This is a genomic window from Methylobacterium haplocladii (assembly GCF_007992175.1).
Taxonomy (GTDB): Bacteria; Pseudomonadota; Alphaproteobacteria; order Rhizobiales; family Beijerinckiaceae; genus Methylobacterium; species Methylobacterium haplocladii.
Window position 1 is genome coordinate 1 of record NZ_BJZT01000004.1, and the last position, 56148, is coordinate 56148.

General features: G+C 67.4%; 53 protein-coding genes, 2 tRNA genes and 1 riboswitch (1 of these 56 only partly in view). Of the genes, 27 read left to right on the forward strand and 28 right to left on the reverse strand.

Annotated features, from left to right (window positions below):
• Positions 1–383: endonuclease domain-containing protein (locus MHA02_RS01610; RefSeq protein WP_244612390.1), on the reverse strand; the 383-nt coding region annotated here is incomplete at its 3' end.
• Between the two features lie 177 nt (positions 384–560).
• Positions 561–1511: an aspartate carbamoyltransferase catalytic subunit gene (locus tag MHA02_RS01615; protein WP_147076232.1), complete on the reverse strand. Its 951-nt coding sequence runs from the start codon at positions 1509–1511 to the stop codon at positions 561–563.
• A 470-nt stretch (positions 1512–1981) separates the two neighbouring features.
• Between MHA02_RS01615 and MHA02_RS01620 the strand changes: the two genes are divergently transcribed.
• The 3 genes from MHA02_RS01620 to MHA02_RS01630 all read left to right on the forward strand — a co-directional run bounded on the left by MHA02_RS01620 (position 1982) and on the right by MHA02_RS01630 (position 4233).
• Positions 1982–2278 carry a hypothetical protein gene (locus MHA02_RS01620; RefSeq protein ID WP_147076233.1) on the forward strand — a complete coding sequence of 99 codons (297 nt, stop codon included), beginning with the start codon at positions 1982–1984 and terminating at the stop codon, positions 2276–2278.
• A gap of 108 nt (positions 2279–2386) precedes the next feature.
• Complete coding sequence (locus MHA02_RS01625) at positions 2387–3244, forward strand: cytochrome b/b6 domain-containing protein (protein WP_147076317.1); 858 nt, start codon at positions 2387–2389, stop codon at positions 3242–3244.
• On the forward strand, positions 3241–4233 hold the full coding sequence (locus MHA02_RS01630; RefSeq protein WP_147076234.1) for a molybdopterin-dependent oxidoreductase: 993 nt from the start codon (positions 3241–3243) through the stop codon (positions 4231–4233). The genes MHA02_RS01625 and MHA02_RS01630 overlap by 4 nt, the downstream gene beginning before the upstream one ends.
• A 184-nt stretch (positions 4234–4417) precedes the next feature.
• On the opposite strand, the gene MHA02_RS01635 is transcribed toward MHA02_RS01630, so the two are convergent.
• Positions 4418–4714 (reverse strand): helix-turn-helix domain-containing protein, encoded by a 297-nt coding sequence (locus tag MHA02_RS01635; RefSeq protein WP_147076235.1) that lies wholly within the window; start codon positions 4712–4714, stop codon positions 4418–4420.
• 314 nt (positions 4715–5028) lie between these two features.
• Between MHA02_RS01635 and topA the strand changes: the two genes are divergently transcribed.
• From topA to MHA02_RS01655, 4 genes are all read left to right on the forward strand, one after another.
• Positions 5029–7701 carry a type I DNA topoisomerase gene (gene topA / locus MHA02_RS01640; RefSeq protein ID WP_147076236.1) on the forward strand — a complete coding sequence of 891 codons (2673 nt, stop codon included), beginning with the start codon at positions 5029–5031 and terminating at the stop codon, positions 7699–7701.
• 103 nt (positions 7702–7804) lie between these two features.
• On the forward strand, positions 7805–8083 hold the full coding sequence (locus MHA02_RS01645) for a type II toxin-antitoxin system RelE/ParE family toxin (protein WP_147076237.1): 279 nt from the start codon (positions 7805–7807) through the stop codon (positions 8081–8083).
• Positions 8084–8107: 24 nt separating this feature from the next.
• Entirely contained in the window at positions 8108–8419 is a 312-nt protein-coding gene (locus MHA02_RS01650) for a HigA family addiction module antitoxin (RefSeq protein WP_147076238.1), read from the forward strand.
• A gap of 52 nt (positions 8420–8471) precedes the next feature.
• A riboswitch (SAM-I-IV-variant riboswitch) is annotated at positions 8472–8581 on the forward strand.
• A gap of 33 nt (positions 8582–8614) precedes the next feature.
• Entirely contained in the window at positions 8615–9667 is a 1053-nt protein-coding gene (locus tag MHA02_RS01655) for a threonine aldolase family protein (protein WP_373318403.1), read from the forward strand.
• Positions 9668–9773: 106 nt separating this feature from the next.
• Here the strand turns inward: MHA02_RS01655 and MHA02_RS01660 are convergent, their stop codons facing one another.
• Positions 9774–9965 carry a hypothetical protein gene (locus tag MHA02_RS01660; RefSeq protein ID WP_147076239.1) on the reverse strand — a complete coding sequence of 64 codons (192 nt, stop codon included), beginning with the start codon at positions 9963–9965 and terminating at the stop codon, positions 9774–9776.
• Between the two features lie 317 nt (positions 9966–10282).
• Here MHA02_RS01660 and parE point away from each other — a divergent pair, with 317 nt between their 5' ends.
• Positions 10283–12328 (forward strand): DNA topoisomerase IV subunit B, encoded by a 2046-nt coding sequence (parE, locus tag MHA02_RS01665; protein WP_147076240.1) that lies wholly within the window; start codon positions 10283–10285, stop codon positions 12326–12328.
• A gap of 591 nt (positions 12329–12919) precedes the next feature.
• Here the strand turns inward: parE and MHA02_RS01670 are convergent.
• Positions 12920–13210: a GIY-YIG nuclease family protein gene (locus MHA02_RS01670; RefSeq protein ID WP_147076319.1), complete on the reverse strand. Its 291-nt coding sequence runs from the start codon at positions 13208–13210 to the stop codon at positions 12920–12922.
• Positions 13211–13386: 176 nt separating this feature from the next.
• Positions 13387–14181 (reverse strand): bestrophin-like domain, encoded by a 795-nt coding sequence (locus MHA02_RS01675; protein ID WP_147076241.1) that lies wholly within the window; start codon positions 14179–14181, stop codon positions 13387–13389.
• 809 nt (positions 14182–14990) lie between these two features.
• On the opposite strand from MHA02_RS01675, the gene MHA02_RS01680 reads away from it, so the two are divergent.
• Positions 14991–16763 (forward strand): ABC transporter ATP-binding protein, encoded by a 1773-nt coding sequence (locus tag MHA02_RS01680; RefSeq protein ID WP_147076242.1) that lies wholly within the window; start codon positions 14991–14993, stop codon positions 16761–16763.
• 6 nt (positions 16764–16769) lie between these two features.
• On the opposite strand, the gene MHA02_RS01685 is transcribed toward MHA02_RS01680, so the two are convergent.
• The 7 genes from MHA02_RS01685 to MHA02_RS01715 all read right to left on the reverse strand — a co-directional run bounded on the left by MHA02_RS01685 (position 16770) and on the right by MHA02_RS01715 (position 24196).
• The gene (locus tag MHA02_RS01685; RefSeq protein WP_147076243.1) at positions 16770–17459 is read right to left on the reverse strand and encodes a hypothetical protein; all 690 of its coding nucleotides are present in this window, start codon (positions 17457–17459) and stop codon (positions 16770–16772) included.
• Positions 17460–17536: 77 nt separating this feature from the next.
• Positions 17537–17812, reverse strand: coding sequence for a YiaA/YiaB family inner membrane protein (locus MHA02_RS01690; protein ID WP_147076244.1), 276 nt, complete (start codon positions 17810–17812; stop codon positions 17537–17539).
• Positions 17813–17851: 39 nt separating this feature from the next.
• A complete protein-coding gene (locus MHA02_RS01695) occupies positions 17852–18526 on the reverse strand; it encodes a PspA/IM30 family protein (RefSeq protein WP_147076245.1) in 675 nt (224 codons plus the stop codon).
• A 169-nt stretch (positions 18527–18695) separates the two neighbouring features.
• Positions 18696–19166, reverse strand: coding sequence for a DUF6163 family protein (locus MHA02_RS01700; protein WP_147076246.1), 471 nt, complete (start codon positions 19164–19166; stop codon positions 18696–18698).
• Between the two features lie 13 nt (positions 19167–19179).
• Entirely contained in the window at positions 19180–20241 is a 1062-nt protein-coding gene (locus tag MHA02_RS01705) for an enoyl-CoA hydratase/isomerase family protein (protein ID WP_147076247.1), read from the reverse strand.
• Between the two features lie 117 nt (positions 20242–20358).
• Positions 20359–21357 carry a tripartite tricarboxylate transporter substrate-binding protein gene (locus MHA02_RS01710; RefSeq protein WP_147076248.1) on the reverse strand — a complete coding sequence of 333 codons (999 nt, stop codon included), beginning with the start codon at positions 21355–21357 and terminating at the stop codon, positions 20359–20361.
• A 139-nt stretch (positions 21358–21496) separates the two neighbouring features.
• On the reverse strand, positions 21497–24196 hold the full coding sequence (locus MHA02_RS01715; protein ID WP_147076249.1) for a DUF3772 domain-containing protein: 2700 nt from the start codon (positions 24194–24196) through the stop codon (positions 21497–21499).
• Positions 24197–24832: 636 nt separating this feature from the next.
• Here MHA02_RS01715 and MHA02_RS01720 point away from each other — a divergent pair.
• Positions 24833–25399 (forward strand): HNH endonuclease, encoded by a 567-nt coding sequence (locus MHA02_RS01720; RefSeq protein ID WP_147076250.1) that lies wholly within the window; start codon positions 24833–24835, stop codon positions 25397–25399.
• Positions 25400–25507: 108 nt separating this feature from the next.
• On the forward strand, positions 25508–25822 hold the full coding sequence (gene sugE / locus MHA02_RS01725; protein WP_147076251.1) for a quaternary ammonium compound efflux SMR transporter SugE: 315 nt from the start codon (positions 25508–25510) through the stop codon (positions 25820–25822).
• Positions 25823–25825: 3 nt separating this feature from the next.
• On the opposite strand, the gene MHA02_RS01730 is transcribed toward sugE, so the two are convergent.
• The 7 genes from MHA02_RS01730 to MHA02_RS01760 all read right to left on the reverse strand — a co-directional run bounded on the left by MHA02_RS01730 (position 25826) and on the right by MHA02_RS01760 (position 33308).
• Positions 25826–26536, reverse strand: a complete 711-nt coding sequence (locus MHA02_RS01730) for a DUF2459 domain-containing protein (RefSeq protein WP_147076252.1) — start codon at positions 26534–26536, stop codon at positions 25826–25828.
• 18 nt (positions 26537–26554) lie between these two features.
• Positions 26555–29275 (reverse strand): valine--tRNA ligase, encoded by a 2721-nt coding sequence (locus MHA02_RS01735; protein WP_147076253.1) that lies wholly within the window; start codon positions 29273–29275, stop codon positions 26555–26557.
• Between the two features lie 118 nt (positions 29276–29393).
• Positions 29394–29918, reverse strand: coding sequence for a PopZ family protein (locus tag MHA02_RS01740; RefSeq protein ID WP_147076254.1), 525 nt, complete (start codon positions 29916–29918; stop codon positions 29394–29396).
• A 203-nt stretch (positions 29919–30121) separates the two neighbouring features.
• A complete protein-coding gene (locus MHA02_RS01745; RefSeq protein WP_147076255.1) occupies positions 30122–31516 on the reverse strand; it encodes a TolC family outer membrane protein in 1395 nt (464 codons plus the stop codon).
• A 204-nt stretch (positions 31517–31720) separates the two neighbouring features.
• A complete protein-coding gene (locus MHA02_RS01750) occupies positions 31721–32374 on the reverse strand; it encodes a protein-L-isoaspartate O-methyltransferase family protein (protein ID WP_147076256.1) in 654 nt (217 codons plus the stop codon).
• Between the two features lie 187 nt (positions 32375–32561).
• Positions 32562–32831 (reverse strand): hypothetical protein, encoded by a 270-nt coding sequence (locus MHA02_RS01755; protein WP_147076257.1) that lies wholly within the window; start codon positions 32829–32831, stop codon positions 32562–32564.
• A 403-nt stretch (positions 32832–33234) separates the two neighbouring features.
• Positions 33235–33308: transfer RNA gene (locus MHA02_RS01760), tRNA-Cys, on the reverse strand.
• A gap of 265 nt (positions 33309–33573) precedes the next feature.
• Between MHA02_RS01760 and MHA02_RS01765 the strand changes: the two genes are divergently transcribed.
• A tRNA-Asn gene (locus tag MHA02_RS01765) sits at positions 33574–33649 on the forward strand.
• A 177-nt stretch (positions 33650–33826) separates the two neighbouring features.
• On the opposite strand, the gene MHA02_RS22530 is transcribed toward MHA02_RS01765, so the two are convergent.
• Positions 33827–34543 carry an extensin-like domain-containing protein gene (locus MHA02_RS22530; protein ID WP_238180495.1) on the reverse strand — a complete coding sequence of 239 codons (717 nt, stop codon included), beginning with the start codon at positions 34541–34543 and terminating at the stop codon, positions 33827–33829.
• A 598-nt stretch (positions 34544–35141) separates the two neighbouring features.
• On the opposite strand from MHA02_RS22530, the gene MHA02_RS01775 reads away from it, so the two are divergent.
• Together MHA02_RS01775 and MHA02_RS22535 are read left to right on the forward strand one after the other, a co-directional pair.
• Positions 35142–37244 (forward strand): M3 family metallopeptidase, encoded by a 2103-nt coding sequence (locus tag MHA02_RS01775; RefSeq protein ID WP_147076259.1) that lies wholly within the window; start codon positions 35142–35144, stop codon positions 37242–37244.
• Positions 37245–37639: 395 nt separating this feature from the next.
• Complete coding sequence (locus MHA02_RS22535) at positions 37640–38164, forward strand: hypothetical protein (protein WP_238180496.1); 525 nt, start codon at positions 37640–37642, stop codon at positions 38162–38164.
• Between the two features lie 18 nt (positions 38165–38182).
• On the opposite strand, the gene MHA02_RS01785 is transcribed toward MHA02_RS22535, so the two are convergent.
• Both MHA02_RS01785 and MHA02_RS01790 read right to left on the reverse strand, forming a co-directional pair.
• Entirely contained in the window at positions 38183–38398 is a 216-nt protein-coding gene (locus MHA02_RS01785; protein WP_170248971.1) for a hypothetical protein, read from the reverse strand.
• Positions 38399–38582: 184 nt separating this feature from the next.
• Positions 38583–39476: an SMP-30/gluconolactonase/LRE family protein gene (locus MHA02_RS01790; RefSeq protein WP_147076262.1), complete on the reverse strand. Its 894-nt coding sequence runs from the start codon at positions 39474–39476 to the stop codon at positions 38583–38585.
• Positions 39477–39751: 275 nt separating this feature from the next.
• On the opposite strand from MHA02_RS01790, the gene MHA02_RS01795 reads away from it, so the two are divergent.
• The gene (locus MHA02_RS01795; RefSeq protein ID WP_147076320.1) at positions 39752–40168 is read left to right on the forward strand and encodes a pilus assembly protein N-terminal domain-containing protein; all 417 of its coding nucleotides are present in this window, start codon (positions 39752–39754) and stop codon (positions 40166–40168) included.
• 20 nt (positions 40169–40188) lie between these two features.
• Here MHA02_RS01795 and MHA02_RS01800 read toward each other — a convergent pair whose 3' ends face one another.
• Together MHA02_RS01800 and MHA02_RS01805 are read right to left on the reverse strand one after the other, a co-directional pair.
• The gene (locus tag MHA02_RS01800) at positions 40189–41691 is read right to left on the reverse strand and encodes a phosphomannomutase/phosphoglucomutase (RefSeq protein WP_147076263.1); all 1503 of its coding nucleotides are present in this window, start codon (positions 41689–41691) and stop codon (positions 40189–40191) included.
• 168 nt (positions 41692–41859) lie between these two features.
• Positions 41860–42108: a hypothetical protein gene (locus tag MHA02_RS01805; protein WP_147076264.1), complete on the reverse strand. Its 249-nt coding sequence runs from the start codon at positions 42106–42108 to the stop codon at positions 41860–41862.
• Between the two features lie 373 nt (positions 42109–42481).
• On the opposite strand from MHA02_RS01805, the gene MHA02_RS01810 reads away from it, so the two are divergent.
• From MHA02_RS01810 to MHA02_RS01835, 6 genes are all read left to right on the forward strand, one after another.
• The gene (locus MHA02_RS01810) at positions 42482–43180 is read left to right on the forward strand and encodes a 50S ribosomal protein L25/general stress protein Ctc (RefSeq protein WP_147076265.1); all 699 of its coding nucleotides are present in this window, start codon (positions 42482–42484) and stop codon (positions 43178–43180) included.
• 90 nt (positions 43181–43270) lie between these two features.
• Positions 43271–43891: an aminoacyl-tRNA hydrolase gene (gene pth, locus MHA02_RS01815; protein ID WP_147076266.1), complete on the forward strand. Its 621-nt coding sequence runs from the start codon at positions 43271–43273 to the stop codon at positions 43889–43891.
• On the forward strand, positions 43888–44262 hold the full coding sequence (locus MHA02_RS01820) for a PIN domain-containing protein (RefSeq protein ID WP_147076267.1): 375 nt from the start codon (positions 43888–43890) through the stop codon (positions 44260–44262). The genes pth and MHA02_RS01820 overlap by 4 nt, the downstream gene beginning before the upstream one ends.
• Positions 44263–44278: 16 nt before the next feature.
• Positions 44279–45376 carry a redox-regulated ATPase YchF gene (ychF, locus tag MHA02_RS01825; protein WP_147076268.1) on the forward strand — a complete coding sequence of 366 codons (1098 nt, stop codon included), beginning with the start codon at positions 44279–44281 and terminating at the stop codon, positions 45374–45376.
• A gap of 10 nt (positions 45377–45386) precedes the next feature.
• A complete protein-coding gene (locus MHA02_RS01830; RefSeq protein ID WP_147076269.1) occupies positions 45387–46376 on the forward strand; it encodes a MaoC family dehydratase in 990 nt (329 codons plus the stop codon).
• A 25-nt stretch (positions 46377–46401) separates the two neighbouring features.
• Complete coding sequence (locus tag MHA02_RS01835; RefSeq protein WP_147076270.1) at positions 46402–46782, forward strand: tautomerase family protein; 381 nt, start codon at positions 46402–46404, stop codon at positions 46780–46782.
• A gap of 327 nt (positions 46783–47109) precedes the next feature.
• Here MHA02_RS01835 and MHA02_RS01840 read toward each other — a convergent pair whose 3' ends face one another.
• The 3 genes from MHA02_RS01840 to MHA02_RS01850 are packed head-to-tail and all read right to left on the reverse strand — an operon-like array spanning position 47110 to position 49915.
• On the reverse strand, positions 47110–47841 hold the full coding sequence (locus MHA02_RS01840; protein ID WP_147076271.1) for an ABC transporter permease: 732 nt from the start codon (positions 47839–47841) through the stop codon (positions 47110–47112).
• Positions 47838–48977 (reverse strand): ABC transporter permease, encoded by a 1140-nt coding sequence (locus MHA02_RS01845; RefSeq protein ID WP_238180497.1) that lies wholly within the window; start codon positions 48975–48977, stop codon positions 47838–47840. The genes MHA02_RS01840 and MHA02_RS01845 overlap by 4 nt, the downstream gene beginning before the upstream one ends.
• A gap of 41 nt (positions 48978–49018) precedes the next feature.
• Positions 49019–49915, reverse strand: a complete 897-nt coding sequence (locus MHA02_RS01850) for an ABC transporter substrate-binding protein (RefSeq protein WP_147076273.1) — start codon at positions 49913–49915, stop codon at positions 49019–49021.
• Positions 49916–50225: 310 nt separating this feature from the next.
• Between MHA02_RS01850 and MHA02_RS01855 the strand changes: the two genes are divergently transcribed.
• The 6 genes from MHA02_RS01855 to rseP form a co-directional block, all read left to right on the forward strand.
• Positions 50226–50615, forward strand: coding sequence for a response regulator (locus MHA02_RS01855; protein ID WP_147076274.1), 390 nt, complete (start codon positions 50226–50228; stop codon positions 50613–50615).
• Positions 50616–50977: 362 nt separating this feature from the next.
• Positions 50978–51700, forward strand: coding sequence for a UMP kinase (gene pyrH / locus MHA02_RS01860; protein ID WP_147076275.1), 723 nt, complete (start codon positions 50978–50980; stop codon positions 51698–51700).
• A 431-nt stretch (positions 51701–52131) separates the two neighbouring features.
• Entirely contained in the window at positions 52132–52698 is a 567-nt protein-coding gene (gene frr / locus MHA02_RS01865) for a ribosome recycling factor (RefSeq protein ID WP_147076276.1), read from the forward strand.
• 135 nt (positions 52699–52833) lie between these two features.
• Positions 52834–53712, forward strand: coding sequence for a phosphatidate cytidylyltransferase (locus tag MHA02_RS01870; protein WP_147076321.1), 879 nt, complete (start codon positions 52834–52836; stop codon positions 53710–53712).
• Complete coding sequence (gene dxr / locus MHA02_RS01875) at positions 53709–54899, forward strand: 1-deoxy-D-xylulose-5-phosphate reductoisomerase (protein WP_373318404.1); 1191 nt, start codon at positions 53709–53711, stop codon at positions 54897–54899. Before MHA02_RS01870 ends, dxr begins: the two co-directional genes overlap by 4 nt.
• Positions 54900–55046: 147 nt before the next feature.
• Positions 55047–56148: the 5' portion of an RIP metalloprotease RseP gene (gene rseP / locus MHA02_RS01880; RefSeq protein ID WP_147076278.1), read on the forward strand. Its footprint extends 59 nt past the window's final position; only the first 1102 of its 1161 coding nucleotides appear in the window; it begins with the start codon at positions 55047–55049; its stop codon lies beyond the right edge, outside the window.

The window sequence follows — 56148 nt, forward strand, 5'->3', positions numbered from 1 at the left end:
ATTGGCGCGCGTGCTTCTATCGTGGCGCCAACGACGTCGAGCACCGCATCGAGATTGCCCAACACGAGATCGTTCGAGAACCGAAGCACCTGAAACCCTTGTTGCCTCAACCAAGCATCGCGCTTGGCATCACGTCGGCGCCGGGTTTCCGCTTCGTGCGGCGGCCCGTCAAGCTCGACCACGACACGGGCCGACGCACACAGAAAATCGACGATGTAAGGCGCGATCGGCACCTGCCGCCTGAACTTGATCCCGTGGTAGCGACCGGCGCGAACCTGTTGCCAGAACAGGGCCTCCGCTCGCGTCATCGCGCTGCGTTGACCTCGCGCAAACGTTCGAAGCCCTCGGTCGACCGGGTTCAGCGGGCCAGGGCGATCGGTCACGGCAGAATCCCGCATGACATACCGAGGTTACACCTCAGTCCTCTGCCTCACATCGCATCTGTGCGGTCCCCCCTTAATATCCGCGAAGTTCGCCGGCACGAAAGCGATTTATCCCACAGGGCCGAGGCTCGCCGCGAGTAACAGAGGCCTGATTGCCGACGGAAGACTACAAAATCTTCAGTTGTTCGGCAGATGCGTCGCGAGAACCTCGAGCACCGCCATCCGCACCGCCACGCCCATCTCGACCTGCTCGCGGATCAGCGACTGCGCTCCGTCGGCGATCTCGGACGAGATCTCGACGCCGCGGTTCATCGGCCCGGGGTGCATCACGAGGGCGTCGGGTGCGGCCAGCGCCAGTTTTTCGCCGTCGAGGCCGTAATAGCGGAAGTACTCCTTCACGCTCGGCACGAAAGAGCCGTTCATGCGCTCGCGCTGGAGGCGCAGCATCATGACGATGTCGCAGCCGTCGAGACCCCTGCGCATGTCCGTGAACACCTCGACGCCGAAGCGTTCGATGCCGGTGGGCAGCAGGGTCGAGGGGCCAATGACGCGGACGCGGGCGCCCAGCGCCTGGAGGAGGATGATGTTCGAGCGGGCGACGCGCGAATGCAGGACATCGCCGCAGATCGCGACGCGCAGGCCTTCGATGCGGCCCTTGTTGCGGCGGATGGTGAGGGCGTCGAGCAAGGCCTGGGTCGGGTGCTCGTGCGCGCCGTCGCCGGCATTCACCACCGAGCAGTCGACCTTGCGGGCCAGCAGATGCACGGCGCCGGCCGCGTGATGGCGCACCACGATGATGTCCGGGCGCATGGCGTTGAGCGTCGCCGCGGTGTCGATGAGCGTCTCGCCCTTCTTCACCGAGGAGGAAGCCACCGACATGTTCATCACGTCGGCGCCGAGGCGTTTTCCGGCGAGCTCGAACGAGGATTGCGTGCGCGTCGAGGGCTCGAAGAACAGGTTGATCTGCGTGCGTCCGCGGAGCGTCGTGCGCTTCTTCTCGACCTGCCGCGACAGGGCGACCGCCGATTCGGACTGATCGAGCAGCGCCTCGATGTCGAGGCGCGACAGCCCCTCGATGCCGAGGAGGTGGCGGTGGGGGAAGCTCGGCGGGGCGGGAGCGGGGGTCATCACGGGACCGAAGGCTATATTCAGGGGCGCACGGAGCGGCAAGGCGCGCCGCAGGGCTCCGAACTCGGATTGATGTCGGTTGCCCTGTTGCTTCTTACACACGTTCGTCATTCCGGGGCCGCGCAGCGGAACCCGGAATCCAGAGCCGCCGCGTGGGCCGAGTATGGCGCCGTCGGCGGTTCTGGATTCCGGGCTCGCCTTCGGCGCCCCGGAATGACGGTGTGGGTGTCACAAGTCAGGATGATCACCGTCCAGGTCGCAAGTCGTCGATCTGAGCTCGGAGCCCGAGCGAGCGCCGGGAAAATCGGTTCGGTGATTCGGCTCGAAGAGTTTCGTCTCCGGCTGGAAGCGGGATCCGAGAAAAATTTGAACGATCGCCGGCTAAGCCCGTTTCGGTGGTGTCCGGCAGACAACGACGCGCGACGCGGAAACGCGCCATGTGCAAGCCTGCAGAAACCTGAAGGTACTCGATGAACGTTCGACTTCTCCTCACCGCCAGCGCCCTTTCGCTCGGCCTCGGCCTGTCGTCCGCCGCCGTCGCGCAGGGCATGCAGCCGATGCAAGGTCAGCCCGGCATGGAGCAGGGGCAGATGGGTGACGACATGGCCCAGGAGCAGCCGCCAGCGAAGCGATCGGCGTCCAAGAAGAAGATGAAGAAGTCCATGAAGAGCCAGAAGGCGATGCGCGGCAAGTCGCGCGCGAACCAGGGCTCGGGCATGGAGCAGGGCGGTCAAGGCGCCGCAGGTGCGGCCGACGACGGGATGTAACTTTTCGTCCCCGACCGACGTATGACATCATGTCCGCCCGTCCGGTTCGACCGGGCGGGCGGTCGTCGTTCGAACAGCATGGACGCGAAAGCCGTGGCCGCCAGCACGATGCCTGCCCCCACCGATGTCGACGAGACGGTGCGGCAGCGATGGACCTTTCGGCATCCCCTCGTCATTCGCCTGGCGCACTGGATCAACGTGGTCTGCCTCGCGGTCCTGCTGATGAGCGGCCTGCAGATCTTCAACGCGCATCCGGCCCTGTACTGGGGCTCGAAATCGACCTTCGATACGCCGGCGCTCGCCATCACCGACGATCAGACCGCCGACGGCGTGTCGCGCGGCATCGTCCAGATTGCCGGGTACACCTTCGACACCACGGGCTGGCTGGGGCTCTCGAACTATCAGGGCGAAGCCGTCGCACGGGCCTTTCCCGCCTGGAGCACGCTGCCGGCGAGCCAGAACCTCGCTACGGGGCGGCGCTGGCACTTCCTGTTCGCCTGGGCCTTCGTCATCAACGGATTGATCTATCTGCTCTACGGCATCGGCAGCGGCCAGCTGCGCCGCCGCATCATTCCCGACGGCGACCAGATCAAGGGTTTCTGGGCCTCGGTCCGCGAGCACCTGACGCTGCACTTTCCGAAGGGCGAGGAGGCGCGGCGCTACAACGTGCTGCAGAAGCTGACCTACCTGGTCGTCGTGCTCGGCCTGCTGCCGCTGATGGTGTTTACCGGCCTCGGCATGTCGCCGGGCGTCAACGCGGTCGCGCCGTTCCTCCTCGACGTGTTCGGCGGGCGCCAGTCGGCCCGAACGATCCACTTCATCGTCGTGAACCTGCTGATCCTGTTCGTGATCGTGCACGTGCTGCTGGTCCTGGTCTCCGGCGTCTGGAACAACATGCGCTCGATGCTGACCGGCTGGTACACGATCGAGGACGAGACGACGCGCAAGCCGGAGGCCGGACGATGAAGCGCCGCCTGAACATTCCCGCCCCGAACCGCCGCGGGTTCCTGGCCGGGTTCGCCGGCCTGTTCGGCACGGCGTCGCTCGGGGGATGCGACAAGTTCGCGGAGAGCACGGGTGGCGTGCAGACCCTGAAGCTCGGCGAAGACGCCAACATGTACGTGCAGCGCCTCGCCCTGACGCCGGCCTCGCTCGCCCGCGAATTCTCGGAAGCCGACATCTCCAGGTGGTTCAAGCCGAACGGCACGGTCGACCCCGAGGACAGACCGTACAAGGCGCTGGCGGCGAAGAACTTCGAAAGCTTCCAGCTGCGCATCGACGGCCTCGTCGAGCATCCGCAGACGCTGTCGCTCGCAGATCTGCGCGCCCTCCCCGCCCGCACCCAGATCACCCGCCACGACTGCGTCGAGGGCTGGAGCGCCATCGGCAAGTGGACCGGCGTGCCGCTCTCCGAACTGCTCAAGAAGGCCGGCCTGAAGCCCCAGGCCCGATACATCGTGTTCCACTGCGCGGACACCATGGAATACGCGCCGGGCGGCGAGACCGACGATCAGGCCACGAGCGATGCCGCGCCGGCGGATGCAAAGGCGGAATCCGACGGTGGCAGCGCCTCTGCGGATGCCGGCTCGGCCGATACCGGCGCCAAGATGACCGGTGGTTCGGACGCCAAGGTCAAGCAGGCCGATCCGAAGAAGGCGGCTGCCACCGAAGAGACCCCTTCGGACGCACCGGGCGGCCGGCCGATTCGCTACTACGAGAGCATCGACCTCACCGACGCTTTCCACCCGCAGACCATCGTCGCGTACGACATGAACGGCAAACCGCTGCCGGTCTCGAACGGCGCGCCCTTGCGCCTGCGCGTCGAGCGCCAGCTCGGCTACAAGCAGGCCAAGTACATCATGCGCATCGAGGTCGCCGACAGCCTCGCCAAGTTCGGCCAGGGCAACGGCGGGTACTGGGAGGACAACGGGTACGAGTGGTACGCGGGGATCTGATCGAACCGGTGCAGCCATGCCCCGTCATGCGGTCTCCGGTCGCTGAATTCGGCCCCTCGTCGGCGACACCCTCCGCCGTCATTGCGAGCGCGGCGAAGCGATCCAGGGCCGCACCCGCGAGGTCGGTGAGTCGGCCCTGGATTGCTTCGCTGCGCTCGCGATGACGGAGACGTCGCCGAGGCGCTCAGCCGGACACCGTCTCATCGGTTTCGAAGGAAATCCGCAGCTTGGCCCCGGTCGCTTCGGCAAAGCGCCGAAGAGACGTCGTCGTCGGCGCCGAGCGGCCGGTTTCCCACCGCGCGACCATGGCCTGGGAGGTGCCGACGCGCTCGGCAACATCGGCATGCGACAGGGCCGATCGGTGACGTGCCTCGGCCATGGCGAAGGCGAGGTCCATCTCGGGCGCGACTTCGCCATGGGCCTCCCGATAATTTGGGTCGGCCTGCCAGCCCTCGCGGAGGACTTTGAAGGGGATCGTCACGAGAGGCTCCTCGTCGCCGCTCCGAAAACGTTCCGATCCGGGGACGCGCCGTGGCCGGACGTCGCAACTGCGCAGGAGAATGTATCAGCGCGCGCCGGCTGCACCAGAGGGCTCCGAACTCGGGTTGACGCCGGTCGCCTCCTTGCTTCTTCCACACTCTCGTCATTCCGGAGCCGCACACCCTCCGATTTGACAACCCGCCCGGCCTAACCCACTTCGGTCCCGGTGCGAGGCCCCGGCTGTTGCCGGGAGCGCGTCGGCGCATTTCCTAAAAACAGGTCGTCGCGCCGAGGCTTCGTGAGGGGCAGAGGTTCATGAAAGTCGTCGTCGTCGAGTCGCCGGCCAAGGCCAAGACGATCAACAAGTATCTCGGCAAGGATTACGAGGTCCTGGCCTCGTTCGGCCATATCCGCGACCTGCCGGCGAAGGACGGCTCCGTCGACCCGGAAGCCGATTTCGCGATGCTGTGGGAGCTGCAGGACAAGGGCTCGCAGCGCGTCTCCGAGATCGCCCGGGCGATCAAGGGCGCGGACAAGCTCATCCTGGCGACCGACCCGGATCGCGAGGGCGAGGCGATCTCCTGGCACGTCGTCGAGGCGCTGACGGCCAGGAAGGCGCTCAAGGGCATCCCGATCGAGCGCGTGACCTTCAACGCCATCACCAAGGCCTCCGTCGACGCGGCGATGAAGAAGCCGCGCCAGATCGATCAGGCGCTGGTCGACGCCTATCTGGCGCGCCGGGCGCTGGACTATCTCGTCGGTTTCAACCTCTCGCCGGTTCTGTGGCGCAAGCTGCCCGGCGCCAAGTCGGCCGGGCGCGTGCAGTCGGTGGCCCTGCGGCTCGTCGTCGAGCGCGAGATGGAGATCGAGCGCTTCAAGCCGCGCGAATACTGGTCGATCGTGGCGACGCTCGTGACGGAAGAGGGCGCGGTGTTCGAGGCGCGGCTCGTCGGCGCGGACGGCAAGCGGATCCAGCGCCTCGACGTCGGCAACGGCGAGGACGCCGCGCGCTTCAAGAAGGATCTCGAACTCGCGACCTTCCAGGTGGCCTCGGTCGAGGCGAAGCCCGCCAAGCGCCACCCCGCCCCGCCCTTCACAACCTCGACGCTGCAGCAGGAGGCCTCCCGCAAGCTCGGCATGGCGCCGGCGCAGACGATGCGCGTGGCGCAGCGCCTCTACGAGGGCGTCGACATCGGCGGCGAGACGGTCGGCCTCATCACCTACATGCGAACCGACGGCGTCGACATGGTGCCGGAGGCCATTCGCGATGCCCGCTCCGTGATCGGCAAGGAATACGGCGACCGCTACGTGCCGGACGTGCCGCGCCGGTACACGGTGAAGGCCAAGAACGCGCAGGAGGCCCACGAGGCCGTGCGCCCGACCGAGATGAGCAGGCTGCCGAAGCAGGTGGCGCGGATGCTCGATTCGGAGCAGGCCAAGCTCTACGACCTGATCTGGACCCGCACCGTCGCAAGCCAGATGGAATCGGCCGAGCTCGAACGCACCACCGTCGAGATCACCGCCAAGGTCGGCCCGCGCACGATCGAGCTGCGCGCCACCGGTCAGGTCGTGAAGTTCGACGGCTTCCTCACCCTCTACCAGGAGGGCAAGGACGACGAGGAGGACGAGGACGGCAAGCGCCTGCCGCCGATGGCGGCGGGCGACCCGCTCAAGCGCGAGCGCATCGCCTCGACCCAGCACTTCACCGAACCGCCGCCGCGCTTCTCCGAGGCGAGCCTCGTCAAGCGCATGGAAGAGCTCGGCATCGGCCGGCCCTCGACCTACGCCGCCGTGCTCCAAACCCTTCGGGATCGTGAGTACGTCAAAATCGAAAAGAAGCGGCTGCAGCCGGAGGACAAGGGGCGGCTCGTCACCGGCTTCCTGGAGAGCTTCTTCAAGCGCTATGTCGAGTACGATTTCACCGCCGACCTCGAAGGCCAGCTCGACCGCGTCTCCAACGCCGAGATCGACTGGCGCGACGTGCTGCGCGACTTCTGGCGCGACTTCTCAGCCGCGATCGGCGGCACCAAGGAGCTGCGCGTCACCGAGGTGCTGGAGGCGCTGAACGGCCTCCTCGGCCCGCACATCTTCCCCGACAAGGCCGACGGCTCGAACCCGCGGACCTGCCCGACCTGCGGCACCGGCCAGCTCTCGCTCAAGCTCGGCAAGTTCGGCGCCTTCGTCGGCTGCTCGAATTATCCCGAGTGCAAGTTCACCCGCCAGCTCGCCACCTCCGGCGTCGAAGGCGAGGGCGACGGCTCCTCCGAGGGCGGCGGCCAGCCGGGCGTGCGCGTGCTCGGCAACGACCCCGCGACCGGCCTGCCGGTGACCATTCGCGATGGGCGCTTCGGCACCTTTCTGCAGCTCGGCGAGGCCTCGACCGAGAAAGACGCGGCAAAGCCGAAGCGTTCCTCGCTGCCGAAGGGCATGGCGGCCTCCAGCGTCGATCTCGCCATCGCCCTGCGGCTGCTGTCGCTTCCGCGCGAGGTGGCGAAGCACCCCGAGAGCGGCGAGCCGATCCTCGCGAGCATCGGCCGCTACGGACCCTACGTGCAGCACGGGAAGACCTACGCCAATCTCGGCAAGGACGACGACGTGCTCGAGATCGGCGGCAACCGCGCCATCGACCTCATCGTCGCCAAGGAACAGGGCGGCGGCCGCGGCCGGCCGTCGGGCGATCCGGGCCGTGCGCTCGGCAAGGACGAAGCCTCGGGCCGCGACCTCGTGGTCAAGGCCGGCAAGTACGGCCCCTATGTCAGCGACGGCGAGGTCAACGCCACGCTGCCGAAGTCGATGTCCGCCGACGCGTTGACGCTCGCCGAGGGCATCGACCTGGTGAACGCCAAGCGCGCCTCCGGCGGCGGCAAGAAGGCGCCGGCGCGGGGCCGCAAGACGGCCGCGAAGAAGCCTGCGTCGACTGCCGCAAAAAAGGCTCCGGCGAAGAAGCCGGCGGTCAAGAAGGCGGCGGCGAAGAAGAGCGCGAGCTGAGGGCCAGAATCAACGTGCCCCACGCCCCAGGCGCGCGTAACGGCCGGCGCGTCGATGTAACGCGATGCTTGACACTCAATGTGTAACGCGTCACGTTACGGTCGTGCTGCGGACGTTCAAACACAAGGGGCTTTCGGAGCTGTGGGCGACGTCGAAGACGGCGCGCATCGATGCGAGGATGCAGAAGCGCATCCTCGCGCGTTTGGACGCTCTGGATGTCGCCGGATCACCCGAAGACATGAACCTGCCGGGCTTCGATTTCCACACGCTGCACGGCTTCGATCCCACCCGCTACACGGTCCACGTCAATGGACCATGGTGCGTTACCTTCGAATTCGACGGTGGCGATGCCTGCCGGATCGACTTCGAGCAGTATCACTGACGCCGGCGAGGAGGAGCGAATTGCATGACCGAGATTACCGCACGTCGCGATCCCGACCGCCGGCCGACCCATCCCGGCGAGATCCTGAAGGATGACATCCTGCCGGCGCTCGGGCTGACGATCGTCGATGCCGCCGCGCATCTCGGGGTGACGCGGCAGGCTCTGCATCGGCTGCTTGCCGGAACGGCGACGCTCTCGCCGGAGATGGCTGTGAAGCTCGGGAAGCTGACCGGGAGCAACCCTGCCCTGCTGATGCGCATGCAGGTCGCGTACGATCTCTGGCTGGCCGAGCGGAACGTGGACGTCCGCGGAATTCCGGCGATGAAGGTAGCCTGAGGGCATCCGGCCGGCGCCCTTGCGGCCCCTCCCCGCCCCGCCTAGTCTCCCGCTCCAGCATCACGAGTTGAGCCGACGCTCAACGCCAACCTGCCGCTCCCGGCAAGGTGGCGCCCTGATCAGCCAGGGGATGCGGCCGGTCCGGCAACCAGGGGGACTCCGCCGCGCGTCAGCTCATCCGAACGGGACAGAGCCGTGGCCGACATCCTCACCGAGCAGCAATTCGCCAGCGACAACTATTCCGGCATCTGCCCGGAGGCCTGGGCCGCGATGGCCGAGGCCAATGCCGGCCACGCCCCCGCCTACGGCGCCGATGCCTGGACCCAGCGGGCGGCGGATGGATTCCGAGACCTGTTCGAGACCGACTGCGAGGTGTTCTTCGCCTTCAACGGCACGGCCGCGAATTCGATGGCGCTGGCCTCGCTCTGCCGGAGCTACCACAGCGTGATCTGCGCCGAGAGCGCCCATGTCGAGACCGACGAGTGCGGCGCGCCGGAATTCTTCTCCGGCGGCTCGAAGCTGCTGATCGCGCCGACGACGAACGGGCTGCTGACGCCCGAGTCGGTACGGGCCGTGGCCGAACGGCGCTGCGACATCCACTTCCCGAAACCCCGCGCGGTGACGATCACCCAATCCACCGAGACCGGCCGGGTCTATTCCGTCGCACAGGTGCAGGCCCTTTCGGAGACCTGCCGCAGCCTCGGCTTGCGCCTGCACATGGACGGCGCGCGCTTCGCCAATGCCTGCGCCGCGCTGCAGCGCTCGCCCGCCGAGCTCACCTGGAAATCGGGGGTCGACGTGCTCTGCTTCGGCGGCACCAAGAACGGCATGGCGGTCGGCGAGGCGATCCTGTTCTTCGACCGGGCGATGGCCGAGGATTTCGACTACCGCTGCAAGCAGGCTGGCCAGCTCGCCTCCAAGATGCGCTACCTCTCGGCCCCCTGGGTCGGGATGCTGGAGAGCGGCGCCTGGCTCGGCAATGCCGAGCACGCCAACGCCTGCGCCCGCAGGCTGGCCGCGGCTTTGACCGACGTGCCGGGGGTGTCCCTGCTGTTTCCGGTGGAGGCGAACGCGGTGTTTCTCGCCGCCGCGCCGGCGGCGCTCGACGCCTTGGCGCGGCGAGGCTGGCGCTTCTACACCTTCATCGGCGGCGGAGCGCGGTTCATGTTCGCGTGGGACACGCTGCCGGAGCGGGTCGACGCCTTGGCGCGGGACATCCGGGAATGTGCGGTGCCGGCAGCGGCCTGAGCCACACCGTCATTGCGAGCCATAGGCGAAGCAATCCAGGGCCAATACGCCGACGTTACGAGTGGGGCCTTGGATTGCTTCGCCTATGGCCCGCAATGACGAGAATTCACACGAGGTAGCTGATCGTCGCGGCGACCGCCGTAGCAAAGGTCGCGATCGTGATCGCGGTCGGCGTCAGCAGCATCGGCCCGCGCACGGCGACCCGATCCCCCTCGTCGGCGCATCCGAAGGCCTGTCCGGCCGCCTGCTCCAGGCGGACGAGGGAGAGATGACGCGCTTGGGCGGCGGCGGTGGTCATCGAAACACTCTCCCTGTGGCGTCAGGTCGGCTGCGAAGCTTAACCATATATCGAAAACGCGCGAATGTCGCACCCGGTTCCGCGTCGGCCACGGCCTGCCACATGTTTTTAACCACGATGAGCCGACAGTTCCGTGACACCGGGCTTCATGCGGCCGCCGGCGTGTCGGCCGATCACTGGCTCGCCCCCGGCCCGCATGCGAAGGTGCGCTGCGCCCGACCGACGGAATCGCGCTTCTTGTTTCCGTTTTGTTCTGGTACGATCGAGGAATGAAGGCGAATGCTGCGCGAACGAACCCAGCCGTCCGGAGCCGCCGCGTGAGCGACCCCGCACGCGATCTGTTCGGTCCCGGAGCCAAACCCGTTCCGCAGGACGCCACCGAACGCCGCCGCAAGGTCGCGGTGGTGCCGGCGCCGGAGAGCGCCGAGGCGGGATACAACGCCTCCGACATCGAAGTGCTGGAGGGGCTGGAGCCGGTGCGCCGCCGCCCCGGCATGTATATCGGCGGCACCGACGACCGGGCTTTGCACCACCTCTTCGCCGAGGTGATCGACAATTCCATGGACGAGGCGGTGGCGGGCCATGCCAGCTTCATCGAGGTGGAGCTCGAAGAAGGCGGCAGCCTCGTCGTGACCGACAACGGCCGCGGCATCCCCATCGACCCGCACCCGAAATTTCCCGGCAAGTCGGCGCTCGAGGTCATCATGACCACGCTGCATGCCGGCGGTAAGTTCGATTCCAAGGTCTACGAGACCTCCGGCGGCCTGCACGGCGTCGGCATCTCGGTGGTGAACGCCCTCTCGGACGTGCTCGAAGTCGAGGTCGCCCGCAACCAGACCCTCTACCGCCAAACGTTTTCCCGCGGGCATGCGCAGGGGCCGATCGTCGAGGTCGGGCGCGTCAACAACCGGCGCGGCACCCGTGTGCGCTTCCACCCCGACGCCCAGATCTTCGGGGCCCATCACTTCGATCCGCGCCGCCTCTTCAAGATGGCGCGCTCCAAGGCCTATCTCTTCGGCGGCGTCGAGATCCGCTGGCGCTGCGCGCCCTCCCTCGTCGAGGGCATGGAGGGGGTCCCCGCCGAAGCCGTGCATAAATTCCCCGGGGGGCTGCGCGACTATCTCGGCCGCGAGATCGACGGCAAGGACCTCGTCACCGACGCAGTGTTTTCGGGCAAGATCACCAAGCCGGGCGGCCACGGCTCGCTCGAATGGGCCGTCGCCTGGATGGTCCACGACGACGGCATCTCGTCCTCCTACTGCAACACGATTCCGACGCCCGAGGGCGGCACCCACGAGGCGGGCCTGCGCGTCGCCCTGCTGCGGGCGCTCCGCGAGCATGCCGAGCGCGTGAACCAGGCCAAGCGCATGACGGCGGTCACCACCGACGACGTCATGGCCACCTGCGCCTCGATGCTGTCCGTGTTCATCCGCGAGCCCGAGTTCCAGGGCCAGACCAAGGACAAGCTCGCCACCGTCGAGGCCTCGCGCATCGTCGAGACCGCGATCCGCGACGCCTTCGACCACTGGCTCGCCGCCTCCCCGGCCCAGGCCAACAAGCTGCTCGACTGGGTGATCGACCGCGCCGAGGAGCGCCTGCGCCGCCGCCAGGAGAAGGAGGTCGCCCGCAAGAGCGCCACCCGCAAGCTGCGCCTGCCCGGCAAGCTCGCCGACTGCTCGGCCGCCGGCACGGCCGGCTCCGAGATCTTCATCGTCGAGGGCGACTCGGCCGGCGGCTCGGCCAAGCAGGCGCGCGACCGCAAGACCCAGGCGATTCTTCCCTTGCGCGGAAAGATCCTGAACGTCGCCTCGGCCAGCCGCGACAAGCTCGGCGCCAACCAGCTCATCGGCGACCTCACCCTGGCGCTCGGCTGCGGCACCGGCGCGAACTTTCGCGATGCGGACCTGCGCTACGACAAGGTGATCATCATGACGGACGCCGACGTCGACGGCGCCCACATCGCCTCGCTGCTGATCACCTTCTTCTACCGGCAGATGCCGAAACTCATCGACAAGGGCCACCTCTACCTCGCGATCCCCCCGCTTTACCGCCTGCAGCAGGGCGCCAAGATCGCCTATGCCCGCGACGACGCCGACAAGGACCGGATCATCAAGACCGTCTTCAAGGCCGGCAAGGTCGAGATCGGCCGCTTCAAGGGCCTCGGCGAGATGATGCCGGCCCAGTTGAAGGAGACCACGATGGATCCGAAGAAGCGGACCTTGCTGCGGGTCGCGATCCTGGACGAGGCGCGCGAGAGCACCGGCGACACCGTGGACCGGCTGATGGGCAACAAGCCGGAGGCGCGGTTCGCGTTCATTCAGGAGCGGGCCGCGTTTGCCGATGGGGCGGAGTTGGATATTTGATCGTCTAGACATTGTCTTCAAGGGCGAGATCGGCCATGGTCTACAATGTAAATTTGCCACTTTCTCTCCCAGAACAAGAACTATTCTTTACACTTCGCATATACTGCGTCGGTGTAATTGCACGCGGATTTCAGTTTCCCGCAACCCCGCATCGCCCATATTGAAGAATTGGAAAATAGACAGCATTCACTTCAACCATCGCTGTCATTCCGGGGCGCCGGAGGCGAACCCGGAACCCACGACTGGCCGCAGCAGGAAGGAATCGCCGAAGGTGGTGCCCTGCCCCGTGGGTTCCGGGTTCCGCTGCGCGGCCCCGGAATGACGAGGCGGGGGGCGTCCCGACCTTTCCCGATCTCCGTTTGGACATCGGCTGCCTCTCGTTGATGTGCCGAGGTGCAAACTCGGCAGCATGGCACCCACCACCGCTGTCATTCCGGGGCGCCGGAGGCGAACCCGGAACCGACGACTGGCCGCAGCGGGAAGGAATCGCTGAAGGTCATGCTCTGCCCCGTGGGTTCCGGGTTCCGCTGCGCGGCCCCGGAATGACGGGTGTGGGCGATCACCCCAACCATGACCGGGCGACGCACGCCGTCATGCGTTCAACTGTTCTGCAAGGTCGTTCCAAGTCGGATTGGCCTCTTCGATCAGCGCCACCTTCCAGGCGCGACGCCACTTCTTCATGGCCTTCTCGCGGGCAATGGCTTCGTCGATGCGGTCGTAAAGCTCGTACCAGACGAGGCGATCCACGCCGTAGCGTGCCGAGAAACCCGGGATCGCTTTCGATCGATGCTCCCACACGCGACGGCTGAGGTTGTTCGTGACGCCGAGATAGAGCGTCCCGTCGCGTTTTCGCGCGAGAAGATAGACCGCATAGGTTTTCATGCTGGCCTCCACTCGGGCGGCGCGTGAAGCTTAAGCGATCCCAAGCCAGCCAGAAATCGATTCGGCTTGCGCCATCGTCCGGAACCCGTGTGCGCCGTCCCGTGGGTTCCGGGTTCCGCTGCGCGGCCCCGGAATGACGAGCGCGGGTGACCGATCCCAGCCCTTCGCCCCAATGCTCACCGCCGCTCTGCACCCGCGAAATCGTCGAGCACCGTCGCCAGCGCATGGGGCTCCACCTTCACGGCACCGGCGAAGGGCCGGTCGATGGCGGTGATGACGAGGAGGCCGGAAAAGATCAGGAAGGCGAGGATGCCGGTCATCAGCGATTGGGCGCGCAGGTTCTGGGTTCCGAAGAACAGCGTGAAGACGAGCGTCAGGATCGCGCCGCTCGACAGGATGAACCACAGCACCCTCGGCACGACGCCCGGCGCCAGCACGAGCCGAAGGCGGCGGGCCTGGGTGACGTTGTCGAGCTGGTCGAGGGCTTCGGCCATCACTGCGTTGCCGCGGCCGTCGCTGGGACGGAAGGTCAGGAGGGCCGCGTAGGCCTCGTCCAGCGCCCGCGTCACGGCGAGGCTGCCCCGGCCGCGCTCCATCGCGGGCCAATCCTCGGCCATGACCGTCCCGGCGTAGCGGGTCAGAGCGCTGCGGAGCGCGGCGCCGGGCTCGCCCTCGATCCCGAGCGACAGGCGATAGAGCGTCGCGACGGCGCCGGCTTCCTTCGCTGCCGCGCTCTCGGCCTCGCTGAACTTCTCCCAGGCGATGATGACGGCGAAGGCCAGCAGCACTGCGTAGAGGACACCCACCGTGGCGAACTTGAAACCGGCGACCTCGTTGTTGGCACGCAGCCCCTCCAGGCCGACACGACGGCGCACGATGATCGGGGCGATCATCGCCAGCAATGTCATCAGGCCGACGAGGATCGTGCCGGAGATCCAAATCGGCTGAGGTGCCAGCAACGACAACAGCATGTCCGGCCGTCCCGCCCCGATCGTCCACGACTATGACGAGCTGCGCGGAGCCCCGCAATCGGTGGCCCGACCTGGGTCGCCCCGCTCACCACGGGCGTCGCCTTGCCGCTCGCCGACGATCCGACGGGTCCGGCTGAGACATAGCGGGTCTCATACGGTTGCCGTCTCATCGCCTCGGAACGTTCCTCGTCTTTGCGAGCGCAGCGAAGCAATCCAGGGCCGACACGCCGATGTCAGGGCGTTGGCCCTGGATCGCTTCGGCTTCGCCTCGCAAGGACGGCTCGGTGTTTGGTTAGCGATGGCCCGAACGCATCGACCGAAGCAGTATCACCTGCTCCGAAACATCTGATCCTGCTCCGGCCATGAAAGCGAGACTTCTGTAAGTTGTAGGAATATTAACATAACAGCGTCGCGCCGTCAAGACCGTCCAGCGTCTCGCATGCGCGACGAAGCGCGGCGGTTCCGGAGCTCCAGCGGCGTGGGACGGGCTGGGACAGCCGGGACGATCGTCCCAAATTCCGGTGAAACGAACGGTGCCCGACGCTGTCGGGCCTGCGCGCTTTTCCCCTGGCCGGAAATTCGTGGCATAGGCCGCAACCGTGCTCCTCGATCCGCTCCAGACCCTCGCCCCCGTCGGCGAGGCCGCCCGCGACCGCCGCCGGTTCCACTGCGTCGCCGGCTTCGGCGCCTGGCGGCCGTGAACCCGGCCTTGCCCTTCGCGCCTCGAGCGAGCAGAGAGCCGGGCTTCGAAGGTCGAGGACAACCGTGAGCGACGCGCCTGCCCATTCGAGCCCCGCCGGAGCGGCGGCGTGAGGCCATTGCTCGATCTCGTGCGGGTGCTGCGGCCGCGCGACCGGCGCCGGCTCGTGCTCCTGCTCCTCGCGCTCGCCGGGGCTGCGCTGTTCGAGGTCGTCGGCGTCGCCTCCGTGGTGCCGTTCCTGACGCTGGTGGGCGACCCCTCCGCCTCCGGCCGCATCCCCTATCTCGGCGCGATCCGCGAGACCTTCGGGCTCACCGACGACCGGGGCTTCCTGCTCGCCACGGGTTTCGCCGCGCTCGCCGCGATCCTGGCCACGAGCGTGATCAACGCCGTCCTCAGCTTCGCGCAGCTGCTGTTCACGCACCTCACCGGCTACGGCTTCGCGCGGCGGCTGCTCGCCGCCTATGTCGACCGCGAGCGGCTGTTTTTCGCTCGCACCAACAGCGCCGAACTCGCCAAGAACGTGCTCAGCGAGACCGACCGGCTCGTGGTCGGCGTGCTGACGCCGACCATGGTGATCGCCTCGCGCGGCGCTTCGGCGCTGGCGGTCATCGTATTCCTCATCCTCTACCAGCCGCGGCTCGCGCTCCTCCTCGGCGGCGGCTTCGGCGGGCTCTACGTGGTGATCTTCTGGGTGATGCGGACCCGCCTCGCGCGGATCGGCGCCCGCGCGGTCGCCGACAACGAGCGGCGCTACCGCATCGTGCAGGAGACCTTCGGCGCGTTGACGGAGCTGAAGCTCTACGGCCGGGCCGAGGCTTTCTCCGCCGGCTTCGATGCCCCCGCCCGCGCCTATGCCCGCGCCAGCGCCGAGAGCCTGGTGACGGGCCAGCTGCCGCGCTTCGTCATCGAGTCCGTCGCCTTCGGCGGCGTCATCGTGGTGGTGCTGTTCGCGCTCTCGCAGAACTACGACACCGCCGGGATGCTGCCGCTGCTCGGCCTGTTCGCCTTCGCCGGCTACCGGATGCTGCCGGCCTTCCAGAACGTGTTCAACTCCCTGGCGCTGATCCGCTTCTACCTGCCGGCGGTGACGGTGATCGTCGACGAATTGAAGGCCGAGCGGCCGCCGCGCCCCCGCGGCCGCGAGCGCCTGCCATTCGCGAAGAGCATTCACATCGAAGGGCTTGGCTTCGACTACGAGCCGGGCCGCACGACGCTCGACGCCATCGACCTGACCATCCCCGCCAACGCCACCGTGGGCCTCGTCGGCCGCACCGGGTCGGGCAAGTCGACGCTGGTCGGCCTCGTCCTCGGCATCCTGACGCCCACCCGCGGCACGATCCGCATCGACGGCGTCGCGCTCGACGAGACGACCCTGCCGGCCTGGCAGAACCGCATCGGCTACGTGCCGCAGGACGTGTTCCTGATCGACGGCACCGTTGCCGACAACATCGCCATCGGCATCGCGGCGGGCGAGGTCGACCAGCTGGCGATCGAGCGGGCCGCGCGGCTCGCCGGCATCGATGCCTTCATCCTCGGCCTGCCCGACGCCTACGCCACCGGCGTCGGCGAGCGCGGCGCCCGGCTCAGCGGCGGCCAGCGCCAGCGCATCGGCATCGCCCGGGCGCTCTATCACGACCCCGACGTGATCGTGTTCGACGAGGCCACGAGCGCCCTCGATGCCGAGACCGAGACGGCGGTGATGGCGGCGCTCGGTGCGCTGGCCGGCACGCGGACGATCATCATGATCGCCCACCGCCTGACCTCGCTCCGCCACGCCGACACGGTCCACGTCCTCGAAGCCGGCCGCCTCGTCGCCTCGGGTCCGCCGGAGACGGTGCTGCCGGCTCTGTCCAAGATCCGCGAGATCGAGCCGGCCTAAGGCCGCTCAGGCCAGCGCTTCCGCGCCCGGGGCCGTCGGCATGACCCGGCGCAGGACGCAATGCGTCGGCAGGAACAGCAGCGCCGGCAATCCGACGAGCATCGTCGCGAGCCAGCTCCAGGCCGGCATCCAGCTCTGGGCCACCGCATCGCTGAAGCCCCAGACGTAGTTGATGTTCACGGGCAACAGACCGGCATCCGGCTGCGGCGACGGCATCGCGAAGAAGCACACCAGCAGGGTCACGACCGCCATCGCGCTCCAGATCGGCAGCGCGCGCCGGTCGTAGCCCAGCCGCGCGACCAGGAAGACCAGCAGCAGCGGCAGCCAGCCGTGGAAGCCCGAGAGGGCTCGCAGCAGCAGCGGCTTCGAGGCGTCGAACATGTAATCGGTCATGCCGGTGATCGGAGCGCCGACGGCGGTGCCCAGGAAATCGACGATCCAGAGCACCTGCGGGGCCAGGATGCCGACGGCGCAGAGCGAGATCAGCAACGGGCTTTCGATCCAGATGCCGACGAGCGTCAGCAGCACGGCCTGATCGCAAAAGTACAGGAAGTTCGTCGGACCGTAATGGGTGAGATAGACCGGGATCAGCAGGGCCGCGAAGGCCGTGTAGGCGAGCTTCAACGCAATCGGAATTTTCTTGGGACTGCGCGGCGCGGCAGGGGATGCCGTCGGGACGGCGTTCGGGGTGGTCATCGTCGTCTCCGGAACAGCATCGAAAAGCGGTCACCCGCGACGCCCTTGCGGTGCCGCGGGCCGGTCGTGTGGATGTCTCAATCCTTGCCGACCGACATCAGCAGGCGCTCGGTGCGGGCATCCTCGATGCGGTTGTGCATGCGGCGGCCCTCGTGGACGTCGCGCATCGTTTTGGTGCAGGTGACACAGGACTGGACGAGCATCACCACGCCCATTGCGAGGTAGCCCTTCATCCAGAAATCCATCGGCATGAACAGGATGCCGACGGCCACCATCGCGGCCGAGGCGATGAAGGAGCCGTAGGTGAAGCTCACCCAGGCGCCGGAATGCTGGTGGTTGGTCTCGGTGGTCATGGCGGTGCTCCGTGTCGCTGGCTGTGATGCGGTGAAAGGTCAGGCGGCCTCGGCCCGGCGGCGCAGGCGGTCGAGGACGGTCTCGGCGCTCGTGGCATTGCGCGGGCCGAAACCTTCGCGCTCCAGGCGCTGGGCGATGTCCGCGTCGGGTTCGGCCTCCGCGAGCGCGGCCTCGGTGTCGGCGGCCTCCTGCTGGAGTTCGCGCAGGCGCTTGAGCGTGGCTTCCGCCTCGCAGAGCGTGGCCCGTTCGTTTGGGCCGGGATCCATCCGCATGCGGCGGACGGCTTCCGCCGCGGCGGCGGTGCGGCGACCGCGTTCCAATTCCGCCTGCCGCCGGGTGGCGTCGGCGACAATGCTGCGGATGCGAGCGACCTCGGCCTCGTAGCGACTGCGGGCGGAACGGATGGCGTCGCGCTCGGATTCGAGTTCGGCAATGGCCTGCGCGGCGTCCCGGGCGAGATCCTCGCGCCCGCCCGCGAGTGCCGCGACGGCGCGCGTTTCGAGGTCGGTCGCGCGGGCTTCGATCTCGGCGAGCTTTCGGCCCTCGGCCTGATCGGCGGCGACGGCCGCCGCCAGGGCCCGGCGGCTGCGCTCCAGGGCGGCGCGGGTCTCGCGGACCTGCTGGTCGAGGATCAGGAGGGCGTGGCGGTCGAGAAACTCTTCGTCGGCGCGGGCCGCAGCGCCCCGGGCGAGGATGCGGAACAGCTTGAACATCGTTGCGTCTCCACAAGCGTGATCGGTGTCACGCAAAATGGCTCGCACGGGTTTGCACAGTGTTCAAGTGATGTTTTGCACGTCGTGCAAAACGGGGTCCTTCTCTGCCTCTCCGGTTTGTGGACGGAGCATAGCGCGGCTGCCATTCGCCTTCGCGACTGCCGAAAACTCACAGGTTCTCGCGGGCGGCCAGCCAGGACAGGACGAAATAGACGACGATGGCCGCGCCCTGGACCGCGATCAGCGCAATCGGCATCGGCAGGAGTTGCGGCGTCAGCACGGCGAGCGTGATGCCGCTGGTAGCGGCGAGGAGCCAGACGACGCCGCCCCAGGCGCTGGTCAGCCAGAGGCCCACGGCGGCGGTGAAGTCGATCACCGCGAAGTAGACGATCACCGTCTGGCGGCCGAGCGGTTCGCTCTCGAAGGGCGGCGCGCCGGGCAGGACGTCGACGATGTCCGCCCAGGTCAGCATGCCCTTCGCCAGCCAGATCAGCGCGACGACGCGCATGAACCAGACGAGGACGCTGTCCCACCGGGTCTGCCGGCGCTCGACGCGCTCGATCCGGTCGTTCGCGCCCTCGGCGTGGCCGATGCGGCCGCGGCCGTCCCGCGTGGTGCCGACTTTGGTCAGGGCCTTCACGGCTGCGGCCTGCTCACGCGAAGGACGGTTCCGAGCCGCTCAGCGGCTCGAAGGCGGCGGCGATCGTCGCCGGATCGACCGCATCGAGCGTGGCCGGCCGCCAATCCGGCTTGCCGTCCTTGTCGACGATCACCGAGCGCACGCCCTCGTAGAAGTCGTGCCCATGCATCACGCGGGTGCAGAGGCGGTACTCGGTCAGCATCGCCTCCGCGAAGCTCAGGTCGACGCCCCGGCGCATCTGCTCGAAGGCGATGAGCACGCTGGTCGGGGAGCGTGACCGGATCAGGCTCGCGGTCTCGGCCGGGAAGGACGCGCCGGAGGAGGCCGCGACGTCGAGGCGGCCGAGGATGTCGTGAACGCTCGGGGCGGAGAAACACTCGTCGATCAGGCTGCGCTCGGCGACCAGAGGGCCGGTCTCCGGCGGATCCGGGGTGTGGGCGGCGAGCGTCGCTTCGATGTCGTCACCCTGGGCCAGGGCCTCGACGATGGCATCGAATTCGGCGGCCTTGGCGGCATGGGTGGCGAGGCCGAGGGCGAGGGCATCACCGGCGCCGACGCGGGCGCCCGTCACGGCGAGGTAGGTGCCGGTGCGGCCGGGCAGGCGCGGCAGCGCGTAGCTCATCCCGACATCCGGAAAATAGCCGATGCCGGTCTCGGGCATGGCGAACATGTACTTCTCGGAGGCGACGCGCACATCGCCGTGCAGCGAGATGCCGACGCCGCCGCCCATGACCACGCCCTCGATCAGGGCGATGTAGGGCTTCGGGTAACGCTTCACGTAGGCGTCGAGCTGGTATTCGGCGAGCCAGAACGCGAGGGTGTCGGCGGAGCGTCCGGCCTTGCCGAGCTCGTAGATCTGGCGGATGTCGCCGCCGGCACAGAAGGCGCGCCCGCCGGCGCCCCGAACGACGACGCGGGTGACGGCCTCGTCGTTCGCCCAAGCCTGCAGCTGCGCGTGCATGGCCCGGATCATCGACAGCGTCAGCGCATTGAGCGCCTTCGGCCGGTTCAGGGTGATCAGGCCGACACGGCCCCGCCGTTCGAAGATGATTTCAGGATCGGCCCGATCCGACATACGCGCCCCTTTGGTTGGAGCGCTTAGACGAAGTCTCGCGGTTTCCGTCAATCAGGGCAGAGCAGCGGCCCACGGGATTGCGTGCGGATCGGACCGGAGCCGAGGCGCGGCCCCCGCTCACTGATTGTCGACGGCCGCCCTCAGGGCCGGCGTCCAGCGGGCGACCTCGCTCTCGACGAGTTTTTGCAGGGCGGCAGGGCCACGGTCGATGCCCTGAGGGACCTTGCCGCCGAGCTTGAGCAGACGGTCGCGCGTCGGCGGGTCGTCGAGGGCCACGTCGAGTGCCTGAACGAGCTTGGCACCGACCTCCTTCGGCAGGCCGTTCGGCGCGAACACGGCGTTCCAGGCGGTAACCTCGAACTCGGGGAGCCCGGCTTCGCGGGTGGTCGGTACGCCCGGCAGCACCGGCGAGCGTTCGGGCGTGGCGATGGCATAGGCCCGGATCGTGCCGGCCTGCAGATGCGGGGCGACGTTGACGATCTGATCGGTGAGGAAGTCGACCTGACCGGCGATCAGATCGTTCACCGCCGGGCCAGTGCCGCGATAGACCACGAAGGTCGGCTTCGCGTTCACGATCGAGTCGAACAGCATGCCGGCAGAATGCGAGACCGAGCCGACGCCGGCATGGGCTTGGCTGTAGGCCGGGCCGCTGTCGTGCAGAGCCGCGATGAAGCCCTTAAGATCGCTCGCGGGAAAATCCTTGCGGGCGACGATCACCACCGGTGTGCCGGCGGCGACGCCGATCGGGTCGAAGGTTTTTGCGGGGTCGTATTTCAGGGCACGGAACAGGGCGGGCGCCGCTCCGTGCGTGCCCATGTGGCCCATCATGATCGTGTAGCCGTCGGCCTCGGCCAGCGAAGCCTGGGTGATGCCCGTGGTGCCGCCGCCGCCCGTGACGTTCTCGATCGTCACCGGCTGGCCCAGCGCCTTGGCCATCGGGGGGGCGACGATCCGGGCGATCGTATCGGTCGGGCCGCCGGCTGCGAAGGGCACGACGAGGGTGATCGGCCGGTCGGGATAGGCGTGCTGCGCCGTGGCGGCCGCCGGTGCGGCCATGACCGCCGCCGCAGCAAGAATGCCCAGCATCAGCGATCGACGGAGACTCAAGGCAGACATCTGACATCCTCCACGAGGACAACGCCACACTGGTACGAGCGCACGGGCACATCCGGCAAGGTCCGTGCCGATCGAGGTCGGTCTCGTGGCAGTGCCCCGACGCATGGGTCGAGGCAAGCCTCCCGGCATAGGGAACCCATCAGGAAACGGCCGTGCCGAGCTTGCGCCGCGCGGGTTCCGCGCCCGTGTCATCGTCCGCCTGCGAGCCCTGCGCCGTCGCGGCATTGCGCGCCGCACCGGTGCCGACGGCGTTCGCGATCTGGCCGAGGGCGTCGCGCATCGGCTCCAGGCCCTGCACGGTGACGACGCTCGAGGCCGGTCCCATCGGCGGGATGAAACCGGCGTCCGAAAGGGTCTTGAACACCGAGAAATTCAGGTCGCTCTGAACCTTCTGGCCGAGGTTCACATCGGTGACGAGGGCGATCAGGTCGAATTCGAGGAACGGATCGCCGATCTTCTTGAAGACCACCCGCGGCGGCGGCTCCTTGAGCACGTCGGCATGGGCGCTGGCGCAGGTCACCAGCATCTCGGCGGCACGCACCGGGTCCTGGTTGCGCAGCACGCTCACCGAGACGATGACGCGACCGGTGCGGTCGCCGCGGACCCGGTTCTTGACGACGCCCGAGATCAGGTTGGAGTTCGGCACGATCACGGCCGACCGGTCGAAGGTCTGAATCTCGGTGGAGCGCACCGAGATACGCTTCACGATGCCTTCGCTGTCGCCGATCAGCACCTGATCGCCGACGCGGATCGGGCGCTCCCAGAGCAGCAGAAGGCCGGAGACGAAGTTGTTGACGATGGATTGCAGGCCGAAACCGATACCGACGGACAGCGCGCCGGCGACGATGGTGAGCTTCTCCAGGCTTAGGCCGAGATAGGAAAAGGCGAGCGCCAGCGCGAGGAGGAAGCCGACATAGCCGGCCACCGTCGAGATCGAGTTGCGCAGGCCGGCATCGAGGTCCGTCGCTGGCAGGTAGGTGTTTTCCAGCCAGCGCTGGATGGCGCGGGTCAGAAACACACCCAGCACGAGGATGCCGACCCCGAACACGATGGCCGAGAGCGAGATCGTGACATCGCCGACCTTGAAGCCGAAGAAAGCCGAGCGCAGCGACGAGAACACGTCGTTCGAATCGAGCCCCCAGGGCGCCAGCGCCAGCAGCACCGCCACCGCGACGAGCACGACCCGAGCGAAGCCGGTCGCGAGCACGGCGATCTGGTTCAGCGAGCGCTTACGCAGGCCGGTATTCGCCTGCAGCGCCGTGGCGATCTTGGTGTCGTCCGACAGTGAACCGCCGATGAAGACGTCGGCGCTGGCGATGAGCAGCCAGAGCAGGACGAAAAGGCTCGCCGTCCAGATCAGCTGATCGACCAGAAAGGCCGAGAGCGCGACGTAGCCGACGATCGCACCGAGGCCGACCAGCACCGTCGCCGCCCAGCCGAGCAGGCGCAGCGGGCCGCCGATGCTGCTCGATGTCTCCGTCGCGACGTAGGGGCCGAAACAGGCCTCCTCCTTCTCCGCGGTATCGGCGAAACGGTGCAGGCCGATGGCGAGCAGGAGCGCGGCCGTGACGGCGCCGACGCCACGGGTGGCGATCGAGATCGAGAGCGCGGCATAGATGCCGGAATTCAGAGCCTCGGTGGATTTCGACACGGTGATGACGACCGCGATGCTCACCGCAAGGAGCTGGATCCGCCAGGCGGCCGCATCGCTCACCGGCGTCGGCCGCCAGGCCGGCTTGCCGACGGCCAGCAGCGCGTCGCTGAGCGCCTGAACGAAGGCGATGAAGGCTAGCCCGATCAGGATGGCGCTCGCCACGGGCATCAGCCGGGTGGGCAGCAAGTCCGTGGCATCGAGGGCATAGTAGACCGCATAGCTTCCCGCCACCGCCGGCACCGTGCCGAGCAGCAGGACGCGCCAGGCTGCGAGAAGCTTCGCACGCCGGGAGGGGTTCGTGACCTTGATGTCGCGGCGGCCGAGCTTGGGCGCGATGTTGCGTCGCCCGAAATACAGCGCGAACGAGATCCCGAAGGCGATGCCGAGGACGAGCAGGTTCCACAGGCTGCCGTTGCGCGCGAACAGCGCGACGATGTCTTCGAGGGCCGCCTGAAGCGAGTTCAGGTCGCGCGGCAGGTCCGCGCCGATCTTCATCCAGAGGTCGGGACTGAACAGTGCCGAGGAGCGCTCGAACAGGCCGCGGGTGAAGGCGGCGCGGCGCTTGTTGGTGATCTGGTCGACGATCTGGTCGCTCTGGACGAGCAGGGACTTCGCCAGCCGCTGCGTCTCATCGATCTCGGTGACGGCGTGCTCGCGCTCGACGCGCTCCTTGGCGACGTCCTCGCCTTCCTCCGTATCCTTCGGCTTCGGGCCGAGCTGCGTCTGGCGCTCGCGGGCGGCTTCGAGCCGCGGCTCCAGGGCGGCGATGATCGCGCGGATGCGGTCGGAGACCGCCTCCAGCCCGTCGCGGGCGCGGGTCAGGTCGCCGGCCCCGACATTGCGGCCGGTCACCGCCTTCTCGCGACCGTCGAGGTTGCCCTTGATCTCGTCGAGCCGCTCGCGGACCGTCTTGATCCCCTCCGAAACCGCGGGCTTCGCGACCGGCTTGGCCGCAGGAGCCGGGGCCGCCGGCGCGGCTTGCGGTGCCGTACCCGGCGACGGAGCGGCTTGTGCAGGCTGCGACTTGTCGCCGCCGGGCTGGGGCGCGGGAGCGGCCTTCTGCTCTTGCTGCTGGGGCGGGGCCGCCCCCTGCCCGACCGCACCCGTCGGCATCGCGAGGGCGGTCGCCGCCAGGATGGCCGCGAGGGCCGCCATGCGCGCGGTGCGAAGAGTCGATCGAACCATCGTCGTCCTTGTTCTCGGGCCGGGCGCGCCGCGTGCGGGCGCGCCTCCGGGCCGGATCGCGTCGAGGGGCCGCACCCGCTTCACGCAAGAGCACGGGGCGGTTCGCGGTGTCCGCCCCCGGGATCGATCCCTCCGTCGCGGATCAATGGGGCGAAACGGTGCAATGCGCGGGATCGGCGGCCCGGTGCTTGCGGCGGAACCTGTGTGCCCGCCATCTCGCCGATACGGCCGACCTTCACAACCCTGTCACGTCGATATTAGACTGAGCAGCAATGGACATGGCCTTGTCGTCTCGCTGCCGGGCAGCGACGACCGTCGTGACGACGTCCGACGCTTCGCTGCCCACGTGTCATCGGCTGCCCCTTTCGGCAGTCGTCGCTGGCGTTTCCGACCCGCCTCCGCCTCCCACCACAATCTCGCGGGTTCAACGGCCAAGCTTCCCGAAGCTTGGGCTCACGCTTGGGGGTGCCATATCGTGCCATATCGGAGTATTGGACCGAGCCACGGGGTCAGAGCTCGTGCACGCGATCAGAGAGTTGCGTCTATGACGAGCATCCGCGTCTGCGTAGCCGGTCCGACACTGTCCGGGCACTCCGAACGATGGCACGCCTACGCCCCCGGCGGCGGGAGGACGGCATGAACGCGCACGTCGCCAATCTGCGCACGCTCGTCCTCAATGCCGACATGCAGCCCGTGAGCTGGGCGCCGCTCTCCGTCTGGAACTGGCAGGACGCCCTGGTCGCCGTGCTCCAGGATCGCGTGATCCAGGTGAAGACCTACGACGACATCGAGATTCACTCCGCCAGCCAATCCTTCCAAGTGCCTTCGGTCGTCGCGCTCAAGAGCTATCACCGGCGCAAGAAGGTCGCGTTCACGCGCTACCATCTCTTCCTACGCGACGAATTCACCTGCCAGTATTGCGGCGAGCGCCTGCCTCCGCAGGAGCTGACCTTCGATCACGTCAACCCACGCTCCAAGGGCGGCGAGTCGGTCTGGTCGAACATCGTCGCCAGCTGCAGCGCCGACAACCTGCGCAAGGGCAACCGCTCGCTTTCCAAGAGCGGCCTGAACCTGCGCCGCCAGCCTTTCGAGCCCTCCCCCTACCAGCTCGACGCCATCGCCCGGCGCCTGCCGAAGGCGAAGAACGAGCTTCACAACACCTGGCTCGACTTTCTGTATTGGGACAGCCCGCTGGAGACGTGAGGTTGGTAACCGGACGTCTGTGTGCGCTCCGGCACCAACCGCATCGCGGATCCTTGCCATCTGCTCCGGAGCCCCAGCGGAATCCTGCCGCCGGGCAAGGAGACTCGCATGGCCTGGGCCATCCTGTTCATCGCCGGCCTGTTCGAGATCGGCTGGGCGATCGGGCTCAAATATGCCGACGGATTCACGCGGCTCTGGCCGTCCGTCTGGACGCTGGTCAGCATGGTGATCAGCGTCGTGCTGTTGTCGTTTGCCGTGAGGACGCTGCCGATCGGCACCGGCTATGCCGTCTGGACCGGCATCGGCACGGTCGGCACCGCGATCCTCGGGATCGTGCTGTTCTCGGAGCCCGTCACGGCGGCGCGGATCGGCTGCATCACCCTGGTCGTCGCAGGGATTCTCGGTCTGAAGCTGGCCGAATGATCGTCACCGCGGCGGCAGAGCCGTCGCGCCCGAGCGCCAGGAGAGGTCGAGGATCAGGCCGCGTGGGTAGGTGTCGATCACCGGCGCGACGGGCAGGCCGGCGGCGTTGAGTAGGCCGGCCGTCCAGTGATTGCAGACGTTGGCGAACGAGAAACGGCCCGTTCCGGCATAGAACAGGCTCGGCCCGTAGAGGCCGGGGCCGTCCTCGATCGGCTGCAGGCCCTCCAGGCGGAAGTTCGCGTCGAGGCGAGCGAGGAGCCGCCCCAGGCCGGCTGGAGAGACGCGTATCGAGACGATCTCGGCATTCGGGAAGGTGGCGCGCAGATCGTCCGGCAGGCCGACCACCTGGACGACGCCGTCGGCCCCACCCGGCGTGAACAACGCTTTCGCCGCCAGCACCCAGTCGACATCCGTCACCGTCGGCGTCGCCCGGTAGAACCGCGCCTCGCCCCAACCGAACTCGATGTTGTCGTAGTCGCGGAAGCGGATCGCGATGGCGCGTAGCGCCGTGCCGGCCCCCTCTTCCGTCAGCGCAGCGCGCGGCAGAACCACGCCCGAATGCCAGCCGTGGCTGACCAGATGGATCGTTCGGGCGTCGGCGTCCGTGGGCGGGTAGAGGGTGAGGTCACCGGGCCTCGCGGTCAGGACGGCGGCGAGGAGGAACGCCAGGAATAGGCCGGCCGCCGTGAGGCCGATGCGGCGCAGCCATCTCATGGCGTTCCAGTACGGCGATCAGCTCTGCTCCGTCAGCCGCGCCAGCGCCTCGCGGATCTTTTCGAGCCTTGCGGCTTCGCTGTCGCGGCGCTCGCGCTGCTCCTCGATCACCTCTTCCGGCGCGCGCGCGACGAAGTCGGCGTTGCCGAGCTTGCCGTCGATTTTGCCGATCTCGGCAACCGTGCGGCCCTCCTCCTTGCGAAGGCGCGCGACTTCGGCGCCGAGGTCGACCACGCCCTCCAGCGGCAGAGCCGCGACGGTGCCGCGCACGAGGAGTTGGACGGAGTTCTTCGGCGCATCCGTCTCGAAACGGATCTCCGAGAGGCGGGCGAGCCGGAGAAGGGTGTCGTGCCAGCGCGCGACGCGCTCGCGCACGTTCGCATCGACGCCGACGAGAACCAGCGGAATCTGTGCGCCGGCCGGCACGTTGGTCTCGGAGCGGGCCGAGCGAATTTCGGAAACCAGATCGACCACGAAGCCGACCTCGGTCTCGGCCGATGTGTCGGAGAGTCCCGTCAGATTCGGCCACGCGGCGAGAGCCAGGAGCCCGCGGTCGGCGATGCCCTCGCCTTTGATCGCCCAGAGTTCCTCCGTGAGGAACGGCATGAACGGGTGAAGCAGCTTGGCGATCTGGTCGATCAGAAATGCGACGGTCTTCTGCGTCTCGTCCTTGAGCGCCGCATCGACGCCCTCGCCCTGCAGCACGGGCTTCGCCAGTTCGAGGTACCAGTCGCAGAAGATGTTCCAGACGAAGCGGTAGGCTGCGGCGGCCGCGTCGTTGAAACGGTAGGCGTCGAGCGCCGCACCGACCTCTGAAACCGCGCGTGCAGCCTCGCCGAGCGCCCAGCGGTTAAGGACGGCGCTCGCGCTCTCCGGCCGGTAGTTCGCATCGAGGCCGCAGCCGTTCAGCTCGGCGAAGCGCGAGGCATTCCAGAGCTTCGTCGCGAAGTTGCGGTAGCTCTCGACCTGGTTCGGTCCGAGCTTGATGTCGCGCCCCGGCGCTGCCAGCGCAGCGAGGGTGAAGCGCAGGGCGTCGGCGCCGTACTGCTCGATCAGGCCGATCGGATCGACGACGTTGCCCTTCGATTTCGACATCTTGGCGCCGGTGGCGTCGCGCACCAGGGCGTGCAGGTAGACCGTGTCGAACGGTACCTTGTCGGTGAGGTGCAGACCCATCATCATCATGCGGGCGACCCAGAAGAACAGGATGTCCTTGCCGGTGACCAGGGTGTTGGTCGGGTAGTAGCGCGCGAGTTCGGGCGTCGCCTCGGGCCAGCCAAGCGTCGAGAACGGCCAGAGCGCCGAGGAGAACCACGTGTCGAGGACGTCCTCGTCACGCCGCAGCGTGACAGGGCCGCCACGGGCGGCGTCGGCCTTGGATTGCGCCTCGGCCTCGGTCATCGCGACATGGATGCTGCCCTCTTCGTCGTACCAGACGGGGATCTGATGGCCCCACCAGAGCTGGCGCGAGATGCACCAGGGCTCGATGTTGGTGAGCCACTGGAAGAAGACCTTTTCGTTGTTCTCTGGGACGAAGCGGGTCTGGCCGTCGCGCACTGCCTGGAGCGCCCGCTCGGCCAGGGGCTTCACGTTCACGTACCATTGGTCGGTGAGGTAGGGCTCGATCACGACGCCCGAGCGGTCGCCATGCGGCACCGCATGCGCGTTCGGCTCGATCTTGAGCAAAAGCCCGCGCTCCTCCATCAGGGCGACGACGCGCTTGCGGGCGACGGCACGGTCGAGGCCGTGTAGTTCGAGCGCCGGCGGCTCGGGCTCGGCCCCCTCGAAGAAGGCGTCGTTGCCGACGAGGAGCATCTGCCCCTCCTCGTCGAGCACGTTGATCGCACGCAGGCCGTGCCGCTTGCCGACCTCGAAGTCGTTGAAATCGTGGGCCGGGGTGATCTTGACCGCGCCGGTGCCCTTCTCGGGGTCGGAGTAGGTGTCGGCGACGATCGGGATCGCACGGCGGACCAGCGGCAGCAGCACCCGCTTTCCGACCAGCGCCGTATAGCGCTCGTCCTCCGGATGCACCGCGACGGCGGTGTCGCCGAGCATGGTCTCTGGGCGCGTCGTGGCGACGGTGATGGTCTCGCCGGTCAGCGTGCCGGCCTCGTCCACGACGGGATAGTCGAAGTACCAGAGGTGTCCCTTGGTCTCGACCTGAAGCACTTCGAGATCGGAGATCGCGGTCTGGAACTTCGGGTCCCAGTTCACGAGGCGCTTGTCGCGGTAGATCAGGCCCTGCGCGTGCAGATCGACGAAGGTCTTGAGGACGGCCTCGGACAGGCCCTCGTCCATGGTGAAGCGCTCCCGCGACCAGTCGCAGGAGGCGCCGAGGCGCTTGAGCTGGCCGATGATTGCGCCACCCGATTCCGCCTTCCAGGCCCAGACCTTCTCGAGGAACGCCTCGCGGCCGAGTTCGCGCCGGCCGGGCTGCTGGGTTTCCATGAGACGGCGCTCGACCACCATCTGAGTGGCGATACCGGCATGGTCCGTGCCCGGCTGCCAGAGTACGTCGCGGCCGCGCATCCGCTCGAACCGGCAGAGGATGTCCTGCAGCGTGTTGTTGAGCGCGTGCCCGATATGCAGCGAGCCCGTCACGTTCGGCGGCGGAATGACGATGCAATAGGGCTCTGCGCCGGCACGTTCGGGCCGGGCGGCGCGGAAGGCACCCTCCGTCTCCCAGGCGGCACCGACGCGCGCTTCGACGGCGGCGGGATCGAAGGTCTTGTCCATCATGAGGCGGTCGGGCCGATCGTGCGGGCGGTCTTCTGAAGCTGCCGCCGCTTTCAACCCTTCGCCGCCCTGCCGTCAACCGCAGGGCATTGCTCGGCGCCGGAGATCCGGCGTCCGAAACTCAGCGCCCCCTCGCGACCCGCTCGATCTCCGCGCGGACCAGGCGCTCGACCATGGTTGGCAGGTTGTCGTCTAGCCAGGACTTCAGCATCGGCCGAAGCATGTCCTTGACGAGGTCTTCCAACGTGCGGGCGTTGTTCGTCAGCACGGTGTGGGCGAGCATGGTGAAGTGCTGTCCGACGCTGTCGTCGGTGGTCTTCGAGACGAGACGTTCCACGACCTGCTCTTCCACGGCCGCGGCGAGGCGCTCCGGAGCGCTCTGGGGCACGGGGCGTGGCTCGACCGGGGGCGGAGCAGGAGCGACAGGCTCCGGTTCCGGCATCGAGAAGTCGACGTCGTCGACATTGAAATCGATATCCGGGGGATCGAATGCCACGGGCTGCGGTCTGCGCACGGGCTTGGCTACCTGCGAGAGGTCGAGCACGTCGTCGAGACGCGGCTTGGGCGCGGCCTTCGGTGCCGGCTCGGGCTCGGGGGCGTTGTCGTCCGCGATGATGCGCCGGATGGAGGCGAGGATATCCTCCATCGAAGGCTCCCCCGCCGGAGATTCCTTCATCGGCTCCGGAAACTTCGGGCTTGCAGCACTCATCCTGACGACGACTCACGCGAGGGGTGCGGGGTAGAATCGAGTACGATGGTTAACAAGTCACGCAGTCATCCGGAATCAGGACGAATTCCCGGATCGATCGGCGGGACTCGCAGTCCCGCCGATCGACACCTGAAATTGCGCTAGCGCCCGTCCGGCGTGCTCACGCCGTACCAGAGGTCCTTGACCTGATCGAAATGCTCTTTCGGGCTGTAGGGCGTGACGGGCAGCGACGTGTAGCGCACCGTTAGCCGGCCGATCGTCTGGACGACGTCGTAGGAGTTCACGACCCGGTCGCGCTGGGCCAGGATCAGGTTCACGCGCGAATTCAGGAGTTCCTGCTGCGCGTTCAGGACGTCGAGGGTCGTGCGCTGGCCGACGCGGGCCTCCTCGCGCACGCCGTTCAGTGCCACCTCATTGGCCTGGACCTGCGCCTGCGAGGCCAGCACCTGTGCTTTTGCGGCTTCCAGGCGGCCCCAGGCCTGCACGATCAGCGAGCGGACGGTGTCGCGGTCGCGTTCGGCGATGAGCCGGGCCTGACCGACCAGTTCCTTGGCCTGCCGGATCTGCGAATACTCGGTACCGCCCTGATAGATCGGAATCGAGAGGCGACCGACGATCGAGGCGGCGGCGGAGTTGTCGCCCGGAAACTGGTTATCGTAGCGCTGCTGGACGGTGCCCTGGATGCCCGCAGTCGGGGAGAGCATGCTCTCGGCAACTTTGACCTGCAGTTCCGCCGCATCGACGGCGTGGAACGAGGCGAGGATCTGCGGGTGCTCTCGCAGTCCGACGTCGACCGCCTCTTCGAGGCTTCTCGGTACGTAACGGTCGAGCGGCCGGCCAGGGGCGAGTTGGCGCGGCTCGACGCCGATGTTCTGCCGGTAGATGCCGATGGAGGAGCGCAACTGCGACTCGGCCGCGCTAACCTGCGAACGGGCGCCCGAGAGGCGTGCCTCAGCCTGGGCGACGTCGGTGCGGGTCACCTCGCCGACGTTGAAGCGGTCGCGGGTCTGGCGAAGCTGCTCTTCGAGCACCTCGACGTTGTTGCGCTGCAATTCGAGGTTGGCCGTGTCGCGCAGCACGTTCATGTATGATTGCGCGGCGTTGAACAGCGTCGTCATCTCCGTGAGGCGGATCGCCTCGCGGTTGGACAACACGTTCGCTTCCGCCTGACGGGTCTGGCTATCCGTCCGAAAGCCATTGAACAGCGTCTGGTTGATGGTGATCCCGGCGCCGCCCGGCTTCGTCGTGTTGTCGATCTGCTGCGTGGCAATCCGACCTTGCGTTCGCGAAATTCCGATATCGGCATCGATGGACACGGTGGGACGATAGCCCGCCTGCGCCTGGGCGACGGTCTCGTCCACCGAACGCAGACGCGCCCGCTCAGAATTGAGAGCCGGATTGGCGGCATAGGCCCGCGAAAGCGCGCTCTCGAGAGTTTCGGCCCCAGCCGGGCCTACGGTCACGAACGCCAGAACGGCGGCGCTCGACAACCGGCGCGCCCAACGCACCGCAGGTGTCCTTCGACTCACGCTCATCAGCCCTTGCGGTCTCTGAATGAACCGGCAGCCACGTATCAGCCGCAGCTTTCGCCACGCCAGTCACGCGGTGCCAGCTTGCCCGCCTCGGAGGTAGCTTAACCGATACCCGACACCAGCGACCAGATCATGCAGGGCGGCGATGACCGATTGGTAAGCGGTGCCACAAAAAGGCGACACCGCCTGAAGCCGGTACTACGCCGATCAGAATGTGAAGGCGTGCGCAGCAACGAAATCCCTGAGTTCCGGGAGATTGGCATCGAAGAGCGGGCGCGAGCCGAAGGCATCGCCGGAGCGCACGAACACAGTGACCTTCGCGCCACGGTCCGGCCCGAACACGCAGACAAGGCGCCCGTCGCTGCGCAACTGATCGAGCAAGACCTGTGGCCGCGTCTCGATTCGGCCCTGGACGAGAATCGCATCGTAGGGAGCCTGAGCCGCAGCGCCGTCCCCGAGCGGCCCGTCGATCACCTCCGCAGTCTGGCCGAGCCGCTGACGCGCCGCCTGCGCCAGACCCGTCTCGCATTCGAGGGCGACGACCCGCGCTCCCAGTTCGGTCAGCAGGGCCGTGCCGTAGCCATAGCCGGCGGCAACATCGAGAACACGGGCACCGGGCCGGATCTTCAGAGCTTGAATCATGCGGGCCAGCACCATCGGCGCGGGCATCGCCCGAGCTTCGCCACCGTCGGCGCTGATCCGCAGGGTGCGATCGATATAGGCGAAATCCTCGGCCCCCGGCTGTACGAAGCGCTCGCGCGGAACGGTCGCGAAGGCATCAAGAACCGCAACGTCGTTCACGTCGAATGTGCGCAGCTGGCAGTCGACCATGAGCTGCCGTGCCTGGGCGTGATCGAGCATGGATGCCGCAACCCCTCGAGAGGCCCCGTCGCGATCTCGGCCGACCACCGCGGTCGGCCTGCGCTCCGGCAGCGGCCGGGTTGTCGTGGATCGATTCCGAAAAGGCAAGATTCACGCTTTGCAGGCGGGCCGATACGAAAACGGCGGAGCTTGCGCTCCGCCGTCCGTCATCCGATCGGTCGATGGCTCAGCAAAGGGGGCCACCCGAAGTCTGGCCATACTGCTTCACCGGAAAGTTCTGCTGGCGCGCATTGCCCTCGGCGGCCGAGCTCTGAGGGCAGGCTGTGAACATCGGCCCATCATGCGCACCGAGCGTGCTGCGCCCCTGAATCTGATAGGGCGATGCCGGCGCGACGCGCTCGATCGGCGCCCCATAGGTGAACGCCATCGCGGAAGATGCCGGAACAGCAACGCCGAGAACAATGGCGGCGACAACAGCGGCGATACGGGCTTTCATAACGACTTTAAACTCCTTTACACAGAACAGATCCGACTGATGCGGTCCGTTTCATCTTGTGTAATACGGATATGGGAAGCCGAGACACGCCATGACGTGCCGCCACGCACACGACGACGTGGATTAAAAAACACGGAGGCCGACTGATTGCGTCGGCCCGACGTGCGGCCGGATTCCTAAGTGCTGAATCTCTCAGCGCCGGTCGTCATGAGCGCCGGGACCGCCCGTGCGGTCGACAATCGCAGATCGAAAGCGAAGTCGCATTGCGCGGCGTCCCGGGGCGGAGCGTGTACCGGACGGGGCCGCGACCCATCGGCATGGCCGTCCTTGGCGGGCGACGATAACGCGGACGCCGGAGGCCCGAGACTGCTGCGAACGATTTGGGGGCAATCCGCAAGGAAGTTGGAGGCCTCGCCCGGAATCGAACCGGGGTGCAAGGATTTGCAGTCCTCTGCGTAACCACTCCGCCACGAGGCCAACCAAGGCGTGTCCCGCCGAGGCGGGGCTGCCGTCATCCGACCGGGCGGCCGATCGGAGAGGACGGGTCTCTAGCAGAGCCACGGCCCGATCGGCAACGGCTTTGGAGCGCTGTGGTGACGCTTTCGCGAAATCCGCTTCAGTCACTGGCAGCCAGCTCGCCACAGATCCGATTTGCGGAGCATTCTTGGCGTCCAGCCCCCTTGCGTCCTTCGCCGGCGATGGGCTAAGGACCGCGCCGTGAACGCGAAAGCGGCACCGGTGATCCCCGATAGCTCAGTTGGTAGAGCAAGCGACTGTTAATCGCTTTGTCGCAGGTTCGAGTCCTGCTCGGGGAGCCAAATTTTTCCGACATATCAGCCGATTAGGGCTCTGGCTTTGAGCCGGTGCGCTCGATGGGGAAAGCGGGTCAGGCAGCGTTCGGACACCGAGCTTCCGCTCTCAAGTCCTCGATGCGGCCAAACACGATATTTGCCTGCCGCGATCGACCGCACGGCACATCCGAGACCGTCAAGCAGCTACTGACAGAGCCGGTAGCCGGCCTTCCGCTCGCGCTCGTCGAGATGGAGATGGTTGGCGTGCTGCGGATCCGTGCCAGGTCCGAGGACGGTGGTGAAGTGTTCGCAGGCCTTGGTCCGCACTGCGGCCTGAAAGGCGGCTTCCTTCGAGCCATCCGGTAGCGGGCCGACGAGAATCGGCGCGCGTTTGCCGAAGGTGAATCCCATCACGTCGACGGCGTTGGCGAAGGCATGCTCGCTCAGTTGCGCTTCCGCGCCGTGATTCTGACCGCGGCAGACATAGGTGCCGCCGAGCGTCAGCCCCTTGAGCGTGTCGCCGAGTTCTTTCTCGGCGATCTGCTGCACTTGAGCCGTCCAGCGCATCAGCCCTTCGGCGAGGCGACAAACCATCGTCTCCGGCGATCCGATGGTGACGCCGTTGCCGAGCTTGCTCACCGTCAGCGGGCTCGCGACGGTGCATTGGCCGTTCATGATCGGCGACGCCTTCGCATAGGCAACGCCGAGACTGTCCAGGCTGCGCAGGCAATCCGCGTCGTCCTGGGGCGCGATGGTGAGCTTGAGTGCGCCTTCTCCCGAGAGCTCCGGCGGACGCTCCGGCGGCAGCGGCGCCTCGTCTGCCGGTGGGGATACGGGCGAGAGCTCGGGCGGACGGGCCGGCGGCAGGGGTGCCTCCAGGGCCGGGATGCAGCGCGGCAGATCCGGTGACAGCGGCGGCAACGGCGCATCCCGTGCGGGCGATGGTGCCGGGGACAGCTCGGGGGGCCGTTCCGGAGGCAACGGCGCCGGTACGGGCTGGCTCGGTGCCGGCTCGATCTTCGTGGCAGGGGTTTCGCCTTGGCCTGACGGCGAGGGAGCCGGCGCGGCCAGCGGTGTCACGGCCAGTTCTGCTGGTCGCTGCGGGGGCAGCGGGACGGCCGCATCGGACGCGCTCCGCGGCGGCTCCCCCTGCAGGTCCCCGGGGCGCGCCGGCGGCTCCGGCGGCGGAACCGGCACGGTCGGACGACATGTCGGAAGCGCAGGCGCAACTTCGGCGACCGCAGGCCCCGCCGTGACGATGGCGAAGGCGAGCAACGCCGAGCAGACGTTCGGGAGACGAGGCGAAGGCGGGCGCATCCGTGCTGTCCGGTGATCGGCCTCCGCGCGGGAATCCGCGACCGCGATGCCCGACGATCGGGCCATTGGGTCCGCGCTGCTATGACAGGAACGTCACGCCCGCCGGCATTCGCCCGACGCCCCGTGGTCGGACCCGCTTTGCGCCGACTCCATGGGCTGCCTATGTTCCGCATCGTTGAAACTGCCGAAGACGAGGACGTCGATGACTGTCGAAACCCCACATGCGCCCGCCCGAGACGCGGCTCCCGGCGCTGCGGGCACCAATCCCTTCGACGAAGCTCAATGGTCGACGCCCTATGGACTACCGCCCTTCGAGCGCATCGCACCTGAACATTTCGGGCCGGCCTTCGCAAAAGCCCTGGCCGCTCATCAGGCCGAGATCGCTGCTATCGCTGCGGATGACCGGGCGTCGAGCTTCGACAACACCATCGCGGCCATGGAGCGTGCGGGCCAGGATCTCGACCGCGTCGCCTCGACCTTCTTCAACCTGACCGGCAGCCACACCAATCCGGCGCTTCAGGCGATCGAACGGGACATCGGCCCAAAACTCGCGCGCCACGGCAGCGCGATCTACCTCAACGCCGATCTCTGGGCGCGGATCGCTCGGGTCGATGCGGATGCCGAGCACCTCGGCGAGGAGGAACGGCGGGTGCTCGACCGCTACCGCACCCGCTTTCGCCGCGCCGGCGCCGATCTCGCGCCGGAGCCCAAGGAGCGTGTGGCCGAGATCGCCAGCCGCATGGCGGTGCTCGGCACGCGTTTCAGTCAGAATCTGTTGGCGGACGAGAGCGGCTTCAGCCTGCCGCTCGATGGCGAGGACGATCTCGCCGGCCTGCCGGAATTCCTGCGCGAGGCGGCGGCCGAAGCTGCGACCGAGCGCGGTGGCGGCAACAGCCACGTCATCACCCTCTCGCGTTCACTGGTCGACCCGTTCCTCGTCTTCTCCACGCGCCGCGACCTGCGAGAGCGCGCCTACGAAGCCTGGACCCATCGCGGCGAGGGTGGCGGAGAGACCGACAACCGCGCGATCATCACCGAGATCGTGGCCCTGCGCGCCGAGCGGGCGCGGCTCCTCGGCTTCGAGAGCTTCGCGCATTTCAAGCTCGACGACACCATGGCCGGCTCGCCCGATGCGGCCATGCAGCTGCTGCGCGAGGTCTGGGCGCCGGCCCGCCAGCGCGCCGCGAAGGAACGCGGCCAGTTGCAGGCCCTGGTCCAGGCGGACGGCGGCAACTTCACCATCCAGGCGCACGATTGGCGCCACTATGCCGAGAAGCTCAGGCGCGCCGAACACGACATCGACGAGTCCGAGATCAAGCCGTACCTGTCACTCGAAGGCGTGATCCAAGCGTCCTTCGACACGGCTTCGCGGCTGTTCGGGCTCCGCTTCGAGGAGGTTCGTGACGTTCCGCGCTACCATGCGGACCTGAGAATCTGGGCCGTCACCAATGCGGACGGCTCTCCGGTCGGGCTGTTTCTCGGCGACTACTTCGCCCGCGCCTCGAAGCGCAGCGGCGCCTGGATGAGCGCCTTCCGCTCGCAGGAGCGACTATCGGGCGACATCAAGCCGATCATCGTGAACGTGATGAACTTCGCGAAGGCGCCAAAGGGCGAGCCGACGCTGCTTTCCTTCGACGATGCCCGCACGCTTTTCCACGAATTCGGCCATGCGCTGCATGGGCTTCTGTCGGACGTGACCTATCCGCTGCTCTCCGGCACCTCCGTCTCGGGCGATTTCGTCGAACTGCCCTCGCAGCTTTACGAGCACTGGCTCGAACAGCCGGAGGTGCTGCGGCAGCACGCGCGCCACTACCGTACCGGTGCGCCGATGCCGGAAGATCTGCTCAGCCGCCTGCTTGCGGCGCGCACGTTCAATCAGGGGTTTTCCACCGTCGAGTACACGGCCTCGGCCATCGTCGACATGACGCTCCACCTCTCCGCCGCTGGCGAGGCCGGGCTCGACGTGCTGGCCTTCGAGGCGGATGCGCTCCGGCGCATCGCCATGCCCGCCGAGATCACGATGCGGCACCGCTCGCCGCATTTCGCACACATCTTCTCCGGCGACGGCTATGCCGCGGGCTATTACAGCTACATCTGGTCTGAGGTGCTCGACGCCGATGCTTTCGATGCCTTCCGCGAGGCCGGCGACATCTTCGACCCCGAGACGGCGGCACGGTTGCGCCGCTTCGTCTACGGTGCCGGAAACCTGCGCGATCCGCGCGAGGCCTACACGGCCTTCCGCGGCCGGTTGCCGAGCATCGATCCGCTGCTGAAGAAGCGTGGTCTGGTTCAGGCCGCAGCGTGACCGCGGTAACGGTTCGGTAAACAAACGTCCTTAACCAAAGCTTCCTGAGTCAATCGGGACGCTGGGTCATGACCGGATCGATCGAGAGCGCCAAAGATGTCGCAAAAGGCGAGGATACGGCCGCGAAGGTCGCCAAGTCTTCGCCGGCGGATCTCTTGAAGAAGGCCGTTGTCGGCAAGTCCGAGGTGAAAACCGAAGCTGCGCCGGCACCTGCTGTCGCCGAGACGCCGAGCCGTATGCCCTCGCGCTTCGATGCGCGTCTCGCAGCCGTCGCGACGGTCGCGCTGGTCCTCGGCACCAGCTTCGGCATGATGGCTGCTCCGCGGGAACGTTCGAGCGAGTCGCTGGCACGGATCGAGGCAGGCCTCGACGCGGGACGCACCGAAGCGGGCCGCTTGAATGCCGAGATCGAACGTCTTGCGAAGGCGCTCGGTACGCTTCGCGAATCGACCGATGCGGGTCGCGCCGAAATCCGTTCCGTGGCACCGAGCCTGACGGACCGGATGGCACGTCTGGAACAAGGCCTCGACAAGAAGCTCGCCGCCTTTGCCGAGCGAACCGCTTCGGCAGAGCGCGAACATTCCTTGCCGGTGGCGCTACCGTCCGCACCGGCCGACAAACGCGCTGCCACACCCGTCGCTGCCGTCAGCCCGGTCACAGCAACCGCGACTCCGAAAGCCGAGCCGACGCAAACAGCCAGCATCACAGATACGAAGCCGAAATCCGAAACGGTCGAGGCCTGGGCGCTACGCGACGTTTACGACGGCATCGCCATGCTGGAAGACCGCAAGCGCCGGTTGCTGGAGGTCGCACCGGGCGACTCGATACCGGGCATCGGACGTGTCGAGGCGATCGAGCGCCGCGGCCGGACCTGGGTCGTCGTCACCAAACAAGGCGTCATCACCCCGCAGACGTGGTGAACGCGACGATCGGGAACGTCAGGCGACGGGAGCGGCGGGTGCGCGGGATACGGTGTCGTTCGCCCGCGGCAGGTGCGCCGTCATGGCCTCGCTGAGTGATCCGGAACGCGCCAAACGCTCACGTCCGCGCGCCATAGCATCGGCTTTCGCCTGCGGCGTCGCGAACAGCACGGACGCTAGAAGCGCCGAGCCGTTGAAATCGTTGTCTAGGGTCTTGGTGTCGAACAGCGGCATCATCGCCTCCCGACCCAAGGGTCGAGCCAGTCCGGCCGTCGGGCAAAAAAGCTCGGCCGTACGGTTGCAACGGGCGTTGCGGGGATAAGTTCCGCGAAGCTTTCGTTATTTACCGTAATTTCATCATTGCATCGCGAAAGCGAATGCGGCGGTGCGAATGCGCACCCCAACATGCCCGGACTGCTTAGGCGGCGACCCGCCGGGTCGCACCAAAGATGTTTCCGGGGAAGCCGCGGAATTCGGTTTCGACCGCGAAGAGGTGTCCCGCCATCGGGTCGATCGTCGGATCGCGCCCCCTCAGGCAGGTGGTGATGTAGAGGGTCGAGAGGTCGGGACCGCCGAAGGCGCATTTCGTCACCAGCGCCGTCGGCACTGGAACGATCCGCTCGATTGTACCATCTGGCGCGAACCGCGTGATCCGCGATCCGCCGTAGTGGCAGACCCAGAGATGCGCGTCGGCATCGAGGGTCAACCCGTCCGGATGTCCCCATGACGGGTCGAAGGTGATGAGGGTCCGCGGCTCGCCGATCCGATTGCCGTCGAGGTCGTGGACCCGGATCAGGCCGCGGGCCGTGTCGATTGTATAGAGCCGCGTGCCGTCCGGGCTCACGACGGGGCCGTTGGTGACGGCCGCCTTGCCACCGAAATTCGTGAGTGTCTCGCCGTCCCAGCGGTGAAAGCTGCCGGTGTCGCTCTCCTCCGCATCGTCCATAGTGCCGAACCAGAGCGCCCCGTCGGGGCCGATATTGCCGCTGTTGAGACGGTTGCCCGGCGGATGCGGCGCGGGCTTCACCAGAGGCCAGCGGGCGCCGTCGGCGAGATCGAGCAGGACGACGCCGGATTTCAGCCCGGCCACCACGACATCGGGATCGGTCGTCAGCAGCGCGAAGCTGATCTTCTCGTCGAGCGCCACGCGCCGCGTCTCGTCGATGGCGGGCCAGTGCCGCCAGACCGCCGGGTTCTCGATATCCACCCAGATCAGCGAATCCGAGCGCGCATCCCAGATCACCTCCTCCGCCAGCGTGCAGCCGCAGGCGACGACGACGCGGGGCGTAAGCGGGTGGATCGTCGGGGACATCGATCGCCTCGGGCGCTGTGGAAACCGCTGGTCAACGCGGCGCGAGCAGAGAGGTGTCCATGCCGGCACCGCCTTAGCCCTTCCTTCACCGTTCCCTGAGAATGATGGCGCGCCGGACGACACTGCCTTCGCGGACGTCCCGGCCCGTCACGACCAGCGAGAGTTTCCGCATCATGCGTCGCGCCCCGAGCCCATCCGACCGATGCGTGCAAGCGGGGCGTGTGGTCGCCATCGGACTGCTGGCCAGCCTCGCCTGGAGCTGGTCCGCAGACGCGATGGAGGCTGCAGCCGCGCCCGACGTGGTTCCGGTGATGGTCGACAATGCCAAGCTGATCCGCCTGCCGGAAAAAACGCAGACGGTCGTGGTCGGCAACCCGCTGATCGCCGACGTCTCGCTTCAGAGGAACGGCGTGGTCATCCTGACCGGCAAGAGTTTCGGCACCACCAACCTCATTGCCCTCGACGCCGGTGGCGCGATGATCGCAGAATCCCTGATCCGCGTCGAAGCCCCCCAAGCCTCCACGATCACGGTGCAGCGCGGCCTCGATCGGGAATCCTATTCCTGCACGCCGAACTGCCAGCCCTCCGCCCAGCTCGGCGACTCCACCAAGTGGTTCTCCGAGGTCAGCGGACAGGCCGACCGGCGCCGAAGCCTGGCGGCCACGGGCGCGGGCGGCATGCCCAACCGCTGACGCGGCGCTTCTTCGCGGGATCAGATCGTCTGGTTGTAGGCGCCGATCCCCTCGTTCTCGCGCAGGATGCCGTCGACGGCCTTGAACATCTCGTGCAGCCGGGCCTCGGAGACCGGGCTCTCGATCACTACCACGAGTTCCGGCTTGTTGGATGAGGCCCGCACGAGCCCCCAGGTGCCGTCCTCTGTGGAGACGCGTACGCCGTTGACGGTGACGAGATCGGTGATCTTGGCGCCGCCCACCGTCTCGCCGGCCTCCTTCATCTTCTGGAAGCGCTCGGTGACCTTCTCGACGACGCCGTATTTCAGCTCGTCGTCGCAATGCGGCGACATGGTCGGCGAGCCCCAGGTCTTCGGCAGCGCCCGGTAGAGGTCGGCCATCGACTTGTCGGGGTTACGGTCGAGCATCTCGATCACCGCGATCGCGGTGAGCAGCCCATCGTCGTAGCCGCGGCCGATCGGCTCGTTGAAGAAGAAGTGCCCGGACTTCTCGAAGCCCGCCAGCGCGCCGAGTTCGTTGACGCGGCGCTTGATATAGCTGTGGCCGGTCTTCCAGTAATCGGCCTTTACCGCCTGCTTCTGCAATTCGGGATCGGTGTTGTAGAGACCGGTCGATTTCACGTCGACCACGAAGGTCGCGCCGGGGTGCAGCTTGGACAGGTCGCGGGCGAGCATGACGCCGATCTTGTCGGCGAAGATCTCCTCGCCTTCGTTGTCGACCACGCCGCAGCGGTCGCCGTCACCGTCGAAGCCGAGGCCGACATCGGCGCCGTGCTCCTTCACGGCATGGGCGATGGCATGGAGCATCTCCATGTCCTCGGGATTCGGATTGTAGCGCGGGAAGGTGTAGTCGGGCGTCACGTCGAGGGGGACAACCTCGATGCCGAGGGCCTCGAGCAGCTTCGGCGCAAAGGCGCCCGCCGTACCGTTCCCGCAGGCCGCGACGACCTTCAGCTTGCGCGAGATCGGCTTGGCCCGGCTCTTGAGATCGTTGAGATAGGTCTCGAGGAAGCCTTCGACGAACTCGTAGGAGCCGCCGTCGCGGTACTGATAGGTGCCTCCGCAGACGATTTCCTTGAGCCGGCCCATCTCGTCGGGGCCGAACGTCATCGGGCGGTTGGCGCCCATCTTCACGCCGGTCCAGCCGTTGTCGTTGTGCGACGCCGTCACCATCGCCACGCAGGGACAATCGAGGGCGAACTGCCCGAAATAGGCCATCGGCGAGAGCGCCAGACCGACATCCTTCACCCGCAGGCCGGCGGCCTGCATGCCGGCGATCAGCGCGAGCTTGATCGACGACGAATAGGAGCGGAAATCGTGCCCCGTTACGATATCGGGGCGCACGCCCATCTCGTGGACCAGCGTGCCGATGCCGAGGCCGAGCGCCTGCACGCCCATCAGGTTGATCTCCTTCGGGAAGAGCCAGCGCGCGTCGTATTCCCGGAAGCCGGTCGGCTTGACCAGCGGAAGCTGCTCGAACTCGAAGGTGTTGGGCGTGAGCGCGGCATGCGGCTTCGGGAACATCGCTGGCCTTTATCGAAGGGATCGGGTCTCGAACGTCATCGCACTTAGAGTGCTGGTCCAGCAAGGGAAGTCGCGCCCTCGCCGGCCACAACCCAGCGAGGCTCGGCATACGAAAAGACCGCCGGGATCGCCCGGCGGTCTCGGTAGAAAGGTAGGCCGATCGGGGCCTTATTTCTTGCCGTCCTTCTTGTCCTCGCCGGTCGCCTTTGCGGACGCCGCGCCGCCGGCCGGCGCCGTCGTCGCGGTCGCGTCGCCCTCGCGCTTCTCGTACCCGGCGGCGTTGGGCGGCCCCTTCATCTTGCCGTCCTCGGCCTTCATCATCTTGCCCGACGCGCTCGGCTGCGCGGCCTTGTCCTCTGCGAACGCGGCTCCGGTCAGGGCGAGCGATGTCAGCAGGGCGAGCGAAATACGATTCATGAGCTTCCTCCTCTGGTTTGGGCGAAAAACGCAAGTGGAGGACGGCTCGTTCCGAAATGACGGCAGGAAAATTTGGTAGAGTTGACTCTTCAGGCTCCCGCCCGTTGCTGCCTGTAGATCCATTTTAATCCGTCGTAATGCAGCAATATTTCTTGGGAACGGACACCCATCCACTCGGCGAATTCGCCAATACTGCATCGCAGCAAAGGCGTGCGCTCAGGGATGCGGATTGCCATCCCAGGCCCTCGCCTGTATGAGCCTGCACGCGCCCCCCGACACCCTTGGAGGCAGGGGCGCACCGGGCTCGGTGTCTGGCCGTCCATCGTGGGCGGCCTTTGTCGTTCCCGATCATGCAATCGAAAAGGATCACGCCATGAGCGCAATCAAGCCGCTTGAGGCCGTGGCACGCGACCGGGTCGGCAAGGGGGCCGCCCGGGCCGTTCGTCGCCAGGGCAACGTCCCAGCTGTCATCTATGGTGGCGGCAAGGACCCGCAGGCCATCGCCATCGACCTCATCCGCACCCGCACCCTGATCTACGCCGGCGGCTTCAAGACCACCGTGTTCGAGATCGATGCCGGCGGCAAGAAGACCCGCGCGATCCCGCGCGACTTCCAGCTCGACCCGGTCAGCGGCGTGCCCTTGCATGTCGACTTCCTGCGCATCGTCGCCGGCCAGACCGTGACCGTGGAAGTGCCCGTGCATTTCGAGCACGAGGACGCGGCGCCCGGCATCAAGAAGATGGGCGGCACGCTCAACATCTCGAAGCATACCCTCGAGCTCGAGGTCGCGCCCGACCAGATTCCCGATGCCATCGTGGTCGACCTGACCGGTCGCGAGATCGGCGACGCGATCCACGTCTCGGACATCAAGATCCCCGCCGGCACCTATACCGGCGAGCCCACCGACTCGATCGCCAACATCGTGCCGCCGACGGTGCTCGGTGCCGAGGTCGAGGCCGAAGAGGCTGCGATCGCCGAGGCCCAGTCCACCGAGGCCGCCGAGGAGAAGGCCGAGGAAGAGGCCGAGACCTCCGACAAGGGCGACGAGAAGAAGTCCGACGACAAGGAGTGAGGGCTGGGCGCTCTGCGCCCTCCTCTACGACCTCCGACACCAGCCCCGGCTCAACCAGCCGGGGCCTTTTCGTTTCAAGACTGGCAGGCCATGCGGCTCATCGTCGGCTTGGGCAATCCGGGCGCCCGCTACGCGAAGAACCGGCACAATATCGGCTTCCTCGCTGTCGACGAGATCGCCCGCGTGCACCGTGCGAGCCCGTTCCGGCGCCGCTTCCAGGGCGAGGCGGCGGAGGTGGTGCTTGGCACCGAGCGCGCCATTCTGCTTAAGCCCCAGACCTTCATGAACGAGTCCGGCCGCTCGGTCGGCGAGGCGCAGCGCTTCTACAAGGTGGCGCTGGAGGATGTGATCGTGCTCCACGACGAGCTCGATCTCGCTCCGGCGAAGCTCCGCGTGAAGAAGGGCGGCGGCAATGCCGGCCACAACGGCCTCCGTTCGATCACCGCCTGTTGCGGGAACGAGTATCGCCGCGTGCGCCTCGGCATCGGGCATCCCGGCGACAAGGCGCTGGTCCACGCCTTCGTGCTGAACGACTTCGCCAAATCGGAAGAACCCTGGGTGGAGGATCTCTGCCGGGCAGTCGCCGACAACGCTGCGATCGTCGCCGCGGGCGAGAATGAGAGTTTTCAGAACAAGGTGCACCTCGCCATGGTCGGACGCGGTTGGACGGACGTGAAGCCGCCGGGCAAGGGTGCCAAGGCGAGTGATTGACACGAAAAAACGGAATCCTCAGTCTCAGCGCGCGAGACAGCGCACGCCTCAACCGCCAGATCCTCAGCAAGCTGATCCGGTGGGTGCTGAAGAACGAGCAGCATCGACCGATCGCCGAGATCCGTGAGGATATCGCGAGGCTTCGGGTCTGGGGCGATATGCCTCTCGCCGATGATGAATTGGACATCACTTGGGCGGTTCGCACAGCACTCGGCTATCCGTGGTTCGACTGCCGGCTCATCGCTGCATCCGTTGCGCGGGGGTGCCGGTATTTTCTCACCGAGGACATGGCTCACGGGGCGACTTTCGAGACCGTGACACTTATCAACCCCTTCCGGATGTCTCCGGACGAGCTTCTTCTGCGAAATTGATGGCGGAACCGAACCTATGGGCTTCAAATGCGGCATCGTCGGCCTGCCGAACGTCGGTAAATCGACGCTCTTCAACGCGCTGACGCAGACGGCCGCGGCGCAAGCCGCGAACTATCCGTTCTGCACCATCGAGCCGAATGTCGGCGAGGTGGCGGTGCCGGACCCGCGCCTCGACGACCTCGCGCGGATCGCATCCTCGAAGGAGATCATCCCGACGCGGCTGACCTTCGTCGACATCGCCGGCCTCGTGCGCGGCGCCTCTAAGGGCGAGGGGCTCGGCAACCAGTTCCTGGCCAACATCCGCGAATGCGACGCCATTGCCCACGTCGTGCGCTGCTTCGACGACGGCGACGTCACCCATGTCGAGGGCAAGGTCGATCCGAACGCCGATATCGAGACCATCGAGACCGAGCTGATGCTCGCCGATCTGGAGAGCCTCGAGAAGCGGATGTTCGCCCTGGAGAAGCGGGCCAAGGGTGCAGACAAGGAGGCGAAGGAGTTCCTGGACCTCGTCAATCGCGCCCTGCCGCTGCTGCGCGAGGGCAAGCCCGCACGTCTCGTCGAGCGGAAAGCCGACGAGGAGTTCCTGTTCCGTCAGCTCGGCCTGATCACGGCGAAGCCCGTGCTCTACGTCTGCAACGTCGACGAGGGGGATGCCGACAAGGGCAACGCCTATTCCGCCGTCGTCTTCGCCCGGGCGAAGGTCGAGGGCGCCGTGGCGGTGGTGGTCTCGGCCAAGATCGAGAGCGAGATCGCCGTGATGTCGAAGGCCGACCAGGGCGACTTCCTGGAGGCCGTCGGTCTCGCCGAGCCGGGCCTCAACCGAGTGATCCGCGCCGGCTACGATCTGCTCGGTCTCGTCACCTATTTCACGGTCGGGCCGAAGGAGGCGCGGGCCTGGACGATCACCAAGGGCACGCGCGCGCCGGGCGCGGCCGGGGTGATCCATACCGACTTCGAGAAAGGCTTCATCCGCGCCGAGACCATCGCCTTCAAGGACTACACCAGCCTCAATGGCGAGGCCGGGGCGCGCGACGCCGGCAAGCTCCGGCTGGAGGGCAAGGAGTACGTCGTACAGGATGGCGACGTGCTGCACTTCCGGTTCGCCAACTGACGGTCGACGCATGGGCATCGCGTTCGAGGACTTCACGAAGGGTCAGGTGATCGAGGGTGACCCGATCACCGCGACCCGCGACGAACTGGTTGGCTTTGCCCGTGAATTCGACCCGCAGCCCTTCCACCTCGACGAGGCGGCGGCGAAGGCGACCTTCGTCGGTACGCTGATCGGCTCGGGCTGGCAGACCGCCTGCTTCGGCATGCGTCTCCTCCATCGCGACGCCTTTCGCGGACACACCTCGATGGGTTCGCCCGGGATCGACGAGTTGCGCTGGCTCCGCCCCGTGCTGCCGGGAGACACGCTGCGGGCGCGGATCGTCGTCGAGGAGACCCGCGTCTCGGCCTCGAAGCCCGATCGCGGCTTCGTCCGCTTCATGATGACGGTTCTCGGCGCACGCGACGAGCGCGTGATGACACAGGCCTTCACGGTCATCTTCGCCCGGCGAGGCGCAGAGCCGATGGCGCCGCGCAGCGTCGTGCCGGCTACGGCATCGGAGCCGGTGCCCGAAGGCGACGACGCCGTCCTGCTGCCATTCCTCGGCGAAGCCGAGATCGGCGCGGTGCGCGATCTCGGCCGATACCGTTTCGAGCCCGACGCGATCATGGACTTCGCAAAAGCCTATGATCCGCAGGATTTCCATACCGACCCGAAACGCGCGGAAAGAACGCATTTCGGCGGCCTCTGCGCCTCCGGCTGGCACACGGCCGCAATCTGGATGAAGCGCCTTCACGCGACTTGGGCACGGGACATGGCGCTGACCGCGCGTTCAGGCCCGGTGCCGCAACTCGGACCCTCGCCAGGATTCAAGGACATGCGCTGGCTGCGCCCGGTCTATGCCGGCGACACCATCCGCTACGCGACCCGGCTCGTTGCCGCGCGTGCCTCGTCCTCACGCCCCGGCTGGGGCGTGGCAAGCCACCACAACACCGCCGAGAATCAACACGGTGAGCCGGTCTTCGAATTTACCGGTTCGGTGTTCTGGCAATGGTCGGCCTGACGTTTCACCTGCACGGAGAGAGCCCATGCCCCTCGCACGCATCGATCTGGTCGAAGGCAAGTCGGCCGAGTACCGCCGCACGGTCGGCGAGGTGGTCTACGAAGCCATCGTCTCGGCGCTGGGTGCCCCGCAGGACGACCGCTTCCAGATCATCACCGAGCACCCCGCCGCAGACCTGATCGTCGACCCGACCTATCTCGGCATCCAGCGCACGCCCGACTGCATCGTGATCCAGCTCACGATGAACGCGGGCCGCACCGTCGAGCAGAAGAAGGCGTTCTACAAGCAGATCGCGGATGGCCTCCACGAACGCCTCGGCCAGCGCCGCGAGGACGTGTTCATCAACCTCGTCGAGGTGGTGAAGGAGAATTGGTCGTTCGGGAATGGCGAGGCGCAGTACGCCTGATGTTTTTGGAATAGCGCTTTCGTCACTGCGAGCGCAGCGAAGCAACCCAGGGCCATACCCGCGACGCAGGTTCGTTGGCCCTGGGTTGCTTCGGCTTTGCCTCGTGATGAACGGCTGAGCATGAACCGCACGATGTCCGAACGCATCCGCCGGTAAGCCTTCGATAGCGCATACCATCGCAGACGCGACCAATCCCGGCACTCCCCCAAATCGGCGCCGCCGCGACGGACCGCTACCAGCCGTACCAAGCGCAGTTCATCAATCGCAGGCGGAACCGACGCAGACTGTAAGATCGCGGCTCAAAGCATGCTGCGGTCGCTCGTGTGCTCATCGCCGGAGCAATCCGGCTGCAGCCAGCATCAGTGCGTCGCAGAGGAAAGCCAGCGCGGCCGTCGCGCCGGCGCCTTGCAGCATCGTCACGAGGTTCTGGTTCTGCAGGCCGGCGACGATCGGGGTGCCAAGGGTCGAGGCACCGGCCAGCGCGCCGACGGCGGCGGTGGCGATCGACAGTACGAGGGCGATGCGCAGCGTATCGAGGATGCCGGCACCGGCCAGCGGTAGTTCCACCTGCGTCAGCACTTGACGCGGCGTCAGGCCGATGGCGAAGCCGGCTTCTCGCGCCTCGGGGGAGACCGCCTCGATGGCTCCGACCGTACCGCGCAGAGTCGGCATGACGCCGTAGGCGACGAGGGCCAGCAGCGTCGGCGGCCCTCCGAAGCCGAGCACCGGCAACGCCAGCGCGACCACCACCACGGGGGGCACCGCCTGCGCCAGGGCGGCGGCGGTGTCGATGCCGCCGCGCAAGCCCCTGGCGCCTCGGCGCGTCGCCAGGATGCCGAGCCCGACGCCGAGGCAACCGACGATGGCGAGGCCGGTCCCGGCGAGGACGAGGTGATGCGCGCCGAGTTCGATCAGTCGCCCGGCGCTCAAAGGCCGCCGCACCGAATCTCCCAGGAGACCGGCGATCGCCTTCGCCACGTCGGGATGGCTGAGGACGGCAAGCGCCAGGCCGACCACGAGCGGGCCGACGACGGGCTGCAGGCGGTGAGAATGGCTCATCCGTGCCACCGCTGCCGCACCCGGTTCTCCAGGAGACTCAAGGCCCGCTCGACGATCAACGATATTCCGATCACGGGGAGCGCCCCGAGCAGGATCAGGTCGGGCGCGAACTGCGACATGCCGTCGAAGACGATGCCGCCGAGGCCTCCGGCGCCGACGAGGGCGCCGAGCGTTGCGAGGCCGATGCTCTGCACGCTCGCCACCCGCAGCGCTCCGACGAGGATCGGTGCTCCAAGGGGCAGGCGCACGTCGCGAAGCGTCTGATGCGACGTCAGGCCGATCGCCCTGGCCGCGTCGATGGTGGCGGGATCCGGCGCGCGCAACGCGCCCTCCAGGCCGCGCCAGAGTGGCAGAAGCAGATAGGCCGCGACGGCCAGGATTGCCGGGCCAGGGCCGAGCGCCGACAGGCCGGCCGAGCGCATAGCCGGGAATGCCGTCAGCAGGCCCGAGGTGAGCGCTACCAGTCCACCGAGCAACGCCACAGCCGGCACCACCTGCAAGCCGTTGACGGCGATCTCGACCGCGCCGCGGCCAGGACGCCACGCATAGAGCAGCACGCAGCCCAGGGCCGAGAGGGCGACGGCGGTCGCGGACAGGATCAGGTGTTGGATCACGGCGGCACGAACGCTCCCGGCGCGTGCCCGATACTCCATCGCAAGGGAGAGCCCGTCGAAGGCCCCCGAGGCATAGAGCAGTACGAACCCTGCCATCAGGGCCGCAAGGGTCAGCCAACCGGAGCCCGGCATGCGCACCCTGGCCGCCGCGGCAGCGACGAGTCCGGACAGCAGAAGCAGCCCGACCCAGCTCCCCGAGGCAAGCCGGGCGCGGGCGGCCGGCGGCTGCCCGGCGACGAGATCGGCTGCGGCCGCGCCGAGCCCGGCGGCAAGCAGCATCAGCGCGGCCGAGAACGCCGCCAGCGCCGCAAACGCCACCACACGTGAGCGACCGGCTCCCTGCAGGAGACCGCCGAGCAGGCAGAGACCGACCACGAGCCAGCCCCGGCTCCCGAGCGCCGCCACAGCCGAGACGGGCGTGCCGACGACGAGCCGGTTCGCGGCGATTTGGAGAAGCGGTAGCCCGCCCGCGATGCCGAAACACGCCGCGGCGATGACGACCAGCGGTATTGCGTCGGCCACCGTTCGCCCGGCCGGCGCAGTCATTTGCCCCGCGAAGACCCTCATCGCGGAACACCGATCTCGGCCAGATAGGCCCGCGCCACGGCCTCGGCGGTCTCGCCCTCGACGGTGATCCGCGCGTTGAGGCGGCGCAGGGTATCCGCGTCGAGCCGCGCGAAGACGCGTGCCAGTGCCTCGCGGATCTGCGGATACCGGGCCAGCGTGTCGGCGCGGATCACGGGCGCGACCTCGTAGACGATCTGAGCGGCCTTCGGGTCGGTCATCACGGTGAGGTCGAGGGCAGCGAGCGCACCGTCGGTGCCGTAGACCATGCCGGCATCGACACCGCTGATGCCCTCCGCCGCCGCCCGTGCCGTCACGGCGGTATCGCCGCCGGGCAGGCTGATGATCCGGTTCCTCGGCATGGTGAACCCATAGGCCGCCTCGAAGGAGGGCAACGCCGCCGGACTCTCGACGAATTCCGTCGAGGCCGCGAGGGTGATCAGGCCACGGCGCACCGCGCCCGCAAAATCCGTCATGGAGACGAGACCGTATTCGCGGGCCACGCTGCCGCGCACCGCAATGAGCCAGGTGTTGTTGGCGGGTGCCGGCTTCAGCCAGACGAGGCCGCGCTCTCCGTCGAGGTCCCGGATTCGCGCGTAGCCCCCCTCACCCGTCTTCCAGACCGGATCGGTCTCGGTGCCCGAGAAGAAGGCACCGTTGCCTGTGTATTCCGGATAGAGGTCGATCTCGCCCGAGAGCAGTGCCGAGCGCACGATCAGCGTCGGCCCCAGGCCGAACTTGCGCACGACGGTGAGCCCAAGGCCTTCGAAGACCAGGGCGATCAGGTTGCCGATCAGCGCGCCTTCGGTGTCGCTCTTCGAGGCCACGACGACGGGCCGCTGCGGGCCGGCCGTCAGCGGCCGAACGTCAGCGATCGCGAACAGGCCGAGGCCCATCACAAGGCGGCGGCGCGTAGCATCTGCACCGCAATCCGGCAGACCGCGCCGCGCCGGTGGTGGCCGGCGCGCAACGAATGTATCGCCTCGTAACATCAGGGGCCGAACGTTCTCATCCAGGGGGCCTTCCTGCGCTTGACACGCCCGGCATAACAGGCGACGGCTCCGATCGCTCATGTACGATCTTCATCGTCGCGGGCGCCCTAGGTGCCTCGTTCCCGGCACGTCTCGCACGACAATCCGATTCAAGACCGCGTCCGGCGCGGCACCGTTCCGTCACCGGGACGAATCGAAGGGAAGACCATTCGGCGTGAGCGCGGAACCCAACGAGGACGTCCTCAAAGGCGCACGGGTGCTGGTCGTCGAGGACGAGGCTGCCATCTCGATGCTGCTCGAGGACATGCTGGACGATTTCGGCTGTGAGATCGTCGGCCCCGCCGCCCGTCTCTCCACCGCCCTCGAGATGGCTCAGAAGGAGACTTTCGTCGTCGCGATCCTCGACGTGAACGTCGCTGGCGAGCCGATCTATCCGGTGGCCGAGGCGATCGTTCAACGCGGCCTGCCATTGGTCTTCTCGACAGGCTATGGCGGAGCCGGCATCCGCGAGCCTTTCCGGGATCGCCCCGTGGTGCAGAAGCCGTTCAGTCAGGCCGACCTCAAGCGTACTCTGATCTCCGCGATCAGCGCCGCCAGGGGCTGAGCCTTCGGATTCTGGTTCGATCATTCCGAGGCTCGCCATTGGCGACGGCCGGGAAGACATTTGTACGACGACATCGGACATCGCGTCGCGATGGGGCCGACCCCGTTCGTGCCGTGCATCGGGTGCCGGTGAGACGCACTGACCGTCAGCGGGATATGCACCGCTTCGTCGGTTCATCGCCGCTTCCAGGAATCGACCGTCGCCGGGGTGTTCGCAGCATTTTTGCTGCTCGTCTCCGCTCATGGTTACCGCATCACCCTCCCGCGAAACCGAATTCCACTTTCCCGCACCATGCTCTAGAAGCCGGCCGACCTTCAGATTTCACTAGGAGGGCGGCCTTGCCCGCCCGTGGGGAGCCTTCGATGCCGGAGACGACGCCGTTTCGCCGCGTGCTCGTGAAACTCTCCGGGGAGGCCCTGGCGGCCCCCGACGGCTACTGGCTGCATCCCCAGACACTCGCTGCAATGGCCGAAGATATCGGTCGCGTCGTCGAGCAAGGCATCGAGATCGCGGTGGTGGTCGGCGGCGGCAACCTGATCCGCGGAGCGCGCATCTCGCAGGCAGGCTGGATCGACCGCGCGACCGGCGACTCGCTCGGCATGATGGCCACCGTCATGAACTCGCTCGCCATCGAGACCGCGCTGAACGCGGCCGGTGTCCCCGCCCGCACCATGTCGGCGGTCTCGATGCCGACGATCTGCGAGACCTATGCCCGCCAGCCGGCGCTGCACCACCTCGACAAGGGACAGGTCGTGGTACTCGCCGGCGGCACCGGCAACCCCTTTTTCACCACCGACACCGCCGCCGTGCTCCGCGCGGCCGAACTGCGTTGCGACGCAGTGCTCAAGGCCACCCAAGTCGACGGCGTCTATTCTGCCGATCCGAAGAAGGACCCGTCCGCGACCCGCTATGACCGCATCACCCATGACGAGGCCATCGCCCGCGATCTCAAGGTTATGGACACCGCCGCCTTCGCGCTGGCCCGCGAGAGCCGCCTCTCGATCGTCGTCGGCTCGATCCACGCGCCGTCTTCAATCGCAGCGATCCTGACCGGCGAGGCGCCCGCGACGCACGTCGTGCCCTGAAAGTACAGACGGATCGGCGCTCCGATCTGCACCGAGCATTTCTTCTTCCAGGCAATGGAAGGCGAACGGACGATGATCTCCGATCAACAGTGAAGTCTGGCCGCGACGATCGCCACAGCGGAATGGTCCTCCTTTCCGCGCGGACGGTGGAACGCCCCGCCTTCGAGGGCGGGATGGTCGGATTCACCGGACATTCCGAGCGCCTTCGCGGAACGCGACGCCAGCCGCTTCGTCGAGAAATCGGGCATGGCCAATACCGAACCGAGAGAACACACGCGCCGCACCCGCAGCCGATCGTCCGAAGGCCGTGAAATGGCTGTTGCCGCACGCGAACGGCATTTGCGGCAGAATGTAATTTGGTTCATTCAGGCGCCTGAACGGGCCCCGGCGGCCCGGATCTCCCTTAAAGTTAGCGTCGGGACCTCCACAGCATGGCCGCACTCCCCGAATTCGACCTCGACGACTTGAAGCGCCGTATGCAGGGCGCCGTCGCCTCATTGAGCAAGGATCTCGGCTCGCTACGCACGGGCCGGGCCACGCCCAGCATCCTCGACCCGATCCAGGTCGACGCCTACGGCTCCGCGATGCCGATGGCGCAGGTCGCCACCGTGAGCGTGCCCGAGCCGCGCCTGCTCTCCATCTCGGTCTGGGACCGCTCCATGGTCACCGCTGTCGAGAAGGCGATCCGCGAATCCGACCTCGGCCTAAACCCGCAGACCGAGGGCCAGACGATCCGTCTGCGCATCCCCGAGATGAACGAGCAGCGCCGCAAGGAAATGGTCAAGGTCGCGCACAAATACGCGGAGGAATCCCGTGTCGCCGTACGCCATGTACGCCGCGACGGCCTCGATCACCTCAAGAAGCTCGAGAAGGACGGCGCCATCTCCGAGGACGACGAGAAGCGTCAGGCCGGCGATGTCCAGAAGGCCACAGACACCTTCATCGCCGAGGTCGACGGCGTGCTCGCCACGAAGGAGAAGGAGATCATGCAGGTTTGAGATCCGCATGATCTTTTGCAGGCGGGCCGGCGGCCTTCTGCCGGACCCGAGGATCGGAAGAGGCGCTGTGAGCTGCACGCAAGGTGCCCATCGCACCGGCACGGCAATCTCAGAGCGCGGATGCGTCGGATGATTGTGCCCGGCGATGCAGCGTCCTCCGGGGACCGGCGCAGCCCCTTCGCCTCTCGCGAATTCATGCTTCGGGTCGTGTCCGCAATCGTGCTGGGCGCCGTCGTGCTCGGCGCGCTCGTGGTCGGCGGCTGGCCGTTCGCATTGGTATGGCTGGCCGCGGGGATCGTTGGGGCCGGTGAATGGTTCACGATCAGCCGCACGGAACCTGTTCTGGCGCTGACCCTGACGAACGGCGCGGTGCTCGCCGCGTTGACCGTCGCCTTTTTCGCCGCCACGCCGCCCTGGCTCGTCGTCGGAATTTTCGCGGCCGGTCTCGCCGTCTTGCTGGTTCTGGCGCAGAGCGGAACCGCGCGTCTGAAGGCCGTCACCGGCCTTCTCGGCGGCATCATCATCGCCGCGGTGCCGACGGCACTCCGGGAGGATCCTGGGATCGGCCTCGTCGGCCCGGCCTGGATGTTCGCCGTGGTCTGGTCCACCGATATCGTCGCGTACTTTACCGGCCGCACCTTCGGCGGCCCGAAGCTGCTGCCGCGCGTCAGCCCGAAGAAGACCTGGTCCGGCGCCCTCGGCGGCCTCGCTGCGGGTACGCTTGCAGGTCTTACCGTCGTGCTGATCGCCCGCGACCACGGCTGGACTTCGCTGGCAGCCCTGTCGCTCCCGGCTGTCGCATTGGCAAGCGCTGCGGCCTCCATCGTCAGCCAAGCCGGAGACCTCTTCGAATCGGCGCTCAAGCGGCGCTACGGCGTGAAGGATTCGGGCCGGTCGATCCCAGGCCATGGCGGCGTAATGGATCGGCTCGATGGCTTCTTCGCCGTGGCGCTGCTGGTCGGGCTCTACCTGATCGTCCAAGCTATCCTGGCCCGCGGCACGCTGCCGGCCTGAGGGGAAGAACCGTGCTCACCGTCTCCATCCTCGGCGCCACCGGCTCGATCGGCGCCTCGACCACCGACCTGCTCGCGCAGCACACGGACCGCTTCCGCGTCGGCTCCCTTGTCGGCGGCCGCGATGCAGCGGCGCTCGGCAAGCTTGCCCGCGAGATGAACGCCTCCTTCGCGGCCTTGGCCGACGAGAGTGCCGGGCCGGCTCTCGCCGAGGCGCTGGCGGGTTCCGGCATTCCCAACGGGGCCGGCGAGAGCGCGGTGCTGGAGGCGGTTTCGCGCGATGCCGACATCGTCGTCGCGGCGGTGAGCGGTGCGGCCGGCCTCAAGCCGACGCATGCGGCCTTGCGGCTCGGGCGCACCATCGCGCTCGCCAACAAGGAGAGCCTCGTCTGCGCCGGCGACGCCTTCATGCGCGATGCCAAACGCTACAACGCCGTGCTGCTGCCGGTGGATTCCGAGCACAACGCTCTGGCGCAGGCGCTCGGCGGCGGGCCGATTTCGGACGTGGCCAAGATGACGATCACCGCGTCCGGCGGCCCGTTCCGCACCTGGACGCGGGAACGCATCCAAGCGGCGAGCGCTGCGGAGGCGGCCAAGCATCCGACCTGGTCGATGGGGATGAAGATCAACATCGACTCGGCCTCGCTGATGAACAAGGGCCTCGAACTGATCGAGGCGCACCACCTGTTCACGATCGGTCACGATCGCCTCGACGTCATCGTGCACCCGCAGTCGATCGTGCACGGTCTCATTACATGGCGCGACGGCGCGGTGACGGCGGGCCTCGCCATGCCGGACATGCGGGTGCCGATCGCGCATTGCCTCGGCCTCGGCGACCGCCTCTCGATCGCCCGCGGGCGCGGCCTCGATCTCGCCGCCACCGGCAGCCTGACCTTCGAGCCGGTGGATGAAGGCCGCTTCCCCTGTCTCCGGATCGCCCGTGCGGCCCTGGCCGACGGCGGCGCCGCGCCGACGGTGATGAACGCGGCCAACGAGATCGCGGTCGCTGCCTTCATCCGCGGCGAGATCGCGTTCTACGGCATCGCCGAGCTCGTCGAGCGCGCCTGCGAGCATTTCGCGTCGGTCTTCCGCACGGCGCCCGCCGACGTCGACGAGGCGCTGGTGATCGATGCCGAGGTGCGGACCTGGTCGGCGCGGGCGCTGCCCAAGACCCATGCCGCCGGCTGACGGCGGCGGGGAACAGCGGGAAAAGCGGGCAGCCGGCGGGATGGGGGCTCGCGAACGGGCGCGGGCCGTGCGACGATCCGGGATTACCGCCGCACTTGCATCCGTGTGCCGACCGGATCACGAAAGCTGCGGCGAGGGGATGGAACGATGGAATTTCTGACCGCCATGAGCGGCACGGCGGCGGGCTTCTTCAGCGCGCTCCTCACCTTTCTCGTCGTGCTGACGATCGTGGTCTTCGTCCACGAGATGGGCCATTTCCTCGTCGGACGCTGGTGCGGCGTCGGCGTCCATGCCTTCTCGATCGGCTTCGGGCCGGAGATCGTCGGTTTCAACGACCGGCACGGTACGCGCTGGAAGCTCTGCGCGATCCCGCTCGGCGGCTACGTCAAGTTCGTCGGTGACGCCAACGGCGCCAGCGTGCCGGACCCGGAAGCCGTCGCGAAGATGGATCCGCACGAGCGGGCGATCAGCTTCCCGACCCAACCCGTCGCCAAGCGCGCCGCCATCGTCGCGGCGGGACCGATCGCAAACTTCATCCTGGCGATTGCCGTCTACAGCGGTGCGATCTGGGTCTCCGGCCGCTACGAGATCCCGCCGCGGGTCGAGGCCGTGATGCCGAACAGCGCCGCCGCGCGCGCCGGCTTCGAGCCCGGAGACGTCATCAAGGCGATCGACGGCAAGCCGGTCGGCACGTTCAACGGGATGCAGCGGATCGTCTCGACCAACGCCGACGCGAACCTCGTCATCACCGTCGAGCGCGCCGGCACCGAGACCCAGCTCAACGCCAAGCCCGAGGTCTACGAGGAGACGACGCCGTTCGGGCGCCATCGTCTCGGCCGGCTCGGCATCCAGGGGCCTAAGGGCAACGAGGGCAAGCTGGTCAGCTACGGGCCGGTCGAATCCCTCGCGCTCGGCTCGCAGGAAACCTATTTCATCGTCGAGCGCACCATCGACTTCCTCGGCAAGCTCGTCACCGGGCGGGAATCGGTCGACCAGCTCTCCGGCCCGATCGGAATCGCGCGGGTCTCCGGCGAGGTCGCCCGCGTCGGCGGCGTCGGCGGGATCATCAACTGGATCGCATTCCTCTCGGTCTCGATCGGCCTACTCAACCTGTTTCCGATCCCGCTCCTCGATGGCGGACATCTGATGTTCTATGCCTGCGAGGCGATCCGTGGCCGCCCACTGAGCGAGCGCGTGCAGGAGATCGGCTTCCGCATCGGCCTCGCACTGGTTCTGATGCTGATGCTGT

Coding starts and splice junctions, on each gene's coding strand:
- MHA02_RS01615 (WP_147076232.1), bottom strand. CDS start 1,511: ATGACCCCCGCTCCCGCCCCGCCGAGCTTCCCCCACCGCCACCTCCTC.
- MHA02_RS01620 (WP_147076233.1), top strand. CDS start 1,982: ATGAACGTTCGACTTCTCCTCACCGCCAGCGCCCTTTCGCTCGGCCTC.
- MHA02_RS01625 (WP_147076317.1), top strand. CDS start 2,387: ATGCCTGCCCCCACCGATGTCGACGAGACGGTGCGGCAGCGATGGACC.
- MHA02_RS01630 (WP_147076234.1), top strand. CDS start 3,241: ATGAAGCGCCGCCTGAACATTCCCGCCCCGAACCGCCGCGGGTTCCTG.
- topA (WP_147076236.1), top strand. CDS start 5,029: ATGAAAGTCGTCGTCGTCGAGTCGCCGGCCAAGGCCAAGACGATCAAC.
- MHA02_RS01650 (WP_147076238.1), top strand. CDS start 8,108: ATGACCGAGATTACCGCACGTCGCGATCCCGACCGCCGGCCGACCCAT.
- MHA02_RS01660 (WP_147076239.1), bottom strand. CDS start 9,965: ATGACCACCGCCGCCGCCCAAGCGCGTCATCTCTCCCTCGTCCGCCTG.
- MHA02_RS01670 (WP_147076319.1), bottom strand. CDS start 13,210: ATGAAAACCTATGCGGTCTATCTTCTCGCGCGAAAACGCGACGGGACG.
- MHA02_RS01675 (WP_147076241.1), bottom strand. CDS start 14,181: ATGCTGTTGTCGTTGCTGGCACCTCAGCCGATTTGGATCTCCGGCACG.
- MHA02_RS01685 (WP_147076243.1), bottom strand. CDS start 17,459: ATGACCACCCCGAACGCCGTCCCGACGGCATCCCCTGCCGCGCCGCGC.
- MHA02_RS01690 (WP_147076244.1), bottom strand. CDS start 17,812: ATGACCACCGAGACCAACCACCAGCATTCCGGCGCCTGGGTGAGCTTC.
- MHA02_RS01695 (WP_147076245.1), bottom strand. CDS start 18,526: ATGTTCAAGCTGTTCCGCATCCTCGCCCGGGGCGCTGCGGCCCGCGCC.
- MHA02_RS01705 (WP_147076247.1), bottom strand. CDS start 20,241: ATGTCGGATCGGGCCGATCCTGAAATCATCTTCGAACGGCGGGGCCGT.
- MHA02_RS01710 (WP_147076248.1), bottom strand. CDS start 21,357: ATGTCTGCCTTGAGTCTCCGTCGATCGCTGATGCTGGGCATTCTTGCT.
- MHA02_RS01715 (WP_147076249.1), bottom strand. CDS start 24,196: ATGGTTCGATCGACTCTTCGCACCGCGCGCATGGCGGCCCTCGCGGCC.
- MHA02_RS01720 (WP_147076250.1), top strand. CDS start 24,833: ATGAACGCGCACGTCGCCAATCTGCGCACGCTCGTCCTCAATGCCGAC.
- sugE (WP_147076251.1), top strand. CDS start 25,508: ATGGCCTGGGCCATCCTGTTCATCGCCGGCCTGTTCGAGATCGGCTGG.
- MHA02_RS01730 (WP_147076252.1), bottom strand. CDS start 26,536: ATGAGATGGCTGCGCCGCATCGGCCTCACGGCGGCCGGCCTATTCCTG.
- MHA02_RS01735 (WP_147076253.1), bottom strand. CDS start 29,275: ATGATGGACAAGACCTTCGATCCCGCCGCCGTCGAAGCGCGCGTCGGT.
- MHA02_RS01740 (WP_147076254.1), bottom strand. CDS start 29,918: ATGGAGGATATCCTCGCCTCCATCCGGCGCATCATCGCGGACGACAAC.
- MHA02_RS01745 (WP_147076255.1), bottom strand. CDS start 31,516: ATGAGCGTGAGTCGAAGGACACCTGCGGTGCGTTGGGCGCGCCGGTTG.
- MHA02_RS01750 (WP_147076256.1), bottom strand. CDS start 32,374: ATGCTCGATCACGCCCAGGCACGGCAGCTCATGGTCGACTGCCAGCTG.
- MHA02_RS01755 (WP_147076257.1), bottom strand. CDS start 32,831: ATGAAAGCCCGTATCGCCGCTGTTGTCGCCGCCATTGTTCTCGGCGTT.
- MHA02_RS01775 (WP_147076259.1), top strand. CDS start 35,142: ATGACTGTCGAAACCCCACATGCGCCCGCCCGAGACGCGGCTCCCGGC.
- MHA02_RS01785 (WP_170248971.1), bottom strand. CDS start 38,398: ATGCCGCTGTTCGACACCAAGACCCTAGACAACGATTTCAACGGCTCG.
- MHA02_RS01790 (WP_147076262.1), bottom strand. CDS start 39,476: ATGTCCCCGACGATCCACCCGCTTACGCCCCGCGTCGTCGTCGCCTGC.
- MHA02_RS01795 (WP_147076320.1), top strand. CDS start 39,752: ATGGAGGCTGCAGCCGCGCCCGACGTGGTTCCGGTGATGGTCGACAAT.
- MHA02_RS01800 (WP_147076263.1), bottom strand. CDS start 41,691: ATGTTCCCGAAGCCGCATGCCGCGCTCACGCCCAACACCTTCGAGTTC.
- MHA02_RS01805 (WP_147076264.1), bottom strand. CDS start 42,108: ATGAATCGTATTTCGCTCGCCCTGCTGACATCGCTCGCCCTGACCGGA.
- MHA02_RS01810 (WP_147076265.1), top strand. CDS start 42,482: ATGAGCGCAATCAAGCCGCTTGAGGCCGTGGCACGCGACCGGGTCGGC.
- pth (WP_147076266.1), top strand. CDS start 43,271: ATGCGGCTCATCGTCGGCTTGGGCAATCCGGGCGCCCGCTACGCGAAG.
- ychF (WP_147076268.1), top strand. CDS start 44,279: ATGGGCTTCAAATGCGGCATCGTCGGCCTGCCGAACGTCGGTAAATCG.
- MHA02_RS01830 (WP_147076269.1), top strand. CDS start 45,387: ATGGGCATCGCGTTCGAGGACTTCACGAAGGGTCAGGTGATCGAGGGT.
- MHA02_RS01835 (WP_147076270.1), top strand. CDS start 46,402: ATGCCCCTCGCACGCATCGATCTGGTCGAAGGCAAGTCGGCCGAGTAC.
- MHA02_RS01840 (WP_147076271.1), bottom strand. CDS start 47,841: ATGAGCCATTCTCACCGCCTGCAGCCCGTCGTCGGCCCGCTCGTGGTC.
- MHA02_RS01850 (WP_147076273.1), bottom strand. CDS start 49,915: ATGGGCCTCGGCCTGTTCGCGATCGCTGACGTTCGGCCGCTGACGGCC.
- pyrH (WP_147076275.1), top strand. CDS start 50,978: ATGCCGGAGACGACGCCGTTTCGCCGCGTGCTCGTGAAACTCTCCGGG.
- frr (WP_147076276.1), top strand. CDS start 52,132: ATGGCCGCACTCCCCGAATTCGACCTCGACGACTTGAAGCGCCGTATG.